Below are 56751 nucleotides of genomic sequence, written 5' to 3' on the forward strand. Positions count from 1 at the left end.
GCTACACCGACGCCAAGCGCCACTTCGCCAAGCCGATCAACATCTCCTCGCAGGTGCTGCTGGACCGGGAGCGCTGCATCCTGTGCGCCCGGTGCACCCGGTTCTCCGAGCAGATCGCTGGCGACCCGTTCATCGACATGCTCGAGCGCGGCGCGCTGCAGCAGGTCGGCATCTACGCTAACGAGCCGTTCGAGTCGTACTTTTCGGGCAACACCGTGCAGATCTGCCCGGTGGGCGCGCTGACCGGCACCGCCTACCGGTTCCGGGCCCGCCCCTATGACCTGGTGTCGAGCCCGAGCGTCTGCGAGCACTGCGCATCCGGCTGCGCGCAGCGCACCGACCACCGCCGCGGAAAAGTGTTGCGGCGCTTGGCCGGCGACGACCCGGAAGTCAACGAGGAGTGGAACTGCGACAAGGGCCGCTGGGCGTTCACCTACGCCACCCAGCCGGACCGGATCACCACTCCCCTGGTCCGCAACGCCGACGGCGAGCTGGCAGCCGCCTCGTGGCCGGAGGCGCTTGCCGCAGCGGTCAACGGGCTGTCCGACGCCCGCACGGGCGTCCTTGTCGGTGGCCGGATGACGTGGGAGGACGCCTACGCCTACGCCAAGTTCGCGCGAATCGCATTGGGCACCAACGATATCGACTTCCGGGCCCGGCCGCACTCGAGTGAAGAGGCCGAGTTCTTGGCGGCCCGGGTCGCCGGCCGGCCGGTCAGCGTCAGCTACTCCGATCTGGAATCGGCGCCGGTGGTGTTGCTGGTCGGGTTCGAGCCGGAGGACGAGTCGCCGATCGTGTTCTTGCGGCTGCGTAAGGCCGCCCGCAAGCACCGGCTGCCGGTCTATGCGGTGGCGCCGTTCGCTAGCCGTGGACTAGAGCGGATGAACGGCCACCTGCTCAAGACCGTGCCCGGCGGGGAGGCGGCTGTGCTGGACGGGCTCAGCGACGAGGTTGGTGAGCTGCTGCGCAAGCCCGGCGCCGTGGTCATGGTCGGGGAACGGCTGGCCAACGTGCCGGGTGGACTGTCAGCGGCGGCCCGGCTGGCCGACACCACCGGCGCACGGCTGGCCTGGGTGCCGCGTCGCGCCGGAGAACGCGGTGCGTTGGAGGCCGGTGCGCTGGGCGCGCTGCTGCCCGGTGGCCGCCCGGTGTCCGACGAGGGTGCGCGCTCGGAGGTGTGCGCGGCGTGGCACGTCGCCGAATTGCCTTCTGCCCCTGGACGGGACGCCGACGCTATCTTGGCGGCCGCTGCAGACGGCACGCTGGGTGCGCTGCTGGTCGGCGCCGTGGAACCGGGCGATCTCGCCGACCCTGACGCGGCGCTGGCCGCGCTGGACGCCGCGGGTTTCGTGGTCAGCCTGGAGTTGCGGCACAGCGAGGTGACCGACCGCGCCGACGTGGTATTCCCGGTCGCGCCCGCGGCGGAGAAGTCCGGCACCTACGTCAACTGGGAGGGCCGCTACCGCGCCTTCCCCGTCGCGCTACAACAAGGCGCCACACCGGATCTGCGGGTGCTCGATGCGCTGGCCGACGAGATGGGCGTCGACCTCGGCCTGCCGACCGTGGAGGCCGCGCGCGCAGAGCTGAGCCAACTCGGCACTTGGGACGGCGAACGCAGCGGCGGTCCGGACGTTTCGCCGGCGTCGGCTCAGCGACCGGGTTCGGGTGAGGCGGTACTGACCGGGTGGCGGATGCTGCTCGACGCCGGCCGCCTGCAGGACGGCGAACCGCACCTGGCCGGCACGGCGCGGGCGCCCGTGGTGCGGTTGTCGGCCGAGACCGCGGCTGAAATCGGTGCGGCCGAGGGTGATCCGGTCACCGTCAGCACCTCGCGAGGGGCGATCACGTTGCCGCTGGCGATCACCGACATGCCCGAGCATGTGGTGTGGCTGCCGCTGAACTCGCCGGGCTCGGCGGTGCACCGGGAATTGGGCGTCACTGCGGGCGCGGTGGTGAAAATCGGGGTGAGCTCATGACCGGATTCGGGCACGACACCTGGTGGCTGATTGCCGCCAAGGCAGTAGCGGTCTTCGTCTTCCTGGTGCTGACAGTGCTGGCGGCGATCCTGATCGAGCGGAAGCTGTTGGGCCGCATGCAGTTGCGGTGGGGACCGAACCGGGTCGGCCCGCGCGGGTATCTGCAGAGCCTGGCCGACGGGATCAAGCTCGCCCTCAAAGAAGCCATCCTGCCCGTCGGCGTCGACCGACCCGTTTACCTGCTGGCGCCGATCATCTCGACCATCCCGGCGATCACCGCGTTCGCGTTCATCCCGTTCGGTCCCGAGGTGTCGGTGTTCGGTCATCGAACGATGCTGCAACTCACCGATTTACCGGTCGCGGTGTTGTTCATCCTGGCGTTGTCGTCGATCGGCGTGTACGGCATCGTGCTGGCCGGGTGGGCGTCGGGTTCGACGTACCCGCTGCTGGGCGGCGTCCGTTCGACCGCCCAGGTGATCTCCTACGAAGTCGCGATGGGCCTGTCGTTCGCGACGGTATTCCTCTATGCCGGAACGATGTCGACCTCGAAGATCGTGTCCGCCCAGGATCGCGTCTGGTTCGTGTTCTTACTGCTGCCCTCGTTCCTGGTGTACCTGGTGTCGATGGTGGGTGAAACCAACCGGGCCCCATTCGATTTGCCCGAGGCCGAGGGCGAACTGGTCGCCGGTTTCCACACCGAGTACTCGTCGCTGAAGTTCGCGATGTTCTACCTGGCCGAGTACATCAACATGACCACCGTGTCCGCGTTGGCCGCCACCCTGTTCTTCGGCGGCTGGCACGCGCCGTGGCCACTGAACATGTGGGCCGGCGCCAACAGCGGCTGGTGGCCGGTGCTGTGGTTCACCGCCAAGGTCTGGACGTTCCTGTTCGTCTACTTCTGGCTGCGCGCCACGCTGCCGCGGCTGCGCTACGACCAGTTCATGGCGCTGGGCTGGAAGACCCTGATCCCCGTGTCGCTGCTGTGGGTGATGATCGCCGCAGTCATCCGCACGTTGCGCAACAACGGGCTCGAGCACTGGACCGCCGTGCTGGTGATCGCCAGCGCCGTCACCGCCGTCGGCCTGCTGCTGTATCTGCGAAGACCGCTGTCCGGCTTGGAAACTCGTCCGGAGGAAGCGCCGGAGCCGGTCGGAGAGCCGGCATTCCCGACGCCGCCGCTGCCGGACAAGGCGCCGACCAAGGAGGGCGCACGTGCCAGCTAAGTTTTTGGAGTCCATCGCGGGGTTCGGCGTGACACTCGGCGCGATGTTCAAACGGCCGATCACCGAGGAATACCCCGAGAAGCCCGGCCCGGTGGCACCGCGGTATCACGGCCGCCACCAGCTCAACCGGTATCCGGATGGCCTCGAGAAGTGCATCGGCTGCGAGCTGTGCGCCTGGGCCTGCCCGGCCGACGCCATCTACGTCGAGGGCGCCGATAACACTGAGCAGGAACGGTATTCGCCCGGCGAACGCTACGGGCGGGTGTACCAGATCAACTACCTGCGCTGCATCGGCTGTGGCCTCTGCGTGGAGGCCTGCCCCACCCGGGCGTTGACGATGACCAACGACTACGAGATGGCCGACGACAACCGGGCCGACCTGATCTACGAAAAGGACCGGCTGCTGGCGCCGCTGGAACCGGGAATGCAGCCGCCGCCGCACCCCCGCGCCCCCGGCACCACTGATGCCGACTACTACCGCGGCAACGTCAAACCCATAACCGAGGCCAGCCAATGATCACACTGCTGGCCGACGGGATCACCCGGACATCCACCGGCGAAGCGGTGATGTTCTGGGGCCTCGGGGCGCTGGCGCTGATCGGCGCGCTGGGTGTGGTGATGGCCGCCAACGCGGTTTACTCCGCGATGTTTTTGGCGATGACGATGATCATCCTCGCGGTGTTCTACATGGCACAGGATGCGCTGTTTCTGGGCGTGGTCCAAGTGGTGGTCTACACCGGCGCGGTGATGATGCTGTTCCTGTTCGTGCTGATGCTGATCGGCGTGGATTCTGCCGAGTCACTGGTGGAAACCATACGCGGACAACGAGTTGCCGCTGTTGTGGCCGGCATTGGCTTCGGCATACTGCTGATCGCCGGAATCGGCGGCGTGGCCCTCGGGGGATTCACCGGACTGACCCAGGCCAACGCCCACGGCAACGTCGAGGGCCTGGCGACGCTGATCTTCTCCCGCTACCTGTGGGCGTTCGAGCTGACCAGCGCGCTGTTGATCACCGCCGCGGTCGGGGCGATGGTGCTGGCGCACCGTGAGCGGTTCGAACGCCGAAAGACCCAGCGCGAGTTGTCGATCGAGCGCTTCCGCAGCGGCGGATATCCCACGCCCCTGCCCGGTCCCGGCGTCTACGCCCGCCACAACGCCGTCGACATGGCCGCACTGCTGCCCGATGGGTCGTTCTCGAAACTGTCGGTCCCCCCGATTCTGCAGCAGCGGACGGTCGGCAACGGTTCCGAGGACGGTGAGAAATGAATCCCTCGAACTACCTGTACCTTTCGGCGCTGCTGTTCACCATCGGGGCGGCCGGTGTGCTGCTGCGGCGCAACGCGATCGTGATGTTCATGTGCGTCGAGCTGATGCTCAACGCGGTCAACCTGGCGTTCGTCACCTTCGCCCGGATGCACGGCCGGCTCGACGGCCAGATGGTGGCGTTCTTCACGATGGTGGTCGCCGCCTGCGAAGTCGTCGTCGGGCTGGCCATCATCATGACGATCTTCCGTGCCCGCAGGTCGGCTTCGGTCGACGACGCCAACCTACTCAAGGGCTGAGCGATGACAGATTTCACCTGGCTGCTCGTGGCTCTGCCGGCGGCCGGCGCGTTGATTCTGCTACTCGGCGGCCGGCGCACCGACCGCTGGGGCCATCTGCTGGGCTGCGCCGCCGCGCTGGCCGCTTTCGCGGTGGGCCTGGTGCTGCTCACCGAAATGATCGGCCGCACCGACCGGCTCGTCCACCAGAACCTGTTCAGCTGGGTGCCGGTCGGCGGGCTGCAGGTCGACTTCGGGCTGCAGGTCGACCAGCTCTCAATCTGTTTCGTGTTGCTGATCACCGGCGTGGGCTCATTGATCCACATCTACTCGATCGGCTACATGGCCGAGGACCCGGATCGTCGACGATTTTTCGCCTACCTCAACCTGTTTCTCGCGGCGATGCTGCTGCTGGTGGTCGCCGACAACTATCTGGGTCTCTACGTCGGCTGGGAAGGCGTCGGTCTGGCGTCCTATCTGCTGATCGGCTTCTGGTATCAGCGGCCGACGGCGGCGACCGCCGCCAAGAAGGCGTTCGTGATGAACCGGGTCGGCGACGTCGGGCTCTCGCTGGCAATGTTCTTGATGTTCGTCAACTTCGGCACGCTGTCGTTCGCCGGCGTGTTCGCCGCCGCGCCGGGCGCGAGCCGCGGAGTGTTGGCCGCGATGGGGCTGCTGATGCTGTTGGGCGCCTGTGCCAAATCGGCGCAGGTTCCGTTGCAGGCCTGGCTCGGTGACGCGATGGAGGGCCCGACGCCGGTGTCGGCGCTCATCCACGCCGCCACAATGGTGACCGCCGGGGTGTACCTGATCGTGCGATCCAACCCGGTGTTCAACCTGGCGCCCGACGCGCAACTCGCGGTGGTGATCGTCGGCGCGGTGACGCTGCTGTTCGGGGCGATCATCGGCTGCGCCAAGGACGACATCAAGCGGGCTCTGGCGGCGTCGACGATCAGCCAGATCGGTTACATGGTGCTGGCCGCCGGACTCGGGCCGGCGGGCTACGCGTTCGCGATTATGCACCTGCTCACCCACGGGTTCTTCAAGGCCGGCCTGTTCCTCGGCTCCGGCGCGGTGATCCACGCGATGGACGACGAGCAGGACATGCGCCGATACGGTGCATTGCGCACCGTGCTGCCGATCACGTTCGCCACCTTCGGATTTGGCTATCTGGCGATCATCGGGGTGCCGCCGTTCGCCGGCTTCTTCTCCAAGGACGCCATCATCGAGGCCGCGCTGGGCTACGGCGGCGTGCGCGGCGCCATCCTGGGCGCCGCGGCGATCCTGGGCGCCGGGATCACCGCCTTCTACATGACCCGGGTGATGCTGATGACGTTCTTCGGCGAAAAGCGTTGGGCTGCGGACGCGCATCCGCACGAGGCGCCGGCGGTGATGACCTGGCCGATGATCCTGCTCGCCGTCGGCTCGGTGTTCTCCGGCGGCCTGTTTGCCAGCGGCCGTGCCCTGCAAAACTGGCTGGAACCGGTGGTCGGCAGCCATGAAGCCGCGCATGCCGCCCCGGCGTGGGTGACCAGCGTCGTCGTCCTTGCCGTTGTCATCGTGGGCATCGTGGTGGCTTACGGGATGTACGGACGGCGTCCGGTGCCCGAGACCGCACCGGAAAAGGTGTCGGTGCTCAGCGCCGCCGCACGGCGAGATCTCTACGGCGATGCCTTCAACGAGGAGGTGTTCATGCGCCCCGGTGCGCAACTGACCGACGCACTGGTCGAGATCGACAACCGCGGCGTGGACGGCTCGATCAACGCGCTGGCCGCGCTGGTGAGCCGCACCTCGGATGCATTGCGCGGGTTGCAAACCGGGTTCGCCCGCTCCTATGCGTTGTCGATGTTCGTGGGCGCGGCGCTGGTCGCCGCGGCGATCCTGGCGGTGCGACTGTGGTGAGCTTCCCGTGGCTTTCGCTGCTGTGGCTGCTGCCGCTGGCCGGCGCCGTGCTGGTGATCGTCATGCCGCCCGGCTGGCGCCAGTTCGCCAAATGGTTCGGGCTGGCAGTCGCCGTCGCTGTGTTGGCCGTGTCGATCGTGATCACCGCCGGCTTCGACACCACCGGCGCTGTCTACCAGTTCACCGAATCCCACTCGTGGATACCGGCATTCGGCGCCGGCTACACCCTCGGAGTGGACGGCATCGCGGTGGTGCTGGTGCTGCTGACCGCCGGGCTGGTGCCGCTGCTGATGCTGGCCGGCTGGAACGACGGGGGCTCGCGCAGCCGCGGACCCCACGGCTACGTCGCATTGACGCTGACGGTCGAGTCGATGGTGCTGATCTCGCTCGTCTCGCTGGACGTGCTGCTGTTCTACGTGTTCTTCGAGGCCATGCTCATCCCGATGTACTTCATGATCGGCGGCTTCGGCGAAGGAGCGCACCGGTCGCGGGCCGCGGTGAAGTTCTTGTTGTACAACCTGTTCGGCGGGCTGATCATGCTGGCCGCGGTGATCGGACTCTATGTGGTGACCGCCCAGCACGGCTCGGGTACGTTCGACTTCCGCACGATTGTTTCAGCCGTGTCGTCGGGTTCGCTGGGCGTGGATCCCGCCGTGCTCAAGGCACTGTTCCTCGGATTCATGTTCGCGTTCGCGATCAAGGCGCCGTTGTGGCCATTCCACCGCTGGCTGCCCGACGCCGCGGTCGAGTCCACGCCGGCGACCGCCGTGCTGATGATGGCGGTGATGGACAAGGTCGGCACGTTCGGCATGCTGCGCTACTGCCTGCAGTTGTTCCCGGACGCGTCAACGTATTTCCGTCCGCTGATCGTCGTGCTGTCGGTCATCGGGGTGGTGTACGGCGCGGTGGTGGCGATCGGCCAGACCGATATCATGCGGCTGATCGCCTACACGTCGATCTCGCACTTCGGCTTCATCATCCTGGGCATCTTCGTGATGACCAGCCAGGGGCAGAGCGGCTCGACGCTGTACATGGTCAACCACGGCCTGTCCACCGCCGCGGTGTTCCTAATCGCGGGGTTCCTGATTTCCCGTCGCGGCACCCGGTCCATCAGCGCCTTCGGCGGCGTGCAGAAGGTGGCCCCGGTGCTGGCCGGGACGTTCCTGGTAGCGGCCATGGCCACGCTGTCGCTGCCCGGGCTGGCGCCGTTCATCAGCGAATTCCTGGTCCTGATCGGCACTTTCAACCGCTACTGGGTGGCTGCCGCATTCGGTTCCACCGCGCTGGTGCTGTCGTCGGTGTACATGCTGTGGCTCTACCAGCGGGTGATGACCGGGCCCGTACGCGACGGCAACGAAAAGATCCGTGACCTGGTTCCCCGCGAGGTCGTCGTCGTCGCGCCCCTGATCGTGCTGCTGGTGCTGCTCGGCTTTTATCCGAAACCCGTGCTGGACATCATCAATCCGGCGGTCGGCCACACCATGACCACGATCGGCCAGCACGATCCCGCGCCGACGGTGCCGACGGTTGCCGTGAAAGTCGAAGGACCGCACCGATGAACATGCCCACCCCGAGCGTCGAGTATTTCCTGCTTTCCCCGATGCTCATCGTTTTCGGGGTCGCGGTGGCCGGCGTGCTGGCCGAAGCGTTCGTGCCGCGGCGCTTCCGCTACGGCACACAGGTGGTGCTGGCGCTCGCCGGGCTGGTGGCCGCATTCGTCGCAGTGATCGCGGTGGCCCGCCGGACCCCGCCCTCGGGTGAGACCGCGGTGCTGCGCGCGCTGGCCATCGACGGCCCGACCCTGTTGTTGCAGGGGACGGTCTTGCTTGTCTCGGTGATGGCCGTCATCTTCATCGCCGAACGTCGCAGCGCAGACACCCTGCCCGTCGGGCCCGGTGCGGCCACAGCCGTTGCGGCTGGGCTGGATTCGTTCACCCCGCAGGCGTCGGCGGTGCCCGACAGTGTGGGCGAGCGGCACGCGGCCCAGGCCGGGGCCACCCAGACCGAGGTTTTCCCGCTGACGATGCTGGCCGTCGGCGGCATGCTGGTGTTCCCCGCCGCCAACGACTTGTTGACGATGTTCGTCGCGCTGGAGGTCTTGTCGCTGCCGCTGTACCTGCTCTGCGGGCTGGCCCGCCACCGCCGGCTGGTGTCGCAGGAGGCGGGGCTGAAATACTTTCTGCTGGGCGCGTTCTCGTCGGCGTTCTTCCTCTACGGCGTGGCGCTGCTCTACGGCGCGACCGGCACACTGAACCTGCCGGGTATTGCCGACACGCTGGCAAAGCACCCCGACGACTCTCTTGCGCTGGTCGGGGTGGCGCTGTTGGCGGTGGGTCTGTTGTTCAAGGTGGGCGCCGTTCCGTTCCATTCCTGGATTCCGGATGTGTATCAGGGCGCGCCGACGCCCATCACCGGGTTCATGGCGGCGGCCACCAAGGTGGCGGCGTTCGGTGCGCTGCTGCGTGTCGTCTACGTGGCGTTGCCGCCGCTGCATGACCAGTGGCGCCCAGTGCTGTGGACGATCTCGATCCTGACCATGGTGGTCGGCACCATCACCGCGATCAACCAGGACGACGTCAAGCGGATGCTGGCGTACTCGTCGGTGGCGCACGTCGGGTTCATCCTCACCGGCGTGATCGCCGACATTCCCGCCGGTGTCTCGTCGACGATGTTCTACTTGGTTGCGTACAGCTTCAGCACAATTGGTGCGTTCGCTGTCGTCGGATTGGTCCGCGGGGCCAACGGCGACGAGAACGCGTCGATGTCGCGGTGGGGCGGCCTGGGTCGGCGTTATCCCGTGGTGGGCCTGCTGTTTTCGATGTTCCTGTTGGCGTTCGCCGGCATCCCGTTGACCAGTGGGTTCGTCAGCAAGTTCGCGGTGTTCAAGGCGGCGGCACAGGGCGGCGCGGTGCCGTTGGTGATCATCGGTGTGATCGCGAGCGGTGTGGCGGCCTACTTCTACGTGCGGGTGATCGTGCTGATGTTCTTCACCGAGCCGCCGGCCGAGGAGTTGCACGTCGTTATGCCGAGCTTCTGGAGCAAGGCTGCCATCGCGGTGTGCGCGGCGGTCACCATCTTGCTCGGTATTGTTCCGCAGCCGCTGTTGGATCTGGCCGAGCAGGCAGCGCAATTGGTGAGATGAGCGTTCTTCGCGACGACGTCGGCGCGGTGCGGGTGTTGACCCTGAACCGTCCCGAGGCGCGAAACGCGTTGAACAGCGAGCTGATTGAAGCGTTGTTCTTGGCGTTGAGTGAGACCGATGCCGATCCTTCGGTGCGGGCGGTGGTGCTCACCGGGGTCGATCCGGCGTTTTGTGCCGGGGTCGATTTGAAGCAGGCACAGCTGGAGGGGTTGGCGTATTTCGAGCGCTACCAGTCGCACAACTGCATCACCCGGGTGGCCGAGATGCGTAAACCGGTCGTGGGCGCGATCAACGGTCCGGTGTTCACCGGCGGGCTGGAGATGGCGTTGGGTTGCGACTTCCTTATCGCTTCGGAGCGTGCGGTGTTCGCCGACACCCATGCGCGGGTCGGCATTCTGCCCGGCGGTGGGATGACGGCCCGGCTGCCGCAGCTGGTCGGTGCGGCGATGGCGCGCCGGCTGTCGATGACCGGCGAGGTGGTCGACGCGGCGCGCGCGTTGCAGATCGGGCTGGTGACGGAGGTCGTCACGCATGATCGCTTGCTGGGGCGGGCCGTCGAGTTGGCCGGCCAGATCGCTGAGGTGCCGGCGCCAATCATGGCGGGGCTCAAGCAGATCTATGTTTCTGGCGCTGCCCCGGTCACTGATCCTGCTCTGGCGGCCGAACAAGCGATCTCCGGTGCGTTATCGGACACCACTGATCTTGGCGCCCGTTACGCCGAGATCAGCGAGCGCAACCGCCGGCAGATCCAGGGCTGATATCGGCGCCGCATCGTAGTCGGCGGCACTGACACATCCGAGGCCCGCGGTACGCGTACGTCCGGGTTATCCACAGTTGGAGTTCTCTCCACAGGTCGGTGTTTGCGGTATTGGCTGGCCGCTTGGTTTGTCACCGGTGCTTCATAGCCTCGGGGCATGGGTTCAGCGGATCAGGCACGGGAGCGCATCAGCGCTGCTCTCGACGCGATCGACGCTGCCCATGACGTGCTCCGAGAAACGTCTTCGTCCGTGGTGGGCAACAGCTTTCGCGTCGACGTCGCTGAGCGGTTGGAGACCCAGGAGCGCACCAACCGCGGGCTGATGTACCGGTATTTCGGCGAGATCGCCGACCCGCCCGACGAGAGTGAGTCCACCGCACAAGTGCGCGCCGCGCTGTGGAAGCGGCTGCGCATCACGCCGCAGGAGATCAGCCGCCGGTTCAAACTCGCGGCCCGTATTCGGCCGCGCCCGTCGTTGACCGGACCGCCGGTGCCACCGGAGCTACCCGAGCTGGCCGCCGCAGTCGAGGCCGGAGCCGTCGGGGAAGACCACATCCGCGCGGTATGCCGGGCGGTCGACGTGCTGCCCGCCTCGGTATCCCCCAAAGAGGTGGCAAAGGCCGAGCGCAGGCTAGTCCAGGAGGCGGCCAAATCCGATGCGGGGATCGTCACCAAGGTGGGCGAGCGTATCGCGGACTACCTCAACCCCGATGGCAACTTCAGCGACGAGGATCGGGCGCGCCGCCGCGGGGTGCATCTCGGCTCCCAAGGACCTGATGGCATGTCGCGGCTGTCGGGAATGCTGGATCCGGAAGCCCGAGCCTATTTCGAGGCCATCGAGGCCGCCGTGCGGCCCGGCCGTCACCAACCCGAGGGCACCGATCCCGAGACGCCGGACGATCGCACTCCCGCTCAGCGATGCCACGACGCGTTCAAGCTCGCCATGGCAACAGCCATCGGGTCCGGTGGGCTCGGTGTGCATCGCGGCCACCCGGTCACCGTGGTCGTCACCACCACGCTGGGCGAACTCGACCGGGCCGCTCATGCCTTTCACGACTTGTCGATCCCGATGCCGCCGCCCGCGCGAACGGGCGGAGGGTCGCGGCTACCGATGAGGGATCTGATCCGCATGGCCGCCAACGCGATTCACTATCTCGCGGTGTTCGACGACCACAGCAAGCGGCCGCTGTATCTGGGCCGGCAGAAACGCGTCGCCACCGCCGACCAACGACTGATCTGCCATGCGCGGGACCGCGGCTGCACCCGGCCCAACTGTCTGGTTCCGGGCTACCGGTGCGAGGTTCATCATTCACCGGACTGGGCCCGCGGCGGCCGCACCGACGCCGACAAGCTGCACTTCGCCTGCGGCGGCGACCATGGCGTGGCCAGCAGCGGCGAAATGCACACCGTCGTCACGGAGAGCGGTCGCCTCGGCTGGACCGACGGCACCGGCCCGCCCGAAATCAACCACGCCCACCATCCGGAGGAACTCCTGGAGGGAGACCCCGATCCGCCCGATCACTCGTGAACGGACGGATGGCCAGCACATAGATCGCCAAGATCGCCAGCGGCGCGGCCAGCGGCAGCCACGGCAATTCCAGAGGGAACGCGGTGGCGGCCAAGCCCGCGAGCGTAAACCCCAGGGCCCCAATGATGCTCGCGCCGCTGACGGCATCAAGACTGGCGGTGTGCCGGAGCAGCAGGTATCCGGCTGCTGCGAGGCCCGATACCGCGGCAATGGAAGGAGCGGGATTGGTCATCACGACGACCGCCACGGTCAGCAGCACGGCAAGCGTTGCGGCGGGGCGAAACACCGCTCCGCCCACCACTGCCACTGCGGCCAATATCGCGGCCCCCAATGCCTGGCCATGCGTCCCGATACCGACGGCCGCCACCATCAGCAACCCGCAGGCGATTGACAAGATGCGGACGGTCATCGGCGTCCCGTCACCGGGCGGCGGCGATCGGGCACCGCGTGCATCGACTGGTCCAAGGTGCGGTCGGGCTGCCAGGGCACCACGTCGACGCCGATCGTGGCCATGTCGCGGTACATCGCCGACCGCTGCAACGCCCACAGCCGGCCGATCAGCGGATCCTGATGATCACCGAACGGTGAGCCCTGCAGGACGTCGACCGCCACCACGAGGTGGCCGCGTTTGCGCAAGTCGATCAGCGCCAGCGCGAACTCCGTGTCGAGCAGCGTGGAGAACGCGACGACGATCGCGCCCGGCGGAACCGCGGCGCGCGGCGCGAGAGTGCCTGTGGTGGTTTCGTATTCGCCGTCGGATGCCAGCACGGTGTCGAGGACCCGATAGAACTGGCGCTGTCCGATGTCGGCGCCCAGCCAGCGCGGCTGGCGACCGCCGAGTGCCACGATGCCCGCCCGGTCGCCGTTGCGCAGCGCCGTCTGCACCACCTGCGCGGCGCCGCGCACAATGCGCTCGGTGGCCTCGCTCGCCGGGCCGGGCGGTTGTGGGTAGGTGTCAACGAGCACCACCACGTCGGCGGCTCGGTCGGTCAACCGTTGGGTCACGTGCAATCGGCCGCGGCGCGCGCTCACCGCCCAGTTGACCGTGCGTAGCTGGTCGCCGGGCACGTAAGCGCGAATGTCGGCGTATTCGACACCGCTGCCGATGTGCCGGGTGAGATGGGTGCCGATGCGATCCAGCAGCTCGGTCTGCGGAATCGGTGTCGATTGCGGTGGCGCCAGCGGAAACACGGTGACGTGTGCGGCATCCGTAGTCGCCGTTCCCGCCAGCAATCCGCCGTGTGTGACGACGTCGACGCTGGCCCGGATCGGATAGCGGCCCCAGCGGTCGGCCACAACGGCGACCGTCTGCCGCTGGGAGTTGCGATCGAGAACCTCCAGGCGCATGCCCTCCACCGCTGCCACCCTGAGATCCGCTGCCACGCCAGGGCTTTCCGTCGCTACTGACACGTCGACGTGTGTCTGCTCGGTTTCGAAGCATCGCTGTGAGCCGGGGTCGGCCTGCACGCGAATGTTTGGCAGCGGCCGCTGCCAGCCGATCGAACTCAGCACGCCGAGCAGCGGCGCCGCGAACGCCAACAGCTGCCAGCGCGACCCGATCAGCGCGACGGCCAGCGCCACCCCCGCACCGGTCGCCAGCGCCCGCGTCAGCGGCGAAGCGCGCCAACGCAACTGGACTTCGTGCGATCGGGTCACGATCGCGCCCGCGGAACCGGCAGGCGGCGCAGCAGTTCTTCGATGATGTCCGAGCCCAGGATTCGTCGCACCCACATCTCGGGGCGAAGCGTGATCCGGTGCGCCACAGCCGGAACCGCGAGCGCCTTGACATCCTCGGGAATCACGTAGTCGCGGCCCAGCAGCAGCGCGCGGGCGCGGGCCAGTTGCACCAGATCGAGCTCCGCACGGGGGCTGGCCCCGACCGCAACCTGGGGGTGATGCCGGGTCGCGTTCGCCAACGACACCACATAGTGCAGGACGTCCTCGTGCACGCTGACCTGTTCCACCGACTCACGCATGGCCAGCAGGTCATGGGCGTCGACGACCTGGTTCACCGTCGGCTCGGTCGATCCGCGGTCCAGTCGGCGGCGCAACATCGACGTCTCGTCGCGCTCGGAGAGGTAGCGCAGTTCCAGCCGAACCGCGAAGCGATCCAGCTGCGCCTCCGGCAACGGATAGGTGCCTTCGTACTCGATCGGGTTGTCGGTGGCCAATACGATGAACGGCGTTGGCAGCCGGTGGGTTTCGCCGTCGATGCTGACCTGACCTTCGGCCATGGCCTCCAGCAACGCCGCCTGGGTCTTGGGCGGCGTCCGATTGATCTCGTCGGCGAGCAGCAAGTTGGTGAAAATGGGTCCCGGGCGGAACTCGAAGCGTCCGGACTGCATGTCGTAGATGGTCGAGCCGAGCAGGTCGGCCGGCAGCAGATCAGGCGTGAACTGCACGCGGGTGAAGTCGAGACCCAGTGCGGCGGCGAAGGACCGGGCGATCAGCGTCTTGCCGAGGCCGGGCAGGTCTTCGATGAGCACGTGACCGCGCGCGAGCACCGTGGTGAGGATGAGGGTGAGCGCGGAACGCTTTCCGACCACCACGCGTTCGATTTCGTCGAGCACTGCCTCGCAGCGGGCCGTGGTGGCCTCAGCCGGCATCGTCATACCTGCTCCAACCGTTGCAGTATTTCCTCGAGTGCCGCCCGGCCCGGGCCCGGTTCGTGCCCACCGGATTGCGCGACGTTGTTCGGATCGACCAGGGCCCACAGTTGCGGGCCGAAGAGCATGCGACCAGTGGCGTGAAATGCCTCCGGATCTTTGGATTGCTTTTGCCCCGTGGTTATTTCGAACCGCCGCGCCAATATCGGCCGCAGGTGGCGGTCCCAGTCCGAGCGGGTGGAGTCCGACCAACGGATCAATGTCTCGGTGCGGGAAAGCCAGTCGCGCAACGGCTTCCCCAGCGCGTCGGCGGCCGTATCCGGCGCCGCCTCGATGTCGTGGGCCAGGAATCGACGGACGTTGAGCAAAGCGAAGGCCACCGCCGCACCCGAAATCCAGAGCACGAATCGGCGATCGTGCGCCGACAGAGCGGCCAACTCCAGCCCGATGACGCCGAAAACGCTCAAGACCACCAGGCGTTTCATACCACGCTCCGCAATTCAGCGAGCACGAGTTGCAGTACGTTTACCGCGGTCTCGCGATGGCTTTCGTTCATCACATGCGGACTGAACCGCGCCTCTTCGAACAGGTTCACCAGGCGCGCGGCGTTATCGGCGTGCAGCGCATGGTGTTCGACGGCCCGGGTCAGCACCTCTGTGGGTGTGTCGGAGTCCTGCGGGACGGCTTCCGGGACGTGGGCCAGTTCGCGCTCCATCGCCGCATAGCACGCGATGATCGCTTCGCGCGGTTCCCGGCTGAGATCGCCGATCTCGGCGAGGCCGAGTTCTGCTGCGCGCACGAGTGATTCGGATGTCGTTGCCTCCGAAGGTGGTGGTTCGAACGGTTCGGTGGCGAGTAGGCGCGGCTTCGCGTTGCGCCGTCCGCGCACTGCCGCAACGGCACCCACCCCCAGCAGCAGGGCCAACGTCACCGTGCTCACCGCCAGATAGCCGAGCACGTCCCCGTCGCCGCCGTCGTTGCGGGGCTCGGGCGGCGGCGGGGTGTCGGGACGAGGCGTCGGAGTGGTCTGGCTTTCACCCGGGAGATCAGCGGCGCGAAGCCCGTGCGGTCCGATGAACCGCGACAGCAGCCACACGATCAGCAGCCACACCACGAGCACCGCAGCGCCGATCAGCAATATTCGCCAGCCAGGGTGGGCGGTCCCGCGACTGAATCGGTCGGGCAGCCCGCCGGCGCTGGGGGCGGGCCTGCGTGGATCGCGCAGCCGGACGATGAGGGATGCGCCGACGATCGCCAGCGAGACGGCCAGCAGCGCCACCACGTAGGGCAGCGACGCCGAATTGCGCGGCGGCTCCTGCTGTGACTGCTGCTCGACGCCGGGTAGATATCCGCGCAAGGACGCAGCAACCACGACCAAGAGCACGATCACCGCGACCACGCGGCCCGTCGCCTTGTCGACCCCGGGCATTGGCACACCAATCGACCGGTTACCTGCCGCTGTTGCGGCATTCCGTTTGCTCATCGTGGCACGCCGGCCTCCCGCGCCGCTACCGCAGCGATTCGATCCGACCGGCGAGCATCGCCGTCCACTCCGCGATGTACTGCTCGTCAGGCATACCCGCTGCCGGCCCCTGGAACACGGTGCTCGTGACACGTTGTCCATGGAGCGCGTTCACTCCGACCGCGGCGATGGCCGCGGCATCTTGTTGGCTGATTGTGGGGACCCAACCGGTCACCCAGTCGGCGAGTTCGGCGTAGAGCCCGTCGAACAATGCCGCGTAGGCGTCGGTGAGTCGAGCCGACTGACCCGACGGAATGTGGGACGCAATCCGGAGCAGTTGGGTTTCCTCGTCGAGCACAGTCAGGACGTACCGACCGAGCATGGTCAGTTCGCTGCGGAGGTCGCCGAGCCCGGCGAATAGTTTGCGCATATCGCGCATGGCCTGGCGGCGGTCCAGCTGCCGGTCGATGCCGGCCTCCAGCAGCGCCTCTTTCGATTTGAAGTGGTGATAGAGGGCGCCCGATCCCGGCGCGAGGCCCGCCGCAGCTTCGATCTGCGCGACGCTGGTTGCCTGGTAGCCCTGCTCACCGAAGAGTCGCATCGCCTCGGTAACCAGCCGTTCTCGAGTTGGCGTTGCCGGCATTGACCGCTCCCCAAGTGTTCACTTAGTATCGACAAGTGAATACTTTAGCGGTTCTGTCAACGGGCCGCTAGGAGGCCGTCATGGGAGACCCGGTACCTCGCGGGAGGCTCCGCCGCACTATGCCGCTGGCGGGCTTCACCGCCCGTGCCGCCGGCGGGCGGATGGTTGCCGCGCTGCGCGAGAAGACCGGCGACGCCGGCGCCATTGAACGGTTCCATGAACGGACCGCCGAGCGATACACGGAGTTGCTGGGTCATTCCAAGGGCGTGCTGATGAAGGCCGGCCAGATGCTGTCGATGGTGGACGCCACAGCTATTGGGAATGGCGGGTTTTCGCCGTATCAGGCTGCACTCACCCGGTTGCAGGCGGATGCGCCACCGATGGATCCAGCTTTGGCTAAAGACGTGGTGCAGGTAGACTTCGGGCGACCCGTCAGCGAGGTGTTCGCTGAGTTTGCCGACGAGCCGATGGCAGCCGCCTCCATCGGACAGGTCCACCGTGCGGTGCTGCACGACGGCCGCGAGGTAGCGGTCAAGATTCAGTATCCCGGTGCGGCCGAGGCAATCCGCGACGATCTGGCCAATACCGAACTACTCGCGACGTTCCTGCGGTTCGCTGTCTCGGCGTCGGGTAACGCGATGGCGGCCAATCCACGGCAGATGACCCGCGAGATCGCCGTCGGCATCGCCCAAGAAATCGACTACCGTCACGAGGCCGCCAACATCACCGCGTTCAGTGAGCTCTACCGCGACCACCCATTTATCCGCATCCCGGAAGTCATCGCCGAAGCATCCGGTGGTCGGGTGCTCACCATGACTTACCTCGACGGAATAGATTGGGCCGCTGCGCAACAGGCCGACCAGGAACTCAAGAACACCTGGGCCGAGGTGATTATGCGATTCGCTTACGGTTCGTACCGGCACGGGAACCTGCTCAACGTCGATCCGCACCCCGGCAACTACTGTTTCGGTCCAGACGGCAGCGTCGGATTCGTCGACTTCGGCTGCGTCAAGGTGCTGCCCGAACGTGTGCGCCGCTCATTCATCGCGATGGTGCGCGCAACAGTTGACGGACGCAAGCAGGACGTGCGCGACCTGATGGTCGAGTTGGGTTACTTCGCAGAAGATTCCACGCTATCTGCGGACGAGGCATACCAGTGGATGGCGGAACTCTCCCACGAGGTCCTGGGACCGCAGCCGGTCACCGCCACGCACGACAGCCCGCAGCGCTACATCCGCGCCTTGATCGATCTCCGCCCGCCCAATCACCCCGGTCGTCGCCTTTCTGCTCCCGACGACCTGGTGTTCTTCCCCCGAATTGTGCTCGTCATGGCTCCTATATTTGCCGCGCTGGACGCCACCTTCCACTCCCGCTCGATATTGGACGACCTAGACGGCGTCGCCGAACCGGCAACACCGTTGGGCAAACTGCACGATGCCTGGGTACGTGAACGTGACCTGCCGTACGGATTGGAACCCCATGAATAATCAGGTGCCGCATGGGCGGATTCGCCGCACTATGCCGTTAGCCGGCTTTACCGCACGCGCAGCCGGTGGACGAATAGTTGCCGCACTGCGGGAGAAGTCCGGCGACGCCGATGCCGTACAACGCTTCCACGAGCGGACGGCCGAGCGGTACACCGAGCTACTTGGTCACTCAAAGGGCGTGCTGATGAAAGCCGGCCAGATATTCTCGATGATCGACGGCAACTCCATTGGAAATGGCGAACTCTCGCCCTATCAGAAAGCACTGACTCGACTGCAAGCCGATGCGCCGCCCATGGATCCAGCACTGGCCAGAGCAGTGCTGCAGGCCGATCTCCGCCGACCTGTCGGTGAGTTGTTCGCCGAGTTCACAGACGAACCCATGGCCGCGGCATCCATCGGACAGGTCCACCGAGCGGTGTTGCGTGACGGTCGCGAAGTAGCGGTGAAGATTCAATACCCGGGCGCCGCAGAGGCGATCCGCGCCGATTTGGCGAATACCGAACTGCTGGCGACGTTCTTCCGCCTCGCGTCCTCGGCGTCGGGCACCGCGGCGCCCGACCTACGGCAGGCTACGCACGAGATCTCCGCGCGCATCTGCGAGGAACTCGATTACCGCCGTGAGGCCGCCAACATCACCGCGTTCAGCGACCTCTACCACGATCATCCCTTCATTCGGGTACCAGAGGTCATCTACGAAGCATCCGGCGACCGGGTGCTCACCATGACGTATCTCGACGGACTGGACTGGGCCGCGGCGCAACACGCGGAGCAAGAACTCAAGGACGTTTGGGCAGAGGTCATCTGGCGTTTCGCCATGGGATCCTACCGGCATGCGAACCTGTTCAATGCCGATCCCCATCCTGGGAACTACTGCTTCGGTTTGGACGGCACGGTCGGATTCGTCGACTTCGGCTGTGTCAAGGTCTTCCCCGAGCGCACGCGTCGCGTAATTGCTGAGATGGACCGCGCAATTCTTGACGGACGCAAGCGCGAAACGCGCGATCTGCTGGCTGAATTGGGTTATTCCACAGATAATTCCACGCTCAGCACCGACGAGTTGTATCAATGGATGGCCGAGCTTTTCTACGAGGGGCTGGCACCCCAGCCGGTCACCTTTACTCAGGACACCGCACGACGTGCCATTCGCGGCCTGATTGATATCCGCTCACCCGACCACCCTCTTCGTCGCGTATCGATTGCCGACGAGTTGGTCTTCTTTTCGCGAATCAATTTCGGCATCAACATGATATTCGCCAGGCTCGGAGCCACCGTTCACGTGCGCTCGATTATCGACGACTCGGACGGCGTCGCCGAGCCGATCACACCGCTAGGAAAGCAACACGATGCCTGGGTACGCGAACGGGGCCTGCCGTACGGATTGGAGCCGCATGACCACCCCTAGCACCACAGCGCCGCGCCTTCCGTGGGACGCGAAAGACCCTTACCCGTTTTATGAGGAACGCCGCCGCGACGGCGATGTGGTGTGGGACGAAACCGCCCAAGCCTGGCTCGTTCTCGGCTACGACGCCGCACGAGAAGTGCTGGGCGGATCGGGATGGACCAGCAATCCGCTGGCAAACCCGAGTGCCCGTGCGGTGATCGATTCCATGGGCGCTGATCTGGTTGAGCGGTCCATGCTGTTCGCCGACGGGGCCAATCACGACCGGCTGCGCGGATCGGTACGCGACGTGTTCACCCGATCCTTCATCACAGGTCTTACCGCTGGCGTGGAAGCGATCGCGTCGGCAGTAATCGGTCACCCGCCCGCGGCAACGGTATTCAACTTCATGTCCGATATCGCCTTGCCGCTGCCAATCGCTGTTGCCAGCGAGTGGCTCGGCCTTGATCCCGACAGTTCGCGGCTACTACGTGAACAATCGCCGGCGATTATCCGGATGCTCGGTACGCTCGCGGATGCGGACGATGTAGCCGCTGGCGCAGCGGCTTCCGCAGCGTTGGTGACCGAGTTTCTTCCCCTTGCGGCCGATCGTCGCTCGAACCCAGGCGATGACCTGCTCAGCTTCATTGCGTCCGACCCGGAACTACAGCTCGACGACGTCGTCATCACCGCGATCCTCATCGCCGTCGCGGGCCATGAAACCACCGCGAATCTGCTTGGGGCTGCCACGATTCGACTTCTCGCCGTCGAGCCACATGACGCCCCTGCCGTCGACTCGTCGCTAGTCACCGAGCTGCTCCGGCTCGATGGTCCGGTGCAGGCAACGGCACGTACCGCAACCGAGGATCATCGCATTGGTGGCGTCGACATAGCTCGCGGCCAGCAAGCCGTGGTTGTTGTCGCAGCCGCCAATCGTGATCCAGCCGTCTTCGACGAACCCGGCCAGTTCCGACCCGACCGCACCGGCCCGGCGCCGCTGTCCTTCGGATACGGCGCGCACTACTGCCTCGGAGCGGCCTTGGCGCGCCTGGAAACCACCATGGCGCTGCGTGAAATTATTGCCCGCCAACCGGTTTTGGCCGGCCCGGTCACCTGGCGGGACACCACCGCAATCCGCGGCCCACTCGACGTCCCGATGACGTTCCGAGAATGAGCAAGCTGTACCGCTATCGGGTGTCGCGTCACGTGGCCGCCAACCCGCAAGTTGTGTGGAATGTCGTATCCGACCACGCCCGCATGGCCGAGTGGACCCCCTTCCGCAGGTCCGCGGTCGAAAAACCCGGCGAACCGGACCCGAACGGAACCGGGGCTGTGCGTGCGCTCTACCTGGCGGGACCCCCGACGCGAGAACGGATTATCGAGTTCGAACCGCCGCGGCGGCTAAGGTACATGCTGCTGTCCGGGTTGCCTTTTCGTGACTACATCGGCGAGGTCACAGTCGAGCCCGACGGGACAGGCACCCGGCTCACCACTGAACTCGCCTTCCGAACACGCATTCCCGGCTCGCAGATCTTTGGGCCGATCGCGATTCGACTCGGGACGCGCGGAGCTGCCCGGCTGGCCGAAAAGCGGGCGAAGACTCAATCGTGAAGTTCACCACTGCAAACGGTGACAGCGTGCCCGGTCAGGATGACGTCATCGCCGTCGAGCCTGATGCGCAGCCAGCCACCGCGAGGTGAGGCTTGTTCGGCGAGCAATTCGGTGACTCCCAGGCGCTCAGACCAAAAGTTGGCCAGGGTGCAGTGCGCGGATCCGGTGACGGGATCTTCCGGGATTCCCGAACCGGGGGCGAAGACGCGGCTGACAATGTCTGCGTTGCCGTCGCCCCTTGCGGAGACGATCACCGCGCGGGCAGCGACAGTAGCCAGTGCCGCAAGGTCGGGACGCAGCCCTCGGACTTCTCCAGCCGAGGCCGCTTCCACCAGCACGTCCGTACGTCCGCGCCAGATCGACCGCAGCGTGACTCCCGGCAGCCCGGCTGTTAACTCGGCGCAGGGCGGCTCTGGAATTACCGGGTCAGCGGGAAAGGTCATGCTGATCGCACCGCTGGGCCTAACACGGCAGGCCAGCACCCCGCTTCGAGTGTGGAAAACCCGGGCGCCGCCGAGGATGTGTGCGCTGGCCAGGGTCGCGTGTCCGCACAACGTCAATTCGGTGGTGGGACTGAACCAGCGCAGTCCCATGTTCGACAGATCTACGAACGCCGTTGCGGGATGGTTGAATTCGGTGGCGACGAGTTGCATCCAACCCGGGTCGGCCGGCTCATCGAGCAATACCACACCAGCGGGATTGCCGCGGAACATCTCCTGGGTGAATGCATCAACCACAAAAACCGATGCCATGTCAGGTATTTTCGGCAAGCTCCGCGAGCCGGTCCAGCGATGCCAGCAGCCTCTCGGGCGTGGTGCGGCGCGCGCGTGGCAGGCGGTTCTTGTCCGTCAATCGGGACCAATCGTAGGTGTGAGTCACCCGAGTGTGGGTTTCGTCGATAGGTTCGAGCTCCCAACGCCACAGGTGCCCCGGTGGTCGCCGGCCCGGCTCGGATGGCCGCCAGGCGATGCGACGGCCCTCTTCGAACTCCACGACGTGGTTCTCGCGGATAGTGCCGAGCGTGAGCTTCATCTCGAAAACATCCCCGACACGTCGAACACGCTGTGCTGCAACGGCTTCGGCCAGATTGTCGTTGCCGTCCCACCGCGGTTGTTGGGACGGATCGGCAATCAACTCGAAGATGCGTGCCGCCGGAGCCGCTATGTCGCGGCTGGCGCTCACCACCCGGGAGGCTTCCACGCTTTTCATCCTCTCCGATAAGACGCCAGATACGGCGGCAGCCCGACTGCCGCGTCGAGATCATCGGCCGGCACCGGATCGCCCGCGGCCAGGGTCAGCGGCACGACTCCCGCCCAATGCGGCAGCGCGGTGTCCTCGGCGTCGTCGACCGGTCCACCGCCGCGAACCTTTGCCGAAACCTCGACGAGATCGACCGCGAGCACAGCGGTTGCAGCGAGTTCACGGGCGTTCGGCGGTCTGCTGTCGGCGGCGCGCCCGGGCGCAACGTGGTCGAGAAGGGCCTCCAAAGCCCGCAGCTTCTCCTGCCGGTCGCTGACCAGGCGTGCCGTGCCATGCACGACGACCGAGCGGTACTGCAGCGAGTGGTGCAGCGCCGCGCGCGCCAGCACCAGCCCGTCGACCAGGGTGACCGTGACGCAGACCGGAACACCCGACGGCGACGCGGCCAGCATCGGGCTGCTGCCCGTCGACCCGTGCAGATACAGGATCTCCCCCAGCCGCGCATGCGTCGTCGGCAACACCACCGGGTGGTCCACGTTCAGGTAGCCGACGTGACAGATCAGGGCCTCGTCAAGGATGCGGTGGACCGTCTCACGGTCGTAGCAGGCACGTTCGCGATACCGGGTGGGGGTGCTGCGCGGGGTGGCTGGGTAGCTCACGGTTGCCTCGACTTTTGTAGTAGTACATACTGATTTATGTGCCAGTACGATACACGATACGGGGAACGGGCGCCGAGGCAATAGCGACCAGCGTCGAGGAGGCCATCTCCACCGGCGCGCTGGCGCCCGGGGCAGAACTGCCGCCGATCCGGCAGCTCGCCGCCGAGCTCGGCGTCAACGCCAATACCGTCGCCGCGGCCTATCGGCTGCTGCGCCACCGCGGAGCCGTCGAGACCGCGGGGCGCCGCGGCACGCGGGTGCGCGAACGGCCCGCGACCACGCCCCGATCGCTGCGGGGGGTGGCCGTGCCCGAGGGCGTGCGGGACCTGTCGACCGGCAACCCCGATCCAGCTTTGTTGCCGATCGCCGGGCGCCGGTTCAGCGCGCGGCGCGCCCCGCTGCTGTACGGGGAACCCGCCATGTCGCCCGAGCTGACCGAGTACTCCCAGGCGTCGCTGACCGCCGACGGCGTTCCGGCTGAGCACCTCGCGGCGACCGCCGGGGCGCTCGACGGCATCGAACGGGTACTCGCGGCCCACCTGCGGCCGGGCGATCGAGTGGCGGTCGAAGATCCCGGCTGGGCTAACCTGCTGGATCTGATTGCGGCCCTGGGATTTTCGGTCGAGCCGGTCAGGGTCGACGACGACGGGCCAGTGGTTGCCGACGTGGCTCGCGCGCTGCGCCGCGGCGCCCGTGCGCTGGTAGTGACCACCCGTGCCCAAAACCCCACCGGCGCCGCGGTCTCCGCCGAGCGCGCCGATGAGTTGCGTGACCTGATCCGCGACGAAGACCTGCTGCTGGTCGAGGACGACCACTGCGCCGGTATCGCCGGCGTACCGCTGCACACCCTGGCCGGTTCGACGCCGCATTGGGCGTTCGTGCGGTCGGCGTCCAAGGCGTACGGACCCGATTTGCGGCTGGCAGTGCTCGCCGGCGACCGTCGCACCGTCGAACGTGTGCACGGGCGGCTGCGGCTCGGACCGGGCTGGGTCAGCTACCTGCTGCAGGATCTCGCTGTCGGCATGTGGCGCGACGCGGCGGCGACGCGGCTGGTGCGCAAGGCCGAAGCCACCTACAGCCGCAGCCGGGCGTTGTTGCAGTCGGCGCTTGCCGATCGCGGCGTGGCGTCACACGGCCGCTCTGGGCTCAACGTCTGGATCCCGGTGCCGGACGAGACGGTGGTGATCACCCGGTTGCTCGGCGCAGGCTGGGCCGCCGCGCCCGGCAGCCGGTTCAGGGTCGGCACACCACCTGGAATCCGCCTGACAATCTCGGATCTCGTTGCGGCTGAGGTCGATTCGCTCGCGGATGCCGTCGCCGAGGCAATCCACGCCGTCGGGCGGGCCAGCGTCTAGGGTCGCAGTATGACGACGCCTGCGCGCTCACGGTTTGTTGACGGGGTATTGATTGGTTTCGGGGTGTATTCGACGCTCCTCGGGTTGTTCATGCTGGTAGCTCCCGGGGTATTCTTCGACACCCTCGGCGCGTTCGGGTCGCGCAACAACCACTACATCTTCGACAACGCCTCCTTCGAGTTACCGCTGGGCCTGCTGCTGCTCGCAGCGGTGCGATGGCGGACGTGGCAGGTGCCGGCATTGGCGTTCGCAACGCTGCACTGGGCGCTGCATTCGCTCAGCCACATCGTCGACACCGGCCATGCCGACGGCAGGCTGGTCGGCGTGTTCGAGTTCATCGGGCTGGCGCTCGGCACGACGCTGCTCGCAGTCGCCCTGCGCACCGCGGCGACCGCGACCAAGCAGACCAGGCCTACCCCTTAGGCCGCCACACCCCGAATCGGTTGCCCTGCGGGTCTTGCAGATGGGCGAACTCGAGTGGGCCGTTGTCGGTCAACGGCACCACCACCGTCGCGCCGAGCTCCGACGCCTTGTCGACGGTGGCCTGCACGTCGTCGACCTGGACATAGAAGATCGCCCATGACCCGCCGCCGGTCTTCGAGCTGTCCCACACCCCACCCTTGTCGCCGTCGATCATCCGGTAGTCGCCGGAGTCACCGATGTCCCAGCCGAACAACCCGCCATAGAAACCGCGCGTCGCGTCGGCGTCGGGAGTACCGACCTCGAAATAATTCACAACATTGGCCATGTCTCGCCGTCCCTTCGCTTAACGATGTGGACCAACGACAGAAGTATTGCGCCAGGGTCCGACAAACGGTCAGGCCGACTTGAAGCTGCCGTCGAGGACCTGCAGATGCCCGATCGTGCGCCCCGTGACGGCGCCCGCGTCCACCAAAGCCAACTCCACCGCCGCCCGCGCGAACTCCTCGGCCGTCGCCACCTCGTCGAACTCGCGGGCGTAGTACGAAAGTCCGGGCGTCAGAATCGGTTTGGACGGCGACAGCGCGTTGACCGCGATGTTGCGGTCCTGCAGGTCGTAGGCCGCACACCAGGTCAGGTGCTCCAGCGCGGCCTTGGATCCGCCGTAGCCGGGCAGGACGCCGCCGCTGCGGTCGGCATACGGCCCGTCGCCGGGTAGCCGGGACGCGATCGAGGTGACGTTGATGATCGACCCGTAACCCGCATCGATCATGTCGGGGCACACCAGTTGGATGAGTTCGTATGCGGCGAACACCGAGATCTCGAAGTGCCGCCGATACGCGCCCAGCGGCGTGCCGAGCAGCGGCGGCCAGCCCGGTTTGGCAGCACTCGCAGCCTTGGGCTTGGCCTGGCCGCCGGCTCGAGGTGGCCGGCCTGGTGCGGTGAACGCCGCGTTGTTGACCAGAATCATGATGGGGCCCAACGCTTCTCGTGATTCATCGACAAGCCGGGTGATGTCCTCGGCCTCGAGCAGGTCGGCGCGCACCGCGACGGCCCGGCCGCCGGCCGCTTCGATGTCGGCGACGGTCTCGCCGATGGTGCCGGGCAGCCGCTGGTCCCACACCTGTTCGGTGCGCCCGACCACCGCCGCCACGCCCTCGGCGGCGAGCGCCAGCGCGATCGCCCGGCCCAGGCCGCGGCTGGCGCCGGTGACGATCGCCGCCCGCCCGTCGAGCCGGCCCGTCACCGTTGCTCCTGGCGGTGACCCGCGGCGCCCGGCTGCGCCGCGCTTGCGATCACCGCGGACACCCCGTGCACCAGGATCGCCGCGGTCTGATCCACCCACGCGTCGTCGAGCTCTTCATCTGGGCGCAACAGCAGCCGCAATAGCGTCGCGCCGCCGATCAATTCGACCAACCGGTCCGGGTCCACGTCCGGATGCACCTCCCCGCGCTCGACGGCTTCGGCCAGCCGCAGCCGCACCGCGGTGAACAGGTCCGCAAACCGCGACACCACCCTGGTGTTGAGCTCGGAGTCGGCGGTCATATCGGCGACCAGCCCGGGCAGCGCGGCACGCACCACCGGGCTGGTGAACACGTCGCGGGCGGCGGCGATCATGGCCCGCACATCGGCGGCGATGTCACCGCCCGGGCCCGTCAGCGCGGTGGGCGCCACCGGGAACGCCGCCTCGTGCACCAGCTCGGCCTTGCTCGACCAGCGCCGGTACAGCGCCGTCTTGGTGGTCCCGGCCCGCTCGGCGACCGCGGCCAGGGTGAGGTTCGAATATCCGATTTGCACAAGCAGTTCCGCGGTCGCCGCCAATATGGCAGCGTCGATACGCGGATCCCGCGGCCGCCCGGCGGCCGGGGCCTTGTCAACCGTGGACTGGTCTGCTTTCATAACGCTACCCATCGTATCGTAATTGCCGGAGGCGCTCGTGGCCAACCAACCAGCAGTCGAAGACGTCGGCAGACTCCAGCGGTCCAGCCGCGACGTCAGCACAGTGCCGGCGGTGATGGCGCAGTGGCTCGCCACCGTGCTACCCGCGACCCCGCAGGTCACCGTCGAAAGCGGCGTCGACGCCACCGGCATGTCGTCGGAGACCATCATCCTGACCGGCCGCTGGGAAGACCAAGAACAGCGCTGGGTCGCGCGAGTGGCGCCGACCGCCGAGGACGTGCCGGTGTTCCCGTCGTACCGCCTCGACCATCAATTCGAAGTGATGCGACTGGTCGGCGAACTCACCGATGTGCCCGTCCCGCGGGTGCGCTGGATCGAGACCACCGGCGACGTGCTCGGCAAGCCGTTCTTCCTGATGGATTACGTCGACGGCGTGGTGCCCCCCGACGTGATGCCATACACGTTCGGCGGCAACTGGTTTGCCGATGCGCCCGCCGAGCGGCAGCGCGAACTGCAGGACGCGACCGTCGAGGTGCTGGCCCAGCTGCATTCGATTCCCAACCCGGAGAAGACTTTTGGGTTCTTGTCCGAAGGCGACGGCACCGCACTGCGCCGGCATTTCGACTGGGTGCGGTCCTGGTACGACTTCGCGGTGCCCGACATCGGCCGCTCGCCGCTGCTGGAACGCACCTTCGACTGGCTGGAAGCCCATTGGCCTCGCGAGGAGAGCGAGCCGGTCCTGTGCTGGGGCGACGCGCGGGTGGGCAACGTGCTCTACCGCGACTTCAAGCCGGTGGCAGTACTCGACTGGGAGATGGTGACGCTAGCGCCGCGTGAGCTGGACGTCGCGTGGATGATCTTCGCGCACATGGTTTTCCAGGAACTCGCCGGGCTGGCGGGGTTACCGGGGCTGCCGGATGTGATGCGTGAGGACGACGTCCGCGCCACCTACCAGCGGCTCACAGGAGTGGAAGTCGGTGACCTGCACTGGTTTTACGTGTACTCGGGTGTGATGTGGGCGTGCGTGTTCATGCGCACCGGCGCCCGCCGGGTGCATTTCGGCGAGGTCGAAAGACCCGACGACGTCGAATCGCTGTTCTACCACGCCGCATTGATGAAAAGACTTATAGGAGAAGGGTAATGCTCGGACCGCTCGACGAATTTCCGGTTCACCAGATTCCGCAGCCGATCGCGTGGCCGGGGTCGTCGGACCGCAACTTCTACGACCGCTCGTACCTCAACGCCCACGACCGCACCGGCGACATCTTCCTGATCACCGGGATCGGCTACTACCCCAACCTCGGGGTCAAGGATGCGTTCGTGCTGATCCGCCGCGGCGATACCCAGACCGCGGTGCACCTCTCCGACGCCATCGACCAGGACCGGCTCAACCAGCACGTCGGCGGCTACCGGGTCGAGGTCAGCGAGCCGCTGCGCAAGCTGCGCGTGGTCCTGGAGGAAACTGAGGGCATCGCCGTCGATTTGGCCTGGGAAGGGCTGTTCGACGTCGTGCAGGAGCAGCCGCATCTGATGCGCTCCGGTAACCGGGTGACGCTGGACGCGCAGCGGTTCGCCCAGCTGGGCACCTGGAGCGGGCGGATCGTGGTGGACGGCGAGGAGATCGCCGTCGACCCCGCCACCTGGATCGGCAGCCGGGACCGGTCCTGGGGCATCCGGCCGATCGGCGAACCGGAACCGGCCGGCCGGCCGGCGGATCCGCCGTTCGAGGGCATGTGGTGGCTGTATGTGCCGATGGCGTTCGACGACTTCGCCGTCGTGATGATCATCCAGGAGGCACCCGACGGGTTCCGCTCGCTCAACGACTGCACCCGGATCTGGCGCGACGGCCGCGTCGAGCAGCTGGGCTGGCCGCGCGTGACCACCCGTTACCGCTCCGGCACCCGGATCCCGACCGGGGCGACCATCGAGGCCAGCCGCCCCGACGGCACACCGGTGCATTTCGAGGTCGAGTCCAAGCTGCCGGTGCCCATCCATGTCGGCGGCGGCTACGGCGGCGACTCGGACTGGCTGCACGGCATGTGGAAGGGCGAAAAGTTCACCGAGCGGCTGACCTACGACATGACCGACCCGGCGATCGTCGCGCGCTCCGGCTTCGGGGTGATCGACCATGTGGGCCGGGCTGTGTGCCGCGACGGCGATTCGGAGCCGGTCGAGGGCTGGGGGCTCTACGAACACGGCGCGCTGGGCCGCCACGACCCGTCCGGCTTCAAAGACTGGCTGGCCGTGGCGCCTTAAAAGCATCGAATGTGGACTTGATATACGTTTTTCGCGAAAAACCGTGCGATAAGTCCACATTCGACGGTAGTGATGAGGTATGGAGTCCGTCGACGTCGTCATCGTGGGGGCCGGGTTTGCCGGGCTCACCGCCGCCCGCGAGCTCAAGCGCCTCGGACACGACGTGCTGGTGCTCGAGGGCCGCGACCGGGTGGGAGGGCGTTCGCACACCGGCCATGTCGCGGGCATCCCGGTCGACATGGGCGGTACCTTCGTCGGCCCGACGCAGGATGCAGTACTGGCGCTGGCGGCCGAGCTCGGCATCGAGACCGTCCCGACCTACCACGACGGCGCCAACCTGATCCGGTGGCGCGGCATGATCCGCCCTTACCAAGGCACCATCCCCCGGCTATCGCTGGGCGGCCTGCTCGACATCGGAAGGGTGCGTTGGCAATTCGAACGCATCGCCCGGCAGGTCCCGCTGACCGAGCCGTGGACCGTGCGTCGCGCCGAGCGGCTGGACAGCCAGTCGCTGGGCGAGTGGCTGCGCTCGGTGCACACCGGCGCCACCGCACGCGATCTGCTCGCCATCATGGCGCGAGTGACTTGGGGGTGCGAGCCCGACGACGTGTCGATGCTGCACGCCGCGCGCTACGTGCACGCCGCGGGCGGCCTGGACCGCCTCCTCGACGTGGAAAACGGTGCACAGCAAGACCGTTTCGCCGCCGGCACCCAGCAGATCGCCGACGCTATGGCAGCCGAACTCGGCGACCGGGTGGTGCTGGACGCCGCGGTGCGCCGCATCGACCACGACGGCGGTGTGACCGTTATCAGCGAAAAAGGCCGCAGTGACGCCAAATTCGCCATCGTCGCGATTCCACCCGAGCACCGCGCGCACATCGAGTTCACTCCCCCGCTGCCCGCCGAATACCACCACCTCGCCAAAACCTGGCCGCAGGGCCGGCTTTCCAAGGCGTATGCGGCCTACCCGACGCCGTTTTGGCGGGCTGACGGGTTCTCCGGCCAAGCGCTGTCCGACGAGGGCCCGGTGTTCATCACCTTCGACGTCAGCCCGCAGCCGGACGGGCCGGGCATTCTGCTGGGGTTCGTCGACGCCCGCAGCTTCGACCAGCTGCCCGCCGATCAGCGCCGAGAAAGCGCGCTGGGCTGTTTCGCCAAGCTGTTCGGCGAGGAGGCGCTCAAACCGCTCGACTACACCGACCATCGTTGGGGCGCAGAACAATTCGCGCCCGGCGGCCCGACCGCAGCGGTACCGCCGGGGTCGTGGACGCGGTACGGGCCGTGGTTGCGCCGTCCGGCGGGCCCGATCCACTGGGCCGGCACCGAAACCGCCGACGAGTGGACCGGCTTTCTGGACGGCGCGGTGCGCTCCGGGCAGCGGGCTGCTGCGGAGGTCGCCGCGCGGTTACGAGCTGATCCGTCGGTCGCCCGAAACTAGTTCGGCAAGCGCCCGCAACTCGCGGTTGACGTCGTCGGGGCGTTCCAGCATTGCGCAGTGGCCGCCGGGCAGTACGACGAGCCCGACGAGATTCGGTGCGGCCGCGGCGATCCGGCGCGACTGGCTCAGCGGCGTGAGCCGGTCGCGTTCGCTGCCGATCACGAGCGTCGGGACCGTCAAACCCGACAGATTGATGTGCCGCGAACCCAGCGAGTCGACCAGCGCCTTGCCGCAACCACCGCGCACCGCCGGCGAAGTGGTGTCGAACAGCTCGTAGATCAGTGCGCCGACCTCGGGATCGGCATCGGCACCGACCGCCAGCAGTGAAACCATCTCGCGGCTGGCGCGCCGCACCGCGGGCGGCACCGTGAACGAACCGAAGATGCTGACCAGTGCACGCCCGCCCAGCACCCGGACCGCGGCGAACGGCGCCGGCACAGGCAGGAACCGCACCTCGCGCAGCAGGTCACCGGTGGTGGTGTTGACCAGAGCGACGGCGTCGGCGCGCTGGGCCACTTTATGGCGGTAGCGCTCCGACCAGGCGGCAATCGCGATGCCGCCCATCGAGTGTCCCGCGATCAGCGCACGCTCGCCCGGCGCGAGGGTGGCCTCGAGCACCGCATCGACGTCGGAGGCCAGATGGTGCAGACCGTAATTCCCGCGCGGCGGAATGCCGCTGCGTCCGTGGCCACGATGGTCGAACGCGATCACCCGGTAGTCGCCGGCCAATTCGGCGATCTGGTAAGCCCATACCCGGATGGCGCAGGTGATGCCGTGCGAAAGTACAATGGGGTAGCCATCTTCGGGACCGAACACCTCGGTGTGCAGGCGAGTGCCGTCGGGGGCGCGCACCAAAACCTCGCGGCTCGGCGGCAATTCGGCGGGTATGCGCGCAGAAGGGCGGGGCGGTTGTCGAGAACCCATCGCTGCTCCCCTCCCGTGCAGCCAGCGCCGCACCACCCAGTCTACCGAGTGGCGCGGCGGCTTCCGGACACCAAAACCCGGTGTCTAGGCGGTCTGTCGACGGTCGGCGTCCACCCTACCGAACACCATCTGCTCGTCAATGGGCCGCAACCGATGGTCGATCACGTCGCGCAGGAAGTGGTGGCTGACCACCCACGGGCGCCGGGTTCCCGACTTCGGCAGCACATCCAGTGCACGTAACACGTAGCCGGCCTGCAGGTTGAGCGTCGGCTGCTCGGGCATATCAGTGTCGCCGAGGTGCGGATAGGCGTGCGTGTAGCCGTGAACCCTCATGTGCTCCAACAGCTTTGCGACCGATTGGGCGGTCAGGTCGGCGCCCAGGGTCCACGACGCGTTCGTGTAGCCCACACACCACGCCATGTTGGGGACGTCGTCGAGCATGTGGCGCTTGTAGACGAATCGGTCGTGCGGGTTGATCTTTTCGCCGTCGAGGCTGACGGTGATTCCGCCCAGCGCCTGCAATTGCAGGCCCGTCGCGGTGATGATGACGTCGGCGTCGAGGTGCCGCCTGGACTTGCAGACAATGCCGGTGGCGTCGACGTTCTCGATGTGATCGGTGACGATTTCGACGCTGCCGTCGCTGATCAGCTTGTACAGGTCGGCGTCGACGATGAAGCACATCCGCTGATCCCACGGGTCGTAGGGCGGGGTGAAGTGGGTGTCGATGTCGAAGCCCTGCGGCAGATTGCGTTCGGCGATGCGCCGCAACAGTCTCTTCACGTACTCCGGCGCCCGGCGCGACACTTCCCACAGCAGCACACCGACAAGCGCGTTGCGCCAGCGGACGATCCAATGGGCAGCTTTGAGCGGCAACACTTTTCGGGTGAGGACTGCTGTCGGCTCGACCTTCGGTGCGGTGATCATGTATGACGGCGTGCGCTGCAACATCGTCACGTGCGCCGCCTTTTCGGCCAGGGACGGGATCAGGCTGACTGCGGTTGCGCCGCTTCCGATTACCACGCATCGTTTGCCGGTGCAGTCGAGCGTCTCAGGCCAGTGTTGGGGATGGACCACCTCGCCGGTGAAGTCCTCGATGCCAGGGAAGGCCGGCCGGTAAGGGTTGTCGTAGTCGTAGTAGCCGGTGCCGAAGAACACGAACCGGCACTGGTAGGTCTGCTCGTCGCCGTCCTGGTCCGCGCGGATCGTCCACGTGTCGGTGGCGGAATCCCAGTCGGCCGAGCGGACGTAGGTGTTGAACCGGATGTGCTCGGCGATGTGGTGTTTGCGCGCGGTGTCGTCGAGGTACTGCCAGATGTGCGTGCCGTCGACAATCATCTCCGGCCGCGTCCACGGCTCCCACGGGAAGCACAGCGTGTAGATGTCACTGTCCGACCGCACACCCGGGTAGCGGAACAGGTCCCACGTGCCGCCGAGACGCTCCCGTCGTTCCAGGATCGCGAAGCGCAGCGCCGGGTTGCGCTCCCGGATCCGGTAGGCGGCGCCGATACCCGAGATCCCGGCACCGATGATCACCACGTCAAAGAACGCGTCCATGGCTACCAGACTAGGTTCGTCTTGACGGAAAGAGGTGGCGATGCGCGCAGTACAAATTTCCCGGCTCGACGGGCCGGAGGCGGTGCAGGTGGTCGAGCTCGACGAGCCCGGTGGTGACGGCGCCGTCGTCGTCGACGTTCATGCCGCCGGGGTGGCGTTCCCGGACGCGCTGCTGACCCGGGGCCTCTACCAGCACAAACCCGACCCGCCGTTCATTCCGGGCGGCGAGGCCGCCGGCGTGGTGCGCAGCGCCCCCGCCGGTGCGCCGGTGGCCGCGGGTGACCGGGTGGCGGCGCTGACGATGCTCTCCGGCGGCATGGCCGAGGTCATCGCCCTGCCGGCCGAGCAGGTGTTCAAGCTGCCCGACACCGTCTCGCTCGAGGCCGGTGCCGGCCTGTTGTTCAACGACCTGACCGTGCATTTCGCGCTGGCCGAACGCGGCAGGCTGCGCGACGGCGAGACGGTGCTGGTGCACGGCGCGGCCGGCGGCATCGGCACGTCGGCGCTGCGGCTCGCGCCCGCGCTGGGCGCGGCCCGCACCATCGCGGTGGTCAGCACGCCGGAGAAGGCCGACATCGCCCGGGCGGCCGGCGCCACCGATGTGGTGGCAGCCGACGGGTTCAAGGACGCGGTGCGCGAGCTGACCGGCGGGCGCGGCGTGGACATCGTCGTCGACCCGGTCGGCGGGGATCGTGTCACCGACTCGCTGCGGTCACTGGCCCAGGGCGGCCGGCTGCTGGTGATCGGCTTCACCGGCGGCGACATCCCGACTGTGAAGCTGAATCGGTTGCTGCTCAACAACATTGACGCGGTCGGGGTCGGCTGGGGGACGTGGGCGATGTCGCATCCAGGTTCGCTCGAGCGGCAATGGTCGCAGCTCGAGCCGCTGTTGGCCTCGGGTGCCGTGCCGCCGCCACAGCCGGAGGTGTATCCACTGGATCGGGCCGGCGAAGCGATCGCGGCGCTGGAAAACCGCACCGCCAAGGGCAAGGTCGTGCTGCGGATGCGGGTTTAGACTCAGGCGAGGGTCGGGATGACGGTGAGGTAGCGATGAACGTCATCAAATTGCTCGTGGCTGGTGTGGTGACCATTGGCGCACTTCTGGTTGCGCCGGTCCCGGTCGCGTCGGCCCAGCCGTGCCCGGACGTCGAGGTGGTGTTCGCCCGCGGTACCGCCGAGCCACCCGGTGTCGGCGGGGTCGGCCAGTCGTTTGTCGACGCTCTGAACTCGCGGGTCGGCGGCAGGTCGGTCAGCGTGTATCCGGTCAACTACGAGGCCAGCAGCAACTTCGGCGGCGGCATCGATTTCGCCAGGACGTTCGTCGACGGAATTCGGGACGCGGGCAGCCACATCGAGTCCACCGCGGCGAACTGCCCGAACACCAGGATCGTGCTCGGCGGATACTCCCAGGGCGCGGCGTTGGCGGGCTTCGTCACGTCGGCCACCATCCCGAAGGAAGTGCCCTCCGAGTACGTGTCCTACATCCCCCAGCCGATGCCGCCGGAGGTGGCCAACCACGTCGCCGCGGTGACGCTGTTCGGCACGCCGTCGAATCAGTTCCTGACCGAGAACGGCGCACCGCCGATCAGAATCGGCCCGCTGTATGCGTCCAAGACGCTTCAGCTGTGCGCTCCGGACGACACGATCTGCAACGGCGCTCCCAGCGCGCCGCCCAGCTTCGCCCACGCGGCGTACCTGACGAACGGGATGACGGGCGAGGCAGCGGATTTCGCAGTGGGTCACCTCTAGGCCGGGTGCTGCGCCGCCCAGGGGTGGGCCGATTCCAGTTGGGACGCAACGCGAATCAGGACGTCCTCGCGGCCGTAGGCGGCAGCCAGCTGGACGCCGATGGGCAGGCCTTCTGCGTTGCGGTGCAGCGGCAGGCTGATCGCCGGTTGCCCGCTCATGTTGAACGGTGGCGTGAACGCAGCGAACTGGCCGGCGCGGCGCATCGGTGCGGTGGGGTGCTGCGGATCGTTCTCGAACTCGGTCAGCGGGAGCGGCGGCTCGGCCACTGTCGGGGTGAGTAACAGGTCCCAGCCGTCGGCCCACCACTGCTGCAGCGCCCGCCGGAATGTCCAGCCCGCCCCTTGGGCCGCGGCGTAGTCGACGGCGGTCAGCCGCTGCGCCTGCTCGACGAGCGCCCAGTTCACCGGCTCGACGTCGTCTTTGGTCATCTCGCGGCCGAGTGTTTCGCCGAAACCGCGTACCGCCATCGCCATTCCCGTCGCCCACAGCGCCATGAACTTCTCGGGCAAGGTGGTGTCGGCGAGGCATTTTGGCCAGGCCGGCTCGATGATGTGGCCGAGGCCCTCCAGCATCGACGCCGCGGCGCGCACCGCCGCGACGCAGTCGTCGTGCAGGAAGTCGCCGCGCGGATGGACGTCGAGCAGCCCGATGCGCAGCCGTCCGGGGTCTTTACCCACCTCGTCGGTGTAGGGCCGCTCGGGGGCCGGGGCGATCACGGTGTCGCCGACGCCGGGGCCGCGCACCGCTTCCAGCAGCCCCGCGGTGTCGCGTACGGTGCGGCTGACGCACAGTTCGACGCCGAGGCCCGCCTCGGCGCGCACCGGGCCGACGGTGATGCGTCCCTGGCTCGGCTTGAGTCCGACGACTCCGCAGCACGACGCCGGGATGCGGATGCTCCCGCCGCCGTCCGAGGCGTTGGCGAACGGGACCATGCCGACGGCGACTGCGGCGGCCGCCCCGCCGCTGGAACCGCCCGGGGTCCGGTCCGGCGCCCAGGGGTTGCGGGTCGGTCCCCAGGCCACCGGCTGTGTGGTCGGCAGGCTGCCCAGTTCCGGGGTATTCGTCCGCCCGGCGATGACGAGCCCCGCCGCCTTGAACCGGGCGACCAGCGTCGTGTCGGTGGTGTCGATCAGGGCTGCGTTCTTCAGTGCCACGTTGCCGTTGGACAGCGTTTGGCCGGCGAAACTGGTGTAGAGGTCCTTGAGCAGGAACGGGACGCCGCGAAACGGGCCATTCGGCAGGTTCGGATCGGCGGCCACTTGGCGAGCGTGGTCGAACCATTCGATGACGACGGCGTTGAGCCTCGGGTTGGTCTGCTCGATGCGTTCGATCGCGGCTTCGAGAAGTTCGCTCGGTGTGACGTCGCCCGTTGCGACGAGGTTTGCCTGGTCTGTCGCATCCATCCACCGCGTCTCGTCGGCAAGACTGCTCATGGCTCACGGTTGTACCACGACCGGGCGCGCGAAAACGGCCGCCAGCTGATGCCGGCGGCCGTTTCGATTTAGTAGCGGGGACAGGATTCGAACCTGCGACCTCTGGGTTATGAGCCCAGCGAGCTACCGAGCTGCTCCACCCCGCGACGGGTAAATGCAAGGTTACCGAACGCCGGCGGCGCCCACCAAATCGCGAGAGGACTCGCCGCGAGCGGGCGCTTACTTGGCGTTGTTGAACTTGGTGATCGCGTCGTCGACCCGCTGCAGCGCCGCGCCGTAGGCGGCGAAGTCGCCCTTCTTCTGGGCATCGCGCGCGGCGGCGATGGCCGCCTGGATCTCCTTCATCGCGGCGGCCTTGGCCGGCGACAACGCCCCGTTCGGCGACGGCGGAACGGCCGCGGCCGGCGGCGCGGGTGACGCCGGCACCGAATCGGCGGCCGGCGGCGGAGTTCCCGCCGGCGGGCTGGCCGGCGCACCGGCATCCGTCGGCGCGATCTCGGTCGCCGTGGCACCGGCGCCGGGCCCGAACAGTCCGGTCAGCGCATCACCGACCGTGGGACCGTAGCCGATCTTGTCGTTGTACATCATCGCGACGCGGATCAGCCGCGGATATGACGACGCCGCATCGCTGGAACCTGGTGAGGCATAGACGGGTTCGACGTAGAGCAGTCCGCCCTGCGCCACCGGCAGCGTCAGCAGATTGCCCCACCGGATCCGGTTCTGGTTGTCCCGGCCGATCACACCGAGGTCCTGCGACACCGCGGTGTCGGTGGTGATCGCATTGTTGGCCAGTTTCGGCCCGTTGACCTGACCGGGGATGGTCAGCACCGTGATCTTGCCGTACGTCGCGGGATCCGAGCTGGCGCTGATATAGGCGGCCAGATAGTCGCGCTTGAACCTGTTCATCGCGCTGGTCAGCTGATACGACGCCGAATTGTCGCCCTTGGCAAGGTTTTTCGCGACGATGTAGTACGGCGGCTGATAGCTGCTGGCGGTCGGGTTGGGGTCCAGCGGCACGTCCCAGAAATCCGACGTGGAAAAGAACGTCACAGGGTCGTTGACGTGGTATTTGGCCAGCAGCATCCGCTGTACCTTGAACAGGTCCTCCGGATAGCGCAGATGCTCGGCTAGCTCGGGCGTGATGTCGCTCTTGGGCTTCACCGTGCCCGGGAACACTTTCATCCACGCCTTGAGCACCGGGTCGGCCTCGTCCTGCGCATAGAGCGTGACCGTTCCGTCGTAGGCGTCGACGGTGGCCTTCACCGAGTTGCGGATGTAGGACACTTGCTTGTCGGGCGCCAGCCGGTTGAATGCCACCTCGTTGGAGTCGGCGGTGGCCGACGACAACGAAGTCAGCTCCGAGTACGGGTAGTTGTCCAGCGTGGTGTAGCCGTCGATGATCCACACCAGCCGCTTGTTGACGACCGCCGGGTACACCGCGCTGTCGGTGGTCAACCAGGGCGCCACCGCCTCCACCCGCTGCGCCGGATCCCGGTTGAACAGGATCTTGCTGTTGGAGCCGATCACGTTGGAGAACAAGAAGTTTCGTTCGGCGAACTTCGCGGCGAACACACTGCGCGACACCCAGCTGCCGATCGGGACTCCGCCGCTGCCGGTGTAGGTGTAGTTCTTGGTTTCGGTGTTGGTCTCGTAGTCGTATTCGCGGTCGTTGCCGTTCTTGCCGACGATCGCGTAGTCGGCCGGCGTGTTGGCGATCACCGGCCCGAAATAGACGCGCGGCTGATCCAGCCGCGCCGGACCGTCGGACACCACACCGCCGTTGGCGCCGACGACGTTGACCAGAAACTCCGGATAGCCGCCGTTCTGGTTGGGGTCGTTGGCAATTCCGCGCACCGTGTTGGCCGGCGATGCGATGAATCCGTTGCCGTGGGTGTAGACGGTGTGCCGGTTGATCCAGTCGCGCTGGTTGTCGATCAGCCGGTCCGGGTTGAGTTCGCGGGCCGCGACCACGTAGTCGCGCAGGTTGCCGTCGCGGTCCAGATAGCGGTCGATGGAGAGCTGGTCGGGGAAGAAGTAGAAGTTCTTGCCCTGCTGGAACTGGGTGAACGCGGGGCTGACGATCGTCGGGTCGAGCAGTCGGATGTTCGACGTGGTGGCCCGGTCGGAAGCAACCTGCTCGGCGGTCGCTCGCCCGTCACCGCTGTAGTTGCGGTAGCTGACCACGTCGTCGGTCAGCCCGTATGCTTGCCGGGTCGCGGTGATGCTGCGGCTGATGTATTCACTTTCCTTTTGCGCCGCATTGGGTTTGACGCTGATCTGCTCGACGATCAGCGGCCAGCCGGCACCCACGATCAGCGACGACAACAGCAACAGCACCAAACCGATTGCCGGAATCCTCAAGTCCCGCAACACAATTGCGGAGAACACTGCGCCCGCGCAGATCAGCGCGATCGCCAGCAGGATCAGCTTGGCGGGCAGCACGGCGTTGATGTCGGTGTACCCGGCACCGGTGAACGGCTTGCCGGCCCGGGTGTGCGACAGCAGCTCGTAGCGATCCAGCCAGTAGGCGACCGCCTTGAGCAGCACCAGCGCGCCGACCAGGCTGATCAACTGGATTCGCGCCGAACGGCTCAGCGCGCCGGTACGCCCGGATAACCGGATGCCGCCGAAGATGTAGTGCGCCACCAGGTTTGCCACGAACGCCAAGAACAGCGCCACGAACAAGTAGCCGACCACCAGCCGGTAGAACGGCAGATCGAACGCGTAGAAGCCCAGATCCTTGCCGAATTGCGGATCCCTGATGCCGAAGACGCCGCCGTGCAGGAACAGCTGGATGCGCACCCAGTAGGTCTGCGCGATGATGCCGGCCAGCAGGCCGATCATCGCCGGCACGCCGATCCCGATCAGCCGCAGCCGCGAGAGCACCACGGTGCGATACCGCGCCACTGGGTCGTTGCCGTTGCTGGGCACGAACACCGGACGGGTCCGGTAGGCCAGCGCCAGCCCGCCGAACACGATGCCGCCGACCAGCAGCCCCACCACCAGGAACACCACGAAGCGCGTCAACAGCACGGTGGTGAAGACCGAGCGATAACCCAGTTCGCCGAACCACAGCCAGTCGACGTAGGCGTCGATCAGTCGTGGACCCACCAGCAGCAGCACGATCACTACCAGCGCGATCGCGATCAGAATCCGGCTGCGCCGAGTAAGCTTCGGCATTCTCGCCGTGGGCCGCATTCCCACTACTTACGCTCCCTGGCCGTCCTCATTTGTATCGACGGTCACAACTGTACGCAGGCGTCAGCAACTCGGCGGCTGCCCACCCGACGTCACGGCGTGCAGCGCATCCACCGCCTGCCCGAGGTTCTCGACCTTCACCAGCTGCAGTCCGGGCAGGTTGTCAGAGCTTGCCTCGTAGCAGTTCTTGGCCGGCACCAAAAACACCGTCGCCCCGGCCGCGCGGGCGGCGATCATCTTGTGCACGATGCCGCCGATGGGGCCCACCTTGCCGTCGGCGGTGATGGTGCCGGTGCCCGCGACGAACTTCGAACCGGCCAGATCACCGCTGGTGAGTTTGTCGACGACGGCCAGACTGAACATCAGCCCGGCGGAAGGCCCGCCGACGTTGGCGAGGTTGAAGTCGACGACGAACGGCGCCCACGGCGCGTCCAGCACCGAGACTCCCAGAAAGCCGTAGTCGCGATCGGGGTTGGTGCCCAGCGTGATCCGCGCACTACCCGGCGGGGCGTTCTTGCGCCGAAAGTCGATGGTGACCGCCTGCCCGGGTTTGGTTTTCTTCAGCAGCGACGTGAACTGCTCCACATTGGCCACCGGCGTGCCGTCGACCGCGTCGAGCGCATCGCCGTCCTGCAGCTTGCCCTTCGACGGTCCCGGGTCGCTGACGGCCGCCACGGTGACCGCTTCTGGGTACTTCAGATACCCCAGCGCGGCGTACTCGGCGCTGTCCTCGGATTGGCGGAAATCGGCGTTGTTGGCCTTGTCGACTTCGTCGCGCGACTTGCCGGGCGGGTAAACCAGGTCACGCGGCACCAGCTGCTCCTGCCCGGACAGCCACAGCGTCAGCGCCTCCCCCAGGCTCAGCCCGTCGCGCTGCGACACCGTCGTCATGTTCAGGTGACCCGTCGTGGGATGCGTCTGGGTGCCCTCGATGTCGACCACCTGCTTGCCGTCGACCTCGCCGAGCGTGTCGAACGTCGGACCCGGACCCAGCGACACGTACGGCACCGTCACCACCGCGAGCAGCACACCGAAGGCCACAATCGGCACCAGCGCGACGATCAGCGTCAGAATCCGCCTATTCATACGCGCCGCTCCTCCTCATCGCTTCGCTCTGCATCGTCGCCGCCGGTCACGTCGCCTACCCTAAAGTGTCGTGGTGGCGACCCGCTGCGCCCGGCTCCGCCGCGCTGGCGATCGCCACAGGGGCGGTTCACTCACAGCGTGACCGCGGATCGCTCGGGGCGGTTCGGCCATGAGTACCGTTGGGGGTATGGCTGACCTGCCTTTCGGCTTCTCCGCCGGAGACGATCCCGAGCGCGACAAGCCGGGCAAAGACGACTCGGGCTCCACCGACCCATTCGGAATGGGCGGCAATTTCGACATGGCCGACCTGGGCCAGATCTTCACCCGCCTCGGGCAGATGTTCAGCGGCGCCGGCACCGCGATGGCGTCCGGCAAGTCCTCCGGCCCGGTCAACTACGAACTGGCGCGTCAGCTGGCATCCAGCTCGATCGGTTTCGTGCCGCCGATCCCGGCCGCCACCAGTTCGGCGATCAGCGATGCCGTACACCTCGCCGAGACGTGGCTGGACGGCGCCACGGCGCTGCCCGCCGGCACCGCTAAGGCCGTCGCGTGGAGCCCCACCGACTGGGTCGAGGGCACGCTGGAAACCTGGAAACGGTTGTGCGACCCGATGGCTCAGCAGATCGCCACGGTGTGGGCGGCGGCGTTGCCCGACGAGGCCAAGGACATGGCCGGCCCGCTGCTGTCGATGATGTCGCAGATGGGCGGCATGGCGTTCGGTTCGCAGCTGGGCCAGGCGCTGGGCCGGCTGTCCCGCGAGGTGCTGACGTCCACCGATATCGGTTTGCCGTTGGGCCCCAAGGGAATTGCCGCCCTGCTACCGGCCGCGGTGGAATCCTTCGCCGACGGGCTGGAGCAGCCGCGCAGCGAGATCGTGACTTACCTGGCCGCGCGCGAGGCCGCCCACCACCGGCTGTTCAGTCACGTGCCGTGGCTGTCCAGTCAGCTGCTCGGCGCCGTGGAGGCCTACGCCAAGGGCATGAAGATCGACATGGCCGGAATCGAGGAGCTGGCAAGGGATTTCAACCCTGCATCGCTCAGCGATCCGAGCGCGGTCGAAGATCTGTTGACGCAGGGCGTGTTCGAGCCCAAGGCAACGCCGGAGCAGACTCAGGCGCTCGAACGGCTGGAGATACTGCTGGCGCTGATCGAGGGCTGGGTGCATACCGTGGTGACCGCGGCGCTGGGCGATCGCATCCCCGGTGCGGCCGCGCTGGCCGAGACGCTGCGACGGCGCCGGGCCACCGGCGGGCCCGCCGAGCAGACGTTCGCGACGCTGGTCGGTTTGGAACTGCGTCCGCGCAAACTGCGGGAAGCCGCGGTGCTGTGGGAGCGCCTCACCCAAGCAGCCGGCGTGGACGCCCGCGACGCGGTGTGGCAGCACCCCGATCTGCTGCCCGATGCCGAGGATCTCGACGAGCCGGCCGGCTTCATCGACCGGGTCATCGGCGGCGACACCAGCGGTATCGACGAGGCGATCGCCGAGTTCGAACGCGGCACCGACCAAGGCCCGGACGGGTCTGTGGATAGCTGAGCCGGCCGTCGCGCCCGGCGTGGCACAGTCGCGACTGTGCCGAGCACGCTGTACGCGCTTGATCCGGCGATGCCGGTGCTGGTGCGTCCCGACGGCGCGGTCCAGATCGGCTGGGATCCGCGCCGTGCCGTGCTGGTCCAACCGCCGCGCGGCCTGACCGCCGTTGAACTGGCCGCGCTGCTGCGTGGCATGCACTCGCCGCTGCCGATCAGCGAGCTGCACCGGCAGGCGGGCGTGGTCTCGGCGCAGGACCTGGACGATCTCGTCGCACAGCTCGTCGAAGCCGGCGTCGCCACCCGCAGTCGCCCGCGAACCGGGCGGTCGGCGTCGATCCGAGTCCATGGCCGCGGACCGCTGTCGGATCTACTGCTCGGGGCATTGCGCTGCTCGGGCGCCCGGATCAAGCACAGCAGCCAGCCGCATGCCGTGGTCACTGCCGACTTGGTGGTCCTGTCGGATTACCTGGTCGCCGACCCACGGATGGTGCGCGAGCTGCACAGCCAGCGCGTCGCTCATCTGCCCGTCCGGGTGCGCGACGGCGCCGGGCTGGTCGGACCGTTGGTGATCCCCGGGGTGACCAGCTGCCTGAGCTGCGCAGATCTTCATCGTCGGGACCGCGACGCGGCGTGGCCGGCCGTCGCCGCCCAACTGCGGGACGCCGTCGGCACCGCTGATCGTGCGACGCTGCTGGCGACGGCGGCCCTGGCGCTCAGCCAGGTCAACCGGGTGATCGGCGCGGTGCGCGGCGGGGACGCCGACCCGCCCGCGGTGTTGGATGCCACCCTCGAGTTCGACGTCCATGCCGGCTCGATCGTGGCGCGGCACTGGCCGCGGCACCCACTGTGTTCTTGTTGACATCAGTTGTTGCCAACTCGATGCGGGCGACGGCCGGGTCGTCATGGATGATGGGTGTGTGACAGACATCAAGCGGGGCCGCGCTGCGCGCAACGCGAAGCTGGCTGGCCTGTCGGTGAACATCGCCGGTCGCACAGCGCTCGGCATGGGCAAGCGATTGACCGGCAAGTCCAGGGACGAAGTCAACGCCGAGCTGATGGAGAAGGCCGCCCATCAGCTTTTCACCGTTCTCGGTGAGCTCAAGGGCGGCGCGATGAAGGTCGGCCAGGCGCTGTCGGTGATGGAAGCGGCCATCCCCGAGGAGTTCGGCGAGCCATACCGCGAAGCGCTGACGAAGCTGCAGAAGGACGCCCCGCCGCTAGCGGCGCACAAGGTGCACCGGGTGCTCGACGCCCAGCTGGGCACCAAGTGGCGCTCCCGGTTCGTCGACTTCAACGACACCCCAGTGGCCTCGGCCAGCATCGGGCAGGTCCACAAGGCGGTCTGGCACGACGGGCGCGAGGTTGCCGTCAAGATCCAGTACCCGGGTGCCGACGAGGCGCTGCGCGCCGACCTGAAGACCATGCAGCGGATGGTCGGCGTGCTCAAGCAACTCTCCCCCGGCGCCGACGTCCAGGGCGTCGTCGACGAACTGATCTCGCGCACGGAGATGGAACTCGACTACCGGCTGGAGGCCGACAACCAGCGCGTCTTCGCCAAGGCATACCAGGACCACCCACACTTCGTGGTGCCGCACGTCGTGGCCAGCGCGCCGAAGGTCGTCATCCAGGAATGGATCGAGGGCGTGCCGATGTCCGAGATCATTCGCAACGGGACCACCGAACAGCGCGACCTGATGGGCACCCGACTGGCGGAGCTCACGTTCGACGCGCCGCGCCGAGTGGAGATGATCCACGGCGACGCCCACCCCGGCAATTTCATGCTGTTGCCCGACGACCGGATGGGCGTCATCGACTTTGGCGCGGTCGCTCCACTGCCCGGCGGCTTCCCCATCGAGCTCGGGATGTCGATTCGGCTGGCCCGGGACAAGAACTACGACCTGCTGCTGCCGACCATGGAAAAGGCCGGCCTGATCCAGAAGGGCCAGCAGGTGTCGGTGCGCGACATCGACGACATGCTGCGCCAGCACGTCGAGCCGGTCGAAGTGGAGGTGTTCCACTACACCCGTAAGTGGCTACAGCGGGCGGCCGCCCACCGGATCGACCGGTCGATGGCGCAGATGCGTACAGTGCGACAGCTGGATCTGCCGGCCAAGCTGGCGATGCCGATGCGGGTGCTGGCGTCGGTGGGCGCGATCCTGTGTCAGCTGGACGCGCATGTGCCGATGAAGGCGCTCTCGGAGGAACTGATTCCCGGCTTCGCCGAGCCCGACACCGCGGTGGTCTAGGTGGCGATCGCAAGCGCGGCGAAGCCGGGCGCAGCGGGTCGCCGCGCGACGTCTAAGCCGCGACGGCGTCCTTGCGCGGACGTCCGCGGGGCCGTTTGCGGCTGATGATCGAACCGCGGTCCAGGATTTCGCCACCCCACACACCCCACGGCTCTGCGCGTTCCAGCGCCGCGGCCAGACACTGGACGCGGATCGGGCAGTCGGCGCACAGCGCCTTGGCGCGCTGCAGATCGGCCGGGCTGTCGGCGAACCATAGGTCTGGCTCGCGATTACACGGCAACTCCAGAGTCGACATGTGTTGGTCACCTTCCTGGTCTGTGGCGGTCTTTGGAAGATCCGGACCAGGTGGCGGGATGCCGACCCGAAAACTATGGCCACGGATCTGATTTCGAGTCCGTGGCCATCGAGAGCTATTTCCTAGAACCTAGGTGGAGCCCCGATCCACGGACGCGTTGGTAGCGGCGGCGATGCGGCGATGACGCGGCGCCGCCGAAGCGGCATGGCGGGAGCCAACGCCGGCCAGGCCTACGCCGAACGCGTTCATGGTGATCATCGTGGCTCCCTCCTTCCGTGCGTGTGCCGTAAGAATGCGGTTCGAGGCTAAATCGTAGCAGCCCACGGCGGCAAGCGATTTTCTGACCTGCGATTTTGTGGCGACCCGCCGCGCCCGGCTTCGCCGCGCTTGCGATCGCCACGCACGTTTAGCCCCGACTCCGGACCATCTCTAGCACGTCGGGTCCGAACTGCTCCAGCTTTCGGGCACCGATACCGGGTATCGCGACCAGTGCCGCGTCGTCGGTGGGCAGCATTTCGGCGATCGCGATCAGCGTGTTGTCGGTGAACACCACGTAGGCCGGGACCTTGAGGTCCTGGGCGGTGCGCAGCCGCCAGTCCTTGAGCCGTAGCAACAACTCGTCGTCGATGTCGGCCGCGCACGTCTCGCAGCGACGCAACATGATGGCCGTCGGCGTGGTCAGCGCCTTGTTGCAAATGCGGCAGCGCGATGCGGCACCGCGGTTGCGCCGCGGCTTACTCGGCGTCGGGTCGGACTGCGTCTGCGGGGCGATCCCGTTGAGAAACCGCGACGGCTTGCGGCTCTGCCGCCCGCCCGGCGTCCGCGACAACGCCCAGCTGAGCGCCAAACGCACTCGGGCCCTGGTGATTCCGACGTAGAGCAGCCGGCGCTCCTCCTCGACGGGTTCGCTGTCGGCGCCGTGCGCCAGCGCGTGGCTGATCGGCAGCGTGCCGTCGGCCAGGCCGACCAGAAACACCGCGTCCCACTCCAGTCCCTTGGCGGCGTGCAGCGACGCCAACGTCACGCCCTGCACCACCGGCGGGTGGCGGGCGTCGGCGCGCAACCGCAACTCGGCCAGCAGACCGGGCAGATCCAGGTGCGGACGGTGCGCCACCTCCTCGTCGACCAGTTCGGCCAAGGCGCTCAGCGCCTCCCAGCGCTCGCGGGCCCGGGTGCCCGCCGGCGGCTCCGCCGTCAGCCCCAGTGGTTCGAGCAGCCCGCGTACCATGTCCGGCAGCTCTCCCTCAGCGCCGTGCGTCGCGGCCCGCTGCAACACCAACAGCGCTTGGCGGATCTCCTGACGGCTGAAAAACCCCTCGCCGCCGCGCACCTGATACGGGATGCCGGCCTCGGTCAGCGCCTCCTCGTACACCTCGGACTGGGCGTTGATCCGGTAGAGCACCGCGATCTCGGCCGGCGCGGTGCCGTTTTCGACGAGCTTGGCGATGGCCTTGGCCACCGCGGCGGCCTCGGCGACCTCGTCGGGGTGCTCGTGAAACGACGGGACCGGACCCGGGTCGCGCTGGCCGACCAGATGCAGCTTGCTGCCCGCCACCCGACCGCGGGCGGCCGCGATCACCCGGTTGGCGAGCGACACCACCTGCGGCGTGGAGCGGTAATCCCGTTCGAGGCGCACCACGGTGGCGTCGGGGAACCGCCGGGAGAAGTCGAGCAGGAAGCGCGGCGAGGCGCCGGTGAAGGAGTAGATGGTCTGATTGGCGTCGCCGACGACGGTCAGGTCGTCGCGCTCGCCCAGCCACGCCGAGAGCACCCGCTGCTGCAGCGGGGTGACGTCCTGGTATTCGTCGACGACGAAGCAGCGGTAGCGGTCCCGGAATTCCTCGGCGACTGCCGTGTCGTTTTCGATGGCGCCCGCGGTGTGCAGCAGCAGGTCGTCGAAGTCGAGCAGCGCGGGGCCGTCACTGCGGGCCTTGAGCGACTCGTAGCCGGCGTAGACCGCGGCGACCCGCGTGGCGTCCAACGGGATGTCGCGGCCGGCCTGCGCGACCGCCTCGGGGTACTGCTCTGGGGAGATCAGCGACGCCTTGGCCCACTCGATTTCGCCGGCCAGGTCCCGCACGTCGTCGGTGCTCAGCTGCAGCCCCGCCCGGTTGGCCGCGCGGGCGACGACGGCGAACTTGGTGTCCAGCAGCTGCCAGCCGGTGTCGCCGACCACGCGCGGCCAGAAGTAGCGCAGCTGGCGGTGCGCGGCCGCGTGGAAGGTCATGGCCTGGACGTTGCCGATGCCGAGCGCCCGCAGCCGGGCGCGCATCTCGCCGGCGGCGCGCTGGGTGAACGTCACGGCCAGCACCTGCCCGGCGGCGACGTGGCCGGCGGCGACCAGCGCAGCGATGCGGTGCGTGATGGTGCGGGTCTTGCCGGTTCCGGCACCGGCCAGCACGCAGACCGGCCCGCGGGGCGCCAGCACCGCCTCGCGCTGCTCGTCGTCGAGGTCGGCGAGCAAGGCGTCTGCGGCTACCGGCATGCCGTCCATCTTGGCAGCGGAGGCCGACAAACCCCGGACACCGCCACGCCGTCTATAAACGAGGCATGACCAACGCATCGCTGACCATGTACACGACGCCCTGGTGCGGCTACTGCCATCGGCTCAAGACGATGTTGAAGGCCTCCGGAATCTCCTACGACGAGGTCAACATCGAGCAGGACGCCGCGGCCGCGGAGTTCGTGGGTTCGGTCAACGGCGGCAACCGCACCGTTCCGACGGTGAAGTTCGCCGACGGCTCGACTTTGACCAACCCGGGGGCGGGCGAGATCAAGGCGAAGCTGGCCGAGCTGGCCGGATGATCAGCCCGCCGACGATGCAGAGCGCGGAGCGCGATGAGGAGGAGGCGGGCAATCGACTCAGCCCGCCGACGATGCAGAGCGCGGAGCGCGATGAGGAGGAGGCGGGCAATCGACTCAGCCCGCCGACGATGCAGAGCGCGGAGCGCGATGAGGAGGAGGCGGGCAATCGACTCAGCCCGCCGACGATGCAGAGCGCGGAGCGCGATGAGGAGGAGGCGGGCAATCGACTCAGCCCGCCGCTGCCCAGGATTCGATGATCACCCGGGCGATCGAAACCGACCCGGGCAGAAGCAGTTTCGAATCGGAGTTGCTGCCCCAGTCGCCGGCTGCCAGCGCGGCGCGGACCTCGTCGCGGGTGAACCACGCCGCCTCGGCGATCTCGCCGTCGTTGAACGAGAACTCCTGATCCGGGTCGGCCACCGCGTGGAAGCCGACCATCAGCGAGCGCGGGAACGGCCACGGCTGGCTGCCCAGGTAACGCACGTCGCGCACGGTCAGGCCGATCTCCTCGCGGACCTCGCGGGCCACGCACATCTCGAACGACTCGCCCGCTTCGACGAACCCGGCCAGCAGCGAGAACAACCGTTGCGGCCACACCGTCTGACGGGCCAGCACCGCGCGGTCGCCGCCGTCGTGCACCAGGCAGATCACCGCAGGGTCGATCCGCGGGAATTCCTCGTGCCCGGTGAGCGGATTGACCCGCGCCCAGCCCGCCCGGATCGGTTTGGTGGGTGAGCCGTCGACAGCCGAAAAGCGGGCGCTGTCATGCCAATTCAGCAGCGCCATGGCCGACGAGACCAGCTGCGCGCTGGTGTCGTCGAACAACTGACCCGCCCTGCGAAGATCCGCCACCTCGACACGTGCCTCGGGGTCCTCGGGCGCTTCCAACGGGCCGCGGACGGCCCACACGTGCCGGCCGCCCTCGATGAGGCCCAGAAACACCGCGTCCGCCGGAGGCTTGTCGGCCAGTGTGCTCGCCGCGCCCAGCACCACCCGGCCCTCGGCGACCAGCACCTGGTTGCGGTGGTCCACTCGCAGCAGCGCGGCATCGGCCCAGCCGGCGGTCGCTGCCTCGATGTCGGTGCGCAGCTGATCGGCACGGTCGGCGCCGATGCGCGACAGCAGCGGAACGTTCTGCAGCTGAAAATCCACGGCCTACTTCCCCACGCTGCGGATGTAGAGCAGCCGGTCGTTGGCCTCGATGGCGTCGACCTCCGGCGCGTCGACTCGCAGCAGGTTGCCGTCCCGCACGACGCCCAGCACGATGTCGCGCAGGTGCCGAGGCGAGCCGCCGACCTCCGTCTGCTCCACCTCCCGTTCGGCGATCGCGAACCCGGCGTCGGGGGTCAGCAGGTCCTCGATCATCTCCACCACGCTCGGTGTCGTGGTGGCGATGCCGAGCAACCGGCCGGCCGTCTCCGAGGACACCACGACGGAGTCGGCGCCCGATTGCCGCAGCAGGTGCTGGTTTTCGGCCTCCCGGATCGACGCCACGATCTTGGCTTTCGGCGCGAGCTCCCGCGCGGTCAACGTGACCAGCACCGCGGTGTCGTCGCGGCTGGTGGCGACGATGATCGACGCCGCGTGCTGGGCCCCGGCCAGCCGCAGCACATCGGATCTGCTCGCGTCGCCGCGCACGGTCACCAGTCCGGCCGCGGCGGCGTGGTCCAGGGCGGCCTGGTCGGTGTCGACGACGACGATGTCGCCAGCAGGCACCTCGTCGCTCAGCATCGCGGCAATCGCCGTCTTGCCCTTGGTGCCGTAGCCGACGACCACGGTGTGATTACGCACTCTGCTCCTCCAACGCTGGATCTTCAGTGCCTGACGCGACGTTTCGGTGAGGACCTCGAGCGTCGTTCCGACCAGCACGATCAGGAATGCGACCCGCAGCGGGGTGATGATCGCGACGTTCACCAGGCGGGCGGTTTCGGTGAACGGGGTGATGTCGCCGTACCCGGTCGTCGACAGCGACACCGCCGAGTAGTACAGGCAATCCAGGAAGGTGAGCGGATGATGGCCGTTGGCGTCGTGGTAGCCGCCGCGGTCGAGGTAGACAATCACGGTCGCGGCGAACAACGCCACCGTGGCGATGGCCACCCGGCGGGTGATGACGCGGACGGGGCTCGCTTCGCTCCCGGGGATGCGCAGCACACCGACGAGCGCGTAACTGGGCTGGGCGGTGAGCGTCTCGTCGAGACCTCTCCACCGCCGCCAGCTAGCGCTGGCCACGACTCATCGGCTGGCGCACGACACAATGTAACCATGACCGCTACCACAGCTCACCCCGACGCCAGCCAGGCTCCCGCGTACCGCATGGGTGCACTGCTGATCGGCATGGGCATCACCCACTTTCTGGTGCCCACACCGTTCGACACCATCGTGCCGGCGGAGTTGCCGGGCAGCCCGCGGCTCTACACCTACGCATCCGGGCTCGCCGAGGCGGCGACCGGCGCGCTGCTGCTGGCCAGGAGCACCCGCCGCTTGGGCGCGCTGGCGGCGGCGGTGCTGTTCGTCGCTGTGTTTCCGGCCAACGTCAACATGGTTCGGCTGTGGTGGGCCCGGCCCTGGCCGATGCGGCTGATCGCGCTGGCCCGGTTGCCGTTTCAGATCCCGATGATCACCTCCGCTCTCAAGATCAGGCGCACTGCCTAGTCAGCAGCGCCGCCAGCTCGTCAGGCCGTGGCAACACGTCCGGGACGACGGTGGCTCCGGTGCGGACGTAGTGAAAAGCGGTGCGCACCAACGACTCCGGGCAACCGGACAGTGCCGCCCAGGCCAGCCGGTAGACGCCGAGCTGGATCGCGGCATGCCGGGCGGCCTCGGGGCCGCGCGGCGGCTCGCCGGTCTTCCAGTCGACCACGGTGGCGCCGCCGTCCGGTTCGGCGAACACCGCGTCGATGCGACCGCGCACCACGGTGTCGCCGACAGCCATCTCGAACGGCACCTCGACCGCGACCGGGATGCGCGATGCCCACGGTGACGCGAGGAACGCCTCTTGCAACGCGGCCAGTTCCTCGGCGTCGGTCTGCGCGGTCTCGGTGTCGGCGGCCCCGGGCAGATCGGCGAGGTCGAACAGCCGCTCGGCGCCGTAGAATCGCTGCACCCAGTCGTGAAACGCATTGCCCGACAAGGCATGCGGCTCGGGACGGGCCGGCAGCCGGCGCGTCAGCCGCTGCAGCGCACCGTCCGGGTCGCGGGCCAAGTCGACCAGGCCACTGACCGACAGTTGGCCAGGCAGGGTCGGCGTCTTCGGCGTCGCGGCGCGGGACCGTTCGGCCAGCAACGCATCGACGTCGGGATCGGCGGGCGCCGCCGCGTCCTCCTCCGACATCGCGGCGGCCACCAGCGCCGCGCCGCGTTCCACGTCGTTGCGCCGCGCGCCCAGCGGGTCAACGGGCCACACGGCTTCTATAGCATTGTCGCGCAACGGGTTTGGCTCGCCGTCGGCAGGTGGCGGAGCCCAGTGCTCGACCACGCCGCAGTCTTGGCCTTCAATAGTGTCCTTGAGTTCGCACAGGAAGTCCGACGGGCCGCGCGGTTTGATCCCGGTGGCGCCCCAGTGGTGCCCGGACAGCAGCAGGGTGTCCTGCGCGCGGGTGATGGCCACATAGAGCAGGCGGCGCTCCTCGTCCATCCGTCGCTGCTCGAGCTGGCGACGATGGTCAGAGATCTTGTCCGACAGCTGTTTTCGATTGGTGACATCCGAGGTGTCCAGCACCGGCACGCCGTGCGCGCCCAACGACGCGCGATCGCCACGCAGCAGCGGCGGCAGTTCGGCGGCATCGGTCAGCCAGGTGCGGGCCGACCCGGTCGACGGGAACACGCCGGCGGACAGATGGGGAACCGCCACCACCTCCCACTCCAGCCCCTTGGCGGCATGCACGGTGAGCACCTGGACCCGATCCTGGGCAACGGTGACTTGCGCCGGCGGCAAACCGTTTTCGACGTCGGCAGCAGCATCCAGGTAGCCCAGCAGGGCCTCAACCGATGTGCTGCCGCACCGCTCGGCGTAGCCCGCGACCACGTCGGCGAAGGCGTCGAGGTGTTCGGCACCCGTGCGCCCAGGCCCTGCGGCAGCACGGACTTCGCAGTCGATGCCGAGCACCCGGCGGACCTCGGCGACGAGGTCGGGCAGCGGATGTCCGAGATGTCCACGCAGCATGGTCAACTCGTCAGCGAGCGCGACGATGCGTCGATACCCGGCCGGCGAATAGTCGCTTTCCGGTCCTGGGTCGTCGATGGCGTCGGCCAGGCCGGCGGTGTCGGCGTCCGGTCCGGCCGACGCCGCAATCCGCTCGACGGAATCCTCTTGGTGCGCACCACCTTCCAGCGCGACGGCGCGTCGCCACAGCGCGGCGATGTCGCGGCCGCCGAGCCGCCACCGCGGTCCGGTGAGCACCCGCATGGCCGCCGAGCCGGCGGCCGGGCCGGCCACCAGCCGCAGCATCGCCACCACGTCGGCGACCTCCGGGACGGACAGCAGGCCCGCCAGCCCCACCACCTCCACCGGGATGCCGCGGGCCCGCAATGCCGCGGCGATCGGAGCGGCGTCGGCGTTGCGCCGCACCAAGATCGCGGCGGTCGGCGGCGAGACACGCTCGGCGCGGGCCCGTTGATAGCGCCGTTCCAAGTGGCTGGCGACCCACTCGCGCTCGGCGCACACGTCGGGCAGCAACGCGCAAGCCACGGTGCCCGGTGCGGCGTTGGGCCGGGCGCGCAGCGGCCGCACCGCCACCGACCGTCGCCGCGCTTCCGCCGAGACCGCGTTGGCCACCTGCAAGGTCCGTGGCGGGTTGCGCCAGCTGGTGCGCAGCTCCAGCATGGGTGCCGGCGTGCCGTCGGGCCGCGGAAAGTCGGTGGTGAACCGCGGCAGATTGGTGGCCGAGGCGCCGCGCCAGCCGTAGATCGACTGGATCGGGTCGCCGACCGCGGTCAGCGCCAGGTCGTCGTCGACTCCGCCGCCGAACAGCGACGACAGCACCACCCGCTGGGCGTGGCCGGTGTCCTGGTACTCGTCGAGCAGCACCACTCGATAGCGCCTCCGCAGCTCCGCCCCGACCTGGTCGAACGTCGTCACCAGCCGCGCGGCGGCGGCCATTTGCGCGCCGAAGTCCATCACCTTCTCGGCCCGCATCCGGGCATGCAGCTCGTCGATCAGCGGCACCAGTTCGGCGCGCTCGGTCTGGGTCGCCAGCATCCGCAGCAGCCACTGGCTGGGGCCGCGGTCACGCTGGTACGGCCCGGCCGGCAGGGTATGCACCAGCCGGTCCAGCTCCACATGGGTGTCCTGCAGCTGCGCGGTGTCGACCAGGTGCTCGGCGAGCTGGCCCGACAGCCGCAGCACCATCGAGGTGACCGCGGCCGGGTTCTTCTCGGTGTGCAGCTCGCCGCGGTAACCGTTGACCACGTCGAACGCCACCTGCCACAGCTCGGTCTCGGACAACAGCCGGGTGTCCGGCTCGACGCCGAGCAGCAGTCCGTGGTCGCGCAGCAGCTGCCCGGCGAAGGCGTGGTAAGTGCTGACGACAGGCGCGCCCGCGGGTTCCCCGGTGATCAGTCCGGCGCCGGCCAGCCGGGCAAGCCGCGAGCGGACGCGTCGCAGCAGCTGCCCGGCCGCCTTGCGGGTGAACGTCAAGCCGAGTACCTGGTCGGGTGTCGCGTAGCCGTTGGCGACCAGCCACACCACCCGCGCGGCCATGGTCTCGGTTTTGCCGGCGCCGGCGCCGGCGATGACGACCAGCGGTCCGGGTGGGGCGGCGATGACCGCGGCCTGCTCCTCGGTTGGTTCGAAAAGCCCTAGGCTGCAAGCTAATTCGGCAGGGCTGTAGCGAGGTGTCATGTCGGGACTCCGTCGGTGTGGGCCGGGCAGCTGGGCCGCAGCGGGCAGTGCGTGCAGCCGTCGTTGATGCGGGCGACGAACTGCGGCCCGGCCGTCGCGGCGGCGGCCTGCCGGATCAGGGTGCGCCACTCTTCGCCGGCGGCGGGTGTCAACGGGTCCTGCTCGCGTTCGGTGGCGCCGCCGGCCGTCGTCCTGCCGGGGTACACCAACCGGGCGCCGCCCGGCTCGTCGCCGTGCGGCAACAGACCTTCCGCCACCGCCAACTGGTAGGCCGCCAGCTGGGCGTGCCGCTGCGCGTCGTCCTTGCTGACCGGCGTCTTGCCGGTCTTGACGTCGACGATGACAAGCCGGCCGGCCGCATCCCGCTCGATTCTGTCGACCCGGCCGCGCAGCCGCACGCCCTCGACCACCCCGTCGACCTCCACCTCGACGCCGACCTCGGTGAGCGCATGCCGTGTCTGAGCCCGCCACGCCAGGAACGTCTGCAGCATCGCGCGATGACGGGCCAGCTCGTTGGCGGCATACCAGCGCGATCCGAACGGCAGATGTTCCCAGGCCCGATCCAGCGCGGCCATCAGCTGCGACTCGCTGGCGGCCGACTCGGCGATCAGCGCGTGCACCACCGAGCCGATGGCCGACGGCAGGTCGCGGGGATCGGTTCCGCCGTGCCGTTCGGCCAGCCAGCGCAGCGGGCAGTCGGTCAGCGTCTGCAGGCTCGACGGCGTCAGCGTGACCAGGTGCTCGTCGCCGCTCCACAGCGGCTCGGCGGTGCTGACCGGGGTCATGCCGTACCAGCCGGCCGGGTCGGCGCCCGGCACACCAGCCTTGGCAAGCCGGGCCAATTGGGCTGCCGCCCGGGTTCTTTCGGTGTCACTCACCGCGCCGTCGGGCGCGCAGACCACACCGCGCAGCCGGCCCACCACCGACGCCGCTGACAGCACCCGCGGCGCAGTGATGGGGGTGTCTAGCTCGTCGGTGGCCCATTGTGCGATCTCGGAGAAGAACGGCGACGACAGGGCGCTGTCGCAGCCCGTCTCGCCCCCTTCGCCGTCGACGGCGGTGACCAGCAGCCGCTTTTTGGCCCGGCCCATCGCCGCCACCAACAGCCGCCGCTCCTCGGCGAGCAGTGGTGCCCGCAGTGAGGCGTCCTGGCCGACCCCGTCGAGGACGTCCAGCAGCCGCTGGGTGCCCAGCACACCGCCGCGCGGAATTGTGTTGGGCCACAACCCTTCCTGTAGGCCGGCGATGACTACCAGCTCCCACTCGTGGCCCAGCGCTGCGTGCGCACTGAGCACACTGACGTGTTCGGCTACGCCCGGCTCGGGTCGGACCGCGGGCAGCTGCAGGGCGCCGACGTGGTCGAGCAGCCCGCGCAGCGACGCGCCCGCAGTCCGCGATAGGTATTGGTCGGTGACCTCGAACAGCGTCGTGACCGCGTCGAGGTCGCGATCGGCCTGGGCGCCGGCCGCACCGCCGCGCTCAGCCGCCGCCAGCAAGCGGCGCTGCAGACCAGAGCGCTGCCACGCCGCCCACAGCGTGTGGCGCGGATCCTGGCCGTCGCGGTGGCAGCGGGCGGCCGCGTCGAGCACCGCCCGGACGCGTCGCAGCGGGCGGGCCTGCGTCGCGGACAGCGGCGGGTCGCCGGTCAGCGCCGACACCAGGAGGTCGTCGACGTCCCGCTCAGGTGCGCTGCGGCGCAACGCCCGTCGCAGCTGGCGAAGGGTCACCGGGTCGACCCGGCCGATCGGTCCGGTCAGCAGTGTCAGCGCCCGCTCGCCGTCCAGCCCGTCGGCGGTGGCGGCCAGCACGGTCAGCATCGCGCGGGCCGCGGGCTGCTGCCACAGCCGTCCGCCGGAAGTCGGCATGGCCACCGGAACGCCGGCCCGCGTCAGGGCATGCGTCAGCCCCGCGGCGGCCCGCGGCACCGATCTGACGATGACCGCCATCTGTGACCACGGCAGCCCGTCGACAAGGTGAGCCCGCCGCAGCGCGTCGGCAATCAGCGCCGCCTCCGCGTGCTCGGACGCAGCCAGACGCACGGTCACCGATCCGGGATCGGTTCCGGCGGAGCTGATTTCGCTACTACCGGGAAGCCGGCCGGCGATCCCGCAGACGGCCCGCGCCACCGCGGGCGCGCAGCGGTGCGACGACGTCAGCGTCACCGACGGCGCGTCGTCGCCCTGCAACAGTGCGGCCGGGTCGCCGCCGCGGAAGCCGAACACCGCCTGGTTGGGATCGCCGGCGATCACAGTCACCTCGGCCCCCGCCGCCAATAGCCGCACCAGACGGGCGGCCTGTGGGTCGAGTTGCTGGGCGTCGTCGACCAGCAGAACCCGGATCCGGGCATGTTCGGCGGCCAACAACTCCGGGTCGACGGCGAACGCCTCCAGGGCGGCCCCGACCAGTTCGGCGGCGCCGAGCGCCGGCGTGGTCGCCTGCGGAGCCGCCGTCCCGACCGCTGCGCGCAGCAGCATCACCTGCTCGTACTGGCGCGCGAACCGGCCGGCCGCCGCCCACTCCGGGCGTCCGTGCAACCGGCCTAGCCGCTGCAGGTCACGCGGGTCGACACCGCGTTCGGCGCAGCGCGCCAACAGATCCCGTAACTCGGCGGCGAACCCGGCCGTGCTCAAGGCGGGACGCAGCTCGGCGGGCCAGGCCGTCGTCGAAACGTTCTGCAGGTCGCCGGCGAGCAGTTCGGTGATGATGGCGTCTTGTTCGGCGCTGGTGACCAACCGGGGTGGCGGCGCGCCGGCGCGTTGTGCGGCCAGCCTCAGCACCGCGAAGGCGTAGCTGTGCACCGTGCGCACCAGCGGCTCGCGGATCACGACGGGCCCGGCCGCGTCCGTCCGCGACCGCAACAACTGTGTAGTCAACGCGCTGCGCGCGCGGGTGGCGATGCGGCCCGAACCCGTCAGCAACAGAACGGATTCCGGGTCGGCACCGGCAGCGATGCGAGCGGCCGCCGCGTCGACTAGGAGGCTGCTCTTACCTGTGCCCGGGCCTCCGAGCACCCGAATCCGGCCGCGCAGAGCCGGATCCAATACCGCGTGCGCCTCGGGACCCCACCGATGTGCCATAGCGGCATGACATCACGGGGGTCCGACAAGTCGGTCCGAGCTGGTCGGCGGCGACGAGTGCCGTCACACTCGCCGGGCGAGATCCTCCCCGCCGTCGTCGTGGCGCGGCTGCTCGTGCGGGAACACCGGCGGTGGGGTCAAGCCGTGTCGGGTCTCGCCCGGGCCGGCCTGCGGTCCGGCCATCGCCTGGTCATCCCGGTCCGCGTTGTACTGAGGCTGCGGCGCAGTGACGGCATTGTCGTCGTCGCGTCCTTGCTGCTGGACGCCGGTCATACCACCCGGACCCTGACCGGCGGCCCCGCCGCCGGCACCCGCGGCTCCCGGTGCGCCGGGCGTCTGGCCCTGCCCGCCATGGCCGGCTCCTTGGAACGCCTGCATCATCGGCTGCATCAGCTGACTGAACTGACCGCCCATCTGGCCGACCATTTGCCCTGGCGCACCGGCCATTTCGCCCATCTGGCCGGCTTGGCCCGCCATTTGGCCCAGCATCTGCACAATCTGCATCACGCCCTGCTCGCCGGACTCCTCGGAA

52 protein-coding genes and 1 tRNA gene (2 of these 53 running past the window's edge) are annotated in these 56751 nt (G+C 68.1%); 27 read left to right on the forward strand and 26 right to left on the reverse strand.

Annotation, left to right across the window (positions count from 1 at the left end; genetic code table 11):
• From MFM001_RS10165 to MFM001_RS10210, 10 genes are all read left to right on the forward strand, one after another.
• Positions 1-1976 carry the 3' portion of an NADH-quinone oxidoreductase subunit G gene (locus MFM001_RS10165; RefSeq protein ID WP_116375153.1) on the forward strand. Its footprint begins 415 nt before the window's first position, so only the last 1976 of its 2391 coding nucleotides appear in the window; its start codon lies beyond the left edge, outside the window; its stop codon occupies positions 1974-1976.
• A complete protein-coding gene (gene nuoH / locus MFM001_RS10170) occupies positions 1973-3199 on the forward strand; it encodes an NADH-quinone oxidoreductase subunit NuoH (protein ID WP_116375154.1) in 1227 nt (408 codons plus the stop codon). Before MFM001_RS10165 ends, nuoH begins: the two co-directional genes overlap by 4 nt.
• Entirely contained in the window at positions 3189-3716 is a 528-nt protein-coding gene (nuoI, locus tag MFM001_RS10175) for an NADH-quinone oxidoreductase subunit NuoI (RefSeq protein ID WP_116375155.1), read from the forward strand. The genes nuoH and nuoI overlap by 11 nt, the downstream gene beginning before the upstream one ends.
• Complete coding sequence (locus MFM001_RS10180) at positions 3713-4465, forward strand: NADH-quinone oxidoreductase subunit J (protein WP_116375156.1); 753 nt, start codon at positions 3713-3715, stop codon at positions 4463-4465. Before nuoI ends, MFM001_RS10180 begins: the two co-directional genes overlap by 4 nt.
• Positions 4462-4761 carry an NADH-quinone oxidoreductase subunit NuoK gene (gene nuoK, locus MFM001_RS10185; RefSeq protein WP_116375157.1) on the forward strand — a complete coding sequence of 100 codons (300 nt, stop codon included), beginning with the start codon at positions 4462-4464 and terminating at the stop codon, positions 4759-4761. The genes MFM001_RS10180 and nuoK overlap by 4 nt, the downstream gene beginning before the upstream one ends.
• Positions 4762-4764: 3 nt before the next feature.
• Entirely contained in the window at positions 4765-6642 is a 1878-nt protein-coding gene (gene nuoL, locus MFM001_RS10190) for an NADH-quinone oxidoreductase subunit L (protein WP_116375158.1), read from the forward strand.
• Positions 6636-8201 (forward strand): NADH-quinone oxidoreductase subunit M, encoded by a 1566-nt coding sequence (locus MFM001_RS10195; RefSeq protein ID WP_116375159.1) that lies wholly within the window; start codon positions 6636-6638, stop codon positions 8199-8201. The genes nuoL and MFM001_RS10195 overlap by 7 nt, the downstream gene beginning before the upstream one ends.
• On the forward strand, positions 8198-9784 hold the full coding sequence (nuoN, locus tag MFM001_RS10200; RefSeq protein WP_116375160.1) for an NADH-quinone oxidoreductase subunit NuoN: 1587 nt from the start codon (positions 8198-8200) through the stop codon (positions 9782-9784). The genes MFM001_RS10195 and nuoN overlap by 4 nt, the downstream gene beginning before the upstream one ends.
• Positions 9781-10542, forward strand: a complete 762-nt coding sequence (locus tag MFM001_RS10205) for an enoyl-CoA hydratase (protein WP_116375161.1) — start codon at positions 9781-9783, stop codon at positions 10540-10542. The genes nuoN and MFM001_RS10205 overlap by 4 nt, the downstream gene beginning before the upstream one ends.
• 156 nt (positions 10543-10698) lie before the next feature.
• Complete coding sequence (locus MFM001_RS10210; protein ID WP_116375162.1) at positions 10699-12069, forward strand: 13E12 repeat family protein; 1371 nt, start codon at positions 10699-10701, stop codon at positions 12067-12069.
• Here MFM001_RS10210 and MFM001_RS10215 read toward each other — a convergent pair.
• The 6 genes from MFM001_RS10215 to MFM001_RS10240 all read right to left on the reverse strand — a co-directional run bounded on the left by MFM001_RS10215 (position 12005) and on the right by MFM001_RS10240 (position 16780).
• On the reverse strand, positions 12005-12478 hold the full coding sequence (locus tag MFM001_RS10215) for a hypothetical protein (protein ID WP_116375163.1): 474 nt from the start codon (positions 12476-12478) through the stop codon (positions 12005-12007). The genes MFM001_RS10210 and MFM001_RS10215 overlap by 65 nt on opposite strands.
• On the reverse strand, positions 12475-13725 hold the full coding sequence (locus tag MFM001_RS10220) for a DUF58 domain-containing protein (RefSeq protein WP_116375164.1): 1251 nt from the start codon (positions 13723-13725) through the stop codon (positions 12475-12477). Before MFM001_RS10220 ends, MFM001_RS10215 begins: the two co-directional genes overlap by 4 nt.
• The gene (locus MFM001_RS10225; RefSeq protein WP_116375165.1) at positions 13722-14681 is read right to left on the reverse strand and encodes a MoxR family ATPase; all 960 of its coding nucleotides are present in this window, start codon (positions 14679-14681) and stop codon (positions 13722-13724) included. Before MFM001_RS10225 ends, MFM001_RS10220 begins: the two co-directional genes overlap by 4 nt.
• Complete coding sequence (locus tag MFM001_RS10230) at positions 14678-15160, reverse strand: hypothetical protein (protein WP_116375166.1); 483 nt, start codon at positions 15158-15160, stop codon at positions 14678-14680. The genes MFM001_RS10225 and MFM001_RS10230 overlap by 4 nt, the downstream gene beginning before the upstream one ends.
• A complete protein-coding gene (locus tag MFM001_RS10235; RefSeq protein WP_116375167.1) occupies positions 15157-16104 on the reverse strand; it encodes a DUF4129 domain-containing protein in 948 nt (315 codons plus the stop codon). Before MFM001_RS10235 ends, MFM001_RS10230 begins: the two co-directional genes overlap by 4 nt.
• Positions 16105-16183: 79 nt before the next feature.
• Positions 16184-16780 (reverse strand): TetR/AcrR family transcriptional regulator, encoded by a 597-nt coding sequence (locus tag MFM001_RS10240; protein WP_116375168.1) that lies wholly within the window; start codon positions 16778-16780, stop codon positions 16184-16186.
• Positions 16781-16860: 80 nt separating this feature from the next.
• Here MFM001_RS10240 and MFM001_RS10245 point away from each other — a divergent pair, with 80 nt between their 5' ends.
• From MFM001_RS10245 to MFM001_RS10260, 4 genes are read left to right on the forward strand one after another with little or no spacing between them, the layout of a single operon-like run.
• Complete coding sequence (locus MFM001_RS10245; RefSeq protein ID WP_116375169.1) at positions 16861-18267, forward strand: AarF/ABC1/UbiB kinase family protein; 1407 nt, start codon at positions 16861-16863, stop codon at positions 18265-18267.
• Positions 18260-19669 carry an AarF/ABC1/UbiB kinase family protein gene (locus MFM001_RS10250; protein WP_116375170.1) on the forward strand — a complete coding sequence of 470 codons (1410 nt, stop codon included), beginning with the start codon at positions 18260-18262 and terminating at the stop codon, positions 19667-19669. The genes MFM001_RS10245 and MFM001_RS10250 overlap by 8 nt, the downstream gene beginning before the upstream one ends.
• A complete protein-coding gene (locus tag MFM001_RS10255) occupies positions 19656-20819 on the forward strand; it encodes a cytochrome P450 (RefSeq protein ID WP_116375171.1) in 1164 nt (387 codons plus the stop codon). Before MFM001_RS10250 ends, MFM001_RS10255 begins: the two co-directional genes overlap by 14 nt.
• Positions 20816-21256 carry an SRPBCC family protein gene (locus MFM001_RS10260; protein WP_116375172.1) on the forward strand — a complete coding sequence of 147 codons (441 nt, stop codon included), beginning with the start codon at positions 20816-20818 and terminating at the stop codon, positions 21254-21256. Before MFM001_RS10255 ends, MFM001_RS10260 begins: the two co-directional genes overlap by 4 nt.
• Here MFM001_RS10260 and MFM001_RS10265 read toward each other — a convergent pair.
• The 3 genes from MFM001_RS10265 to MFM001_RS10275 are packed head-to-tail and all read right to left on the reverse strand — an operon-like array spanning position 21247 to position 23115.
• Positions 21247-22008, reverse strand: a complete 762-nt coding sequence (locus MFM001_RS10265) for a PhzF family phenazine biosynthesis protein (RefSeq protein WP_116375173.1) — start codon at positions 22006-22008, stop codon at positions 21247-21249. The two genes, MFM001_RS10260 and MFM001_RS10265, sit on opposite strands and share 10 nt — an antisense overlap.
• 1 nt (position 22009) lies before the next feature.
• The gene (locus tag MFM001_RS10270) at positions 22010-22465 is read right to left on the reverse strand and encodes an SRPBCC family protein (RefSeq protein WP_116375174.1); all 456 of its coding nucleotides are present in this window, start codon (positions 22463-22465) and stop codon (positions 22010-22012) included.
• Positions 22462-23115 (reverse strand): pyridoxamine 5'-phosphate oxidase family protein, encoded by a 654-nt coding sequence (locus MFM001_RS10275; RefSeq protein WP_116375175.1) that lies wholly within the window; start codon positions 23113-23115, stop codon positions 22462-22464. Before MFM001_RS10275 ends, MFM001_RS10270 begins: the two co-directional genes overlap by 4 nt.
• A gap of 38 nt (positions 23116-23153) precedes the next feature.
• On the opposite strand from MFM001_RS10275, the gene MFM001_RS10280 reads away from it, so the two are divergent.
• Positions 23154-24470, forward strand: coding sequence for an aminotransferase class I/II-fold pyridoxal phosphate-dependent enzyme (locus MFM001_RS10280; RefSeq protein ID WP_116375176.1), 1317 nt, complete (start codon positions 23154-23156; stop codon positions 24468-24470).
• Between the two features lie 9 nt (positions 24471-24479).
• Positions 24480-24893 carry a hypothetical protein gene (locus MFM001_RS10285; protein WP_116375177.1) on the forward strand — a complete coding sequence of 138 codons (414 nt, stop codon included), beginning with the start codon at positions 24480-24482 and terminating at the stop codon, positions 24891-24893.
• On the opposite strand, the gene MFM001_RS10290 is transcribed toward MFM001_RS10285, so the two are convergent.
• The 3 genes from MFM001_RS10290 to MFM001_RS10300 form a co-directional block, all read right to left on the reverse strand.
• Positions 24883-25218: a VOC family protein gene (locus tag MFM001_RS10290; RefSeq protein ID WP_116375178.1), complete on the reverse strand. Its 336-nt coding sequence runs from the start codon at positions 25216-25218 to the stop codon at positions 24883-24885. The two genes, MFM001_RS10285 and MFM001_RS10290, sit on opposite strands and share 11 nt — an antisense overlap.
• A 69-nt stretch (positions 25219-25287) precedes the next feature.
• On the reverse strand, positions 25288-26136 hold the full coding sequence (locus MFM001_RS10295) for an SDR family NAD(P)-dependent oxidoreductase (protein WP_116375179.1): 849 nt from the start codon (positions 26134-26136) through the stop codon (positions 25288-25290).
• Positions 26133-26789, reverse strand: a complete 657-nt coding sequence (locus tag MFM001_RS10300) for a TetR/AcrR family transcriptional regulator (protein WP_116375180.1) — start codon at positions 26787-26789, stop codon at positions 26133-26135. Before MFM001_RS10300 ends, MFM001_RS10295 begins: the two co-directional genes overlap by 4 nt.
• Positions 26790-26826: 37 nt before the next feature.
• Here MFM001_RS10300 and MFM001_RS10305 point away from each other — a divergent pair, with 37 nt between their 5' ends.
• The 3 genes from MFM001_RS10305 to MFM001_RS10315 all read left to right on the forward strand — a co-directional run bounded on the left by MFM001_RS10305 (position 26827) and on the right by MFM001_RS10315 (position 30483).
• The gene (locus tag MFM001_RS10305) at positions 26827-27930 is read left to right on the forward strand and encodes a phosphotransferase family protein (RefSeq protein WP_116375181.1); all 1104 of its coding nucleotides are present in this window, start codon (positions 26827-26829) and stop codon (positions 27928-27930) included.
• Positions 27930-29045 (forward strand): hypothetical protein, encoded by a 1116-nt coding sequence (locus tag MFM001_RS10310; protein WP_116375182.1) that lies wholly within the window; start codon positions 27930-27932, stop codon positions 29043-29045. The genes MFM001_RS10305 and MFM001_RS10310 overlap by 1 nt, the downstream gene beginning before the upstream one ends.
• 79 nt (positions 29046-29124) lie before the next feature.
• The gene (locus tag MFM001_RS10315; protein WP_116375183.1) at positions 29125-30483 is read left to right on the forward strand and encodes a flavin monoamine oxidase family protein; all 1359 of its coding nucleotides are present in this window, start codon (positions 29125-29127) and stop codon (positions 30481-30483) included.
• Here the strand turns inward: MFM001_RS10315 and MFM001_RS10320 are convergent.
• Positions 30451-31407: an alpha/beta fold hydrolase gene (locus tag MFM001_RS10320; protein WP_116375184.1), complete on the reverse strand. Its 957-nt coding sequence runs from the start codon at positions 31405-31407 to the stop codon at positions 30451-30453. The genes MFM001_RS10315 and MFM001_RS10320 overlap by 33 nt on opposite strands.
• Positions 31408-31491: 84 nt before the next feature.
• On the reverse strand, positions 31492-32961 hold the full coding sequence (locus MFM001_RS10325; protein WP_116375185.1) for an NAD(P)/FAD-dependent oxidoreductase: 1470 nt from the start codon (positions 32959-32961) through the stop codon (positions 31492-31494).
• Positions 32962-33001: 40 nt separating this feature from the next.
• Here MFM001_RS10325 and MFM001_RS10330 point away from each other — a divergent pair, with 40 nt between their 5' ends.
• Together MFM001_RS10330 and MFM001_RS10335 are read left to right on the forward strand one after the other, a co-directional pair.
• A complete protein-coding gene (locus MFM001_RS10330; protein WP_116375186.1) occupies positions 33002-33976 on the forward strand; it encodes an NADPH:quinone oxidoreductase family protein in 975 nt (324 codons plus the stop codon).
• Between the two features lie 35 nt (positions 33977-34011).
• The gene (locus tag MFM001_RS10335; protein ID WP_116375187.1) at positions 34012-34710 is read left to right on the forward strand and encodes a cutinase family protein; all 699 of its coding nucleotides are present in this window, start codon (positions 34012-34014) and stop codon (positions 34708-34710) included.
• Here the strand turns inward: MFM001_RS10335 and MFM001_RS10340 are convergent.
• The 4 genes from MFM001_RS10340 to MFM001_RS10355 all read right to left on the reverse strand — a co-directional run bounded on the left by MFM001_RS10340 (position 34707) and on the right by MFM001_RS10355 (position 40427).
• Positions 34707-36143, reverse strand: coding sequence for an amidase (locus tag MFM001_RS10340; protein WP_116375188.1), 1437 nt, complete (start codon positions 36141-36143; stop codon positions 34707-34709). The two genes, MFM001_RS10335 and MFM001_RS10340, sit on opposite strands and share 4 nt — an antisense overlap.
• 72 nt (positions 36144-36215) lie before the next feature.
• A tRNA-Met gene (locus tag MFM001_RS10345) sits at positions 36216-36289 on the reverse strand.
• A 73-nt stretch (positions 36290-36362) separates the two neighbouring features.
• Entirely contained in the window at positions 36363-39347 is a 2985-nt protein-coding gene (locus MFM001_RS10350) for a UPF0182 family protein (RefSeq protein ID WP_116375189.1), read from the reverse strand.
• Between the two features lie 57 nt (positions 39348-39404).
• Positions 39405-40427, reverse strand: a complete 1023-nt coding sequence (locus MFM001_RS10355; RefSeq protein WP_116375190.1) for a PDZ domain-containing protein — start codon at positions 40425-40427, stop codon at positions 39405-39407.
• Between the two features lie 169 nt (positions 40428-40596).
• Here MFM001_RS10355 and MFM001_RS10360 point away from each other — a divergent pair, with 169 nt between their 5' ends.
• The 3 genes from MFM001_RS10360 to MFM001_RS10370 all read left to right on the forward strand — a co-directional run bounded on the left by MFM001_RS10360 (position 40597) and on the right by MFM001_RS10370 (position 44203).
• On the forward strand, positions 40597-41961 hold the full coding sequence (locus MFM001_RS10360) for a zinc-dependent metalloprotease (RefSeq protein WP_116375191.1): 1365 nt from the start codon (positions 40597-40599) through the stop codon (positions 41959-41961).
• Positions 41962-42030: 69 nt separating this feature from the next.
• Complete coding sequence (locus MFM001_RS10365) at positions 42031-42816, forward strand: cyclodehydratase (protein ID WP_192886917.1); 786 nt, start codon at positions 42031-42033, stop codon at positions 42814-42816.
• Between the two features lie 43 nt (positions 42817-42859).
• Complete coding sequence (locus tag MFM001_RS10370) at positions 42860-44203, forward strand: AarF/ABC1/UbiB kinase family protein (RefSeq protein ID WP_116375193.1); 1344 nt, start codon at positions 42860-42862, stop codon at positions 44201-44203.
• A gap of 52 nt (positions 44204-44255) precedes the next feature.
• Here the strand turns inward: MFM001_RS10370 and MFM001_RS10375 are convergent, their stop codons facing one another.
• The 3 genes from MFM001_RS10375 to MFM001_RS10380 all read right to left on the reverse strand — a co-directional run bounded on the left by MFM001_RS10375 (position 44256) and on the right by MFM001_RS10380 (position 46983).
• On the reverse strand, positions 44256-44498 hold the full coding sequence (locus MFM001_RS10375) for a WhiB family transcriptional regulator (protein WP_116375194.1): 243 nt from the start codon (positions 44496-44498) through the stop codon (positions 44256-44258).
• A gap of 129 nt (positions 44499-44627) precedes the next feature.
• Positions 44628-44756 (reverse strand): hypothetical protein, encoded by a 129-nt coding sequence (locus MFM001_RS25080; protein ID WP_255422258.1) that lies wholly within the window; start codon positions 44754-44756, stop codon positions 44628-44630.
• Between the two features lie 148 nt (positions 44757-44904).
• Entirely contained in the window at positions 44905-46983 is a 2079-nt protein-coding gene (locus tag MFM001_RS10380) for an ATP-dependent DNA helicase UvrD2 (protein ID WP_192886906.1), read from the reverse strand.
• 65 nt (positions 46984-47048) lie between these two features.
• Here MFM001_RS10380 and mrx1 point away from each other — a divergent pair, with 65 nt between their 5' ends.
• Together mrx1 and MFM001_RS10390 are read left to right on the forward strand one after the other, a co-directional pair.
• Positions 47049-47303, forward strand: coding sequence for a mycoredoxin Mrx1 (gene mrx1 / locus MFM001_RS10385; protein ID WP_116375196.1), 255 nt, complete (start codon positions 47049-47051; stop codon positions 47301-47303).
• Positions 47300-47560, forward strand: coding sequence for a hypothetical protein (locus tag MFM001_RS10390; RefSeq protein WP_238159086.1), 261 nt, complete (start codon positions 47300-47302; stop codon positions 47558-47560). The genes mrx1 and MFM001_RS10390 overlap by 4 nt, the downstream gene beginning before the upstream one ends.
• Here MFM001_RS10390 and nudC read toward each other — a convergent pair.
• Positions 47532-48455 (reverse strand): NAD(+) diphosphatase, encoded by a 924-nt coding sequence (nudC, locus tag MFM001_RS10395; protein WP_116375197.1) that lies wholly within the window; start codon positions 48453-48455, stop codon positions 47532-47534. The genes MFM001_RS10390 and nudC overlap by 29 nt on opposite strands.
• A gap of 3 nt (positions 48456-48458) precedes the next feature.
• On the reverse strand, positions 48459-49532 hold the full coding sequence (locus tag MFM001_RS10400) for a TrkA family potassium uptake protein (RefSeq protein WP_116375198.1): 1074 nt from the start codon (positions 49530-49532) through the stop codon (positions 48459-48461).
• A gap of 33 nt (positions 49533-49565) precedes the next feature.
• Here MFM001_RS10400 and MFM001_RS10405 point away from each other — a divergent pair, with 33 nt between their 5' ends.
• The gene (locus MFM001_RS10405; protein WP_116375199.1) at positions 49566-49955 is read left to right on the forward strand and encodes a hypothetical protein; all 390 of its coding nucleotides are present in this window, start codon (positions 49566-49568) and stop codon (positions 49953-49955) included.
• On the opposite strand, the gene MFM001_RS10410 is transcribed toward MFM001_RS10405, so the two are convergent.
• The 3 genes from MFM001_RS10410 to MFM001_RS10420 form a co-directional block, all read right to left on the reverse strand.
• A complete protein-coding gene (locus MFM001_RS10410) occupies positions 49939-53142 on the reverse strand; it encodes an ATP-dependent helicase (protein WP_116375419.1) in 3204 nt (1067 codons plus the stop codon). The two genes, MFM001_RS10405 and MFM001_RS10410, sit on opposite strands and share 17 nt — an antisense overlap.
• On the reverse strand, positions 53139-56219 hold the full coding sequence (locus tag MFM001_RS10415; protein WP_116375200.1) for an ATP-dependent DNA helicase: 3081 nt from the start codon (positions 56217-56219) through the stop codon (positions 53139-53141). The genes MFM001_RS10410 and MFM001_RS10415 overlap by 4 nt, the downstream gene beginning before the upstream one ends.
• A 63-nt stretch (positions 56220-56282) precedes the next feature.
• Positions 56283-56751: the 3' portion of a hypothetical protein gene (locus MFM001_RS10420; RefSeq protein WP_116375201.1), read on the reverse strand. It continues 230 nt past the right edge of the window; the window shows 469 of its 699 coding nt (coding positions 231-699); the start codon falls outside the window, past its right edge; the stop codon is at positions 56283-56285.

The organism is Mycobacterium sp. MFM001, from assembly GCF_003402475.1.
Taxonomy (GTDB): domain Bacteria; phylum Actinomycetota; class Actinomycetes; order Mycobacteriales; family Mycobacteriaceae; genus Mycobacterium.

Bases quoted from the DNA above. Each gene is read 5' to 3' on its own strand.
- mrx1 (WP_116375196.1), top strand. From the start codon at position 47,049: ATGACCAACGCATCGCTGACCATGTACACGACGCCCTGGTGCGGCTAC.
- MFM001_RS10415 (WP_116375200.1), bottom strand. From the start codon at position 56,219: ATGGCACATCGGTGGGGTCCCGAGGCGCACGCGGTATTGGATCCGGCT.
- MFM001_RS10335 (WP_116375187.1), top strand. From the start codon at position 34,012: ATGAACGTCATCAAATTGCTCGTGGCTGGTGTGGTGACCATTGGCGCA.
- MFM001_RS10290 (WP_116375178.1), bottom strand. From the start codon at position 25,218: ATGGCCAATGTTGTGAATTATTTCGAGGTCGGTACTCCCGACGCCGAC.
- MFM001_RS10310 (WP_116375182.1), top strand. From the start codon at position 27,930: ATGCTCGGACCGCTCGACGAATTTCCGGTTCACCAGATTCCGCAGCCG.
- MFM001_RS10225 (WP_116375165.1), bottom strand. From the start codon at position 14,681: ATGACGATGCCGGCTGAGGCCACCACGGCCCGCTGCGAGGCAGTGCTC.
- MFM001_RS10205 (WP_116375161.1), top strand. From the start codon at position 9,781: ATGAGCGTTCTTCGCGACGACGTCGGCGCGGTGCGGGTGTTGACCCTG.
- MFM001_RS10320 (WP_116375184.1), bottom strand. From the start codon at position 31,407: ATGGGTTCTCGACAACCGCCCCGCCCTTCTGCGCGCATACCCGCCGAA.
- MFM001_RS10230 (WP_116375166.1), bottom strand. From the start codon at position 15,160: ATGAAACGCCTGGTGGTCTTGAGCGTTTTCGGCGTCATCGGGCTGGAG.
- MFM001_RS10380 (WP_192886906.1), bottom strand. From the start codon at position 46,983: ATGCCGGTAGCCGCAGACGCCTTGCTCGCCGACCTCGACGACGAGCAG.
- MFM001_RS10405 (WP_116375199.1), top strand. From the start codon at position 49,566: ATGACCGCTACCACAGCTCACCCCGACGCCAGCCAGGCTCCCGCGTAC.
- MFM001_RS10270 (WP_116375174.1), bottom strand. From the start codon at position 22,465: ATGAAAAGCGTGGAAGCCTCCCGGGTGGTGAGCGCCAGCCGCGACATA.
- MFM001_RS10265 (WP_116375173.1), bottom strand. From the start codon at position 22,008: ATGGCATCGGTTTTTGTGGTTGATGCATTCACCCAGGAGATGTTCCGC.
- MFM001_RS10210 (WP_116375162.1), top strand. From the start codon at position 10,699: ATGGGTTCAGCGGATCAGGCACGGGAGCGCATCAGCGCTGCTCTCGAC.
- MFM001_RS10355 (WP_116375190.1), bottom strand. From the start codon at position 40,427: ATGAATAGGCGGATTCTGACGCTGATCGTCGCGCTGGTGCCGATTGTG.
- nuoK (WP_116375157.1), top strand. From the start codon at position 4,462: ATGAATCCCTCGAACTACCTGTACCTTTCGGCGCTGCTGTTCACCATC.
- nuoH (WP_116375154.1), top strand. From the start codon at position 1,973: ATGACCGGATTCGGGCACGACACCTGGTGGCTGATTGCCGCCAAGGCA.
- MFM001_RS10390 (WP_238159086.1), top strand. From the start codon at position 47,300: ATGATCAGCCCGCCGACGATGCAGAGCGCGGAGCGCGATGAGGAGGAG.
- MFM001_RS10260 (WP_116375172.1), top strand. From the start codon at position 20,816: ATGAGCAAGCTGTACCGCTATCGGGTGTCGCGTCACGTGGCCGCCAAC.
- MFM001_RS10235 (WP_116375167.1), bottom strand. From the start codon at position 16,104: ATGCCCGGGGTCGACAAGGCGACGGGCCGCGTGGTCGCGGTGATCGTG.
- MFM001_RS10360 (WP_116375191.1), top strand. From the start codon at position 40,597: ATGAGTACCGTTGGGGGTATGGCTGACCTGCCTTTCGGCTTCTCCGCC.
- MFM001_RS10315 (WP_116375183.1), top strand. From the start codon at position 29,125: ATGGAGTCCGTCGACGTCGTCATCGTGGGGGCCGGGTTTGCCGGGCTC.
- MFM001_RS10340 (WP_116375188.1), bottom strand. From the start codon at position 36,143: ATGAGCAGTCTTGCCGACGAGACGCGGTGGATGGATGCGACAGACCAG.
- MFM001_RS10250 (WP_116375170.1), top strand. From the start codon at position 18,260: ATGAATAATCAGGTGCCGCATGGGCGGATTCGCCGCACTATGCCGTTA.
- MFM001_RS10215 (WP_116375163.1), bottom strand. From the start codon at position 12,478: ATGACCGTCCGCATCTTGTCAATCGCCTGCGGGTTGCTGATGGTGGCG.
- MFM001_RS10180 (WP_116375156.1), top strand. From the start codon at position 3,713: ATGATCACACTGCTGGCCGACGGGATCACCCGGACATCCACCGGCGAA.
- MFM001_RS10285 (WP_116375177.1), top strand. From the start codon at position 24,480: ATGACGACGCCTGCGCGCTCACGGTTTGTTGACGGGGTATTGATTGGT.
- MFM001_RS10410 (WP_116375419.1), bottom strand. From the start codon at position 53,142: ATGACACCTCGCTACAGCCCTGCCGAATTAGCTTGCAGCCTAGGGCTT.
- MFM001_RS10255 (WP_116375171.1), top strand. From the start codon at position 19,656: ATGACCACCCCTAGCACCACAGCGCCGCGCCTTCCGTGGGACGCGAAA.
- MFM001_RS10245 (WP_116375169.1), top strand. From the start codon at position 16,861: ATGGGAGACCCGGTACCTCGCGGGAGGCTCCGCCGCACTATGCCGCTG.
- MFM001_RS10365 (WP_192886917.1), top strand. From the start codon at position 42,031: ATGCCGGTGCTGGTGCGTCCCGACGGCGCGGTCCAGATCGGCTGGGAT.
- MFM001_RS10330 (WP_116375186.1), top strand. From the start codon at position 33,002: ATGCGCGCAGTACAAATTTCCCGGCTCGACGGGCCGGAGGCGGTGCAG.
- MFM001_RS10300 (WP_116375180.1), bottom strand. From the start codon at position 26,789: ATGAAAGCAGACCAGTCCACGGTTGACAAGGCCCCGGCCGCCGGGCGG.
- nuoN (WP_116375160.1), top strand. From the start codon at position 8,198: ATGAACATGCCCACCCCGAGCGTCGAGTATTTCCTGCTTTCCCCGATG.
- MFM001_RS10240 (WP_116375168.1), bottom strand. From the start codon at position 16,780: ATGCCGGCAACGCCAACTCGAGAACGGCTGGTTACCGAGGCGATGCGA.
- MFM001_RS10325 (WP_116375185.1), bottom strand. From the start codon at position 32,961: ATGGACGCGTTCTTTGACGTGGTGATCATCGGTGCCGGGATCTCGGGT.
- MFM001_RS10370 (WP_116375193.1), top strand. From the start codon at position 42,860: ATGGATGATGGGTGTGTGACAGACATCAAGCGGGGCCGCGCTGCGCGC.
- MFM001_RS25080 (WP_255422258.1), bottom strand. From the start codon at position 44,756: ATGATCACCATGAACGCGTTCGGCGTAGGCCTGGCCGGCGTTGGCTCC.
- nuoL (WP_116375158.1), top strand. From the start codon at position 4,765: ATGACAGATTTCACCTGGCTGCTCGTGGCTCTGCCGGCGGCCGGCGCG.
- MFM001_RS10375 (WP_116375194.1), bottom strand. From the start codon at position 44,498: ATGTCGACTCTGGAGTTGCCGTGTAATCGCGAGCCAGACCTATGGTTC.